The organism is Nonomuraea sp. NPDC005983, assembly GCF_040614375.1.
Classification (GTDB): Bacteria; Actinomycetota; Actinomycetes; order Streptosporangiales; family Streptosporangiaceae; genus Nonomuraea.
Genome location: NZ_JBEXUP010000033.1, coordinates 1 through 57671 on the forward strand (window position 1 = coordinate 1; position 57671 = coordinate 57671).

Genomic DNA, 57671 nt, shown 5'->3' on the forward strand with positions numbered 1-57671 from the left:
CCGCCTGCCAGCCGCTGTCGGCGGGCGACGACCACGACGCGCCCGCGCCCGACTGCCCGGGCCTGCGCTGCGGCAACGCCGGTCGCTGCGCAGGCGCGGCCGACGCCTCCGGCGGCGCGGAAGCCTCGGGCACCGCTTCCGGCTCCGGTTCGGGACGCGGCCTGAGCTCCTCCGGGTCGGGCCGGCGGAACCAGTCGGAGCCGACCGAGGAGAAGATCGGCAGGAACTCGTCGCTCTGGTCCTCCATCGGCGAGCTGCGCACCACGGGGAGCGGGCCGGTCAGGTCCTGCGAGGAGTAGTCGCCGGGACCGAACGGGCTGTACGTGGAGTTCCCGTTCTGCTGCGGCTCCGCCGCGGGCCTGGACAGATCGCCGAACGACGGCCAGCGCGGCTCCTCGCCCGCGAACGGCGACCTGCGAGGCTCCTCACCGAACGCCGGACGCGGCTGGTCCTCGCCGAACACCGGACGGGCCTGGTCCTCGCCGAAGGCGGGACGGGCCTGGTCCTCGCCGAAGGCGGGACGGTGGAGGTCGCCGAAGGACGGCCAGCGCGGCTCCTCCTTCATCGGAGGCGGCTCGGTCGCGAAGGACGGCCAGCGCGGCTCGTCCAGCGGAGGCGGCTGCTCGGCGAACGACGGCCACCTGGGCTCGTCCTGCTGCCTGGGCGGCTCGTCCGCGAACGACGACCAGCTCGGCTCCTCCTGCTGCGCAGGCGAGTCGCCGAACGACCAGCCCGCGGTTCCCGGGGCGGGCAGCGTGCCCGGCCACTGGGTGTCGACGGGCACGTCGTCATGGCTGCGGATGTCCGGCGTGTCGACGGCGGGCGGCGCGGCGAAGACGCCGGAGTTGTTCTGCGCCGGCTGGTCGAACAGGCTGCTCGGGTCGAACGTGGTGAACGCGTCGTACTGGCTGCGCTGCTGCGGCACGTCCGGCTGCGAGCCGGCGATCAGCATGTCGGGCAGCACGACCAGGGCGCTCAGGCCGCCGGTCTCGCGCATCCCGAGCTGCACCCTGACACCGTGGCGCAGCGCCAGACGGCCGACCACGAACAGGCCCATGCGGCGCGAGACGGCCACGTCCACCACGGGCGGGTTCGCCAGCCGCCAGTTGGCCTCGGCGAGTTCCTCCGGGCCCATGCCGATGCCCAGGTCGTTGATCGACACCAGCACCCCGCCCTCGGTGGGCGAGCTGCTGACCTGCACCTTGCTCTCGCGCGGCGAGAAGGAGATGGCGTTCTCGATCAGCTCGGCGAGCAGGTGCACGGCGTCGGTGACGGCGGGGCCGACGATCGAGATGCTCGACGGGATCTGGATCTGGACCCGCTCGTAGTTCTCGACCTCCGACAGCGAGGCGCGGGCGATGTCGACCAGCGGCACCGGCTCGCTCCACTTGCGCGCGGCCTCCTGGCCGGCGAGGACCAGCAGGTTCTCGCTGTTGCGGCGCATGCGGGTGGCCAGGTGGTCGAGGCGGAACAGGTTGGCGAGCCGGTCCTCGTCCTCCTCGCCCTGCTCCAGACCCTCGATCAGCTGCAGCTGCCGTTCGACCAGAGTCTGGCTGCGGCGGGAGAGGTTGACGAACATCGAGTTGACGTTGGTGCGCAGCTTGGCCTCGTCGCCGGCCAGCCTGATCGCCTCGCGGTGGACCTCGTCGAAGGCCCGGGCCACTTCCCCGATCTCGTCGCGGGTGTTGATGCCGATCGAGGGGACGTCCGGCACCTGGGCGCCGTCTCCGGACTCGCGCAGCACACGGACCGTCTCGGGCAGCCGGCTGGTGGCCACCTGGAGCGCCTCGGCCCGCAGCCTGCGCAGCGGGCGGACCAGCGAGCCGGCGACCCGCGTGGTGAACACCAGGACGAGGAGCAGCAGGACCAGGATGGTGGCGCCGGAGATGATGGCGTTGCGCTGCTCGGTGTCGCTCAGCTCACGCGTCGCGGCCACGACGCCGGTGGCCAGGCCGTCCTCGACCTTGCGCATCACGTTGGTGGTCTGCGAGGTGCTGTCGAACCAGACGTTGATGTCGCGGCCCGGCGTGGTGATGTCCAGGTCCCTGATGCGGTGGTACTCACGCTGCTGGGCCAGGGCGCGCTGGCGCATGGCGTCGGCGCGGTCGATCTCCGGGCCCCTGACGGCGTTGCGGTAGGCCTTGAGGTCCGCGGCGGAGGCCTCCTGGATGAAGACGTCCTGCTCGGCCTGCTGCCTGTTCCACGAGCCGAGGAAGTCCGACAGGTCGTCGTAGTCGAGGTCGCGCTCGATCAGGGCGACGATCAGGATGACCTGCTGGCGCGAGACCTCTTCCTTGGCCCGCTGGAGCGCGACGAGTGCGGCCACGTCGCCCTGGAGGCGGTCGTCGCTGACGCCGGCGCCCAGGTCCTTCTGCAGGCCCGCGAGGACCTCGATCATCGTCGAGTAGGTGCGGATGGAGGCTCGGGGCGGCACGCTCGGGCCCGAGGTCGAATCACGCAGGCCGTCGAGGCCGTTCAGCCAGCGCCGCATGTTGTCGACGCTCTCGCGCACTCGGCTGGAGTGGGAGGCGTCAATGAAGGCGGCCGAGTCGAGCACCCGCTTCTTGGCGCTGTTGACGGCCTCGCGCTGGGTGCGGAGCGGGCCCATGCGGGCGCTTCGCCGGTTGTCGGCCAGGAACCACGCGGTGAGCGTGCGCTCCTTGCCGAGCTCGTGTGACAGCGCGCCGACGCGCTGGACCAGTTCGGCCACCTGGGTGAGCCGCCGGTACTCGGCGCTGGTGCCGATCGCGTTGGCCAACTGGACACCGGCGAGCAGCACACCCACGACGGTGGGGATCAGGATCAGCGCCACCAGCCTGGAGCGCACACGCCAGTTGCCCAGCCGGAACAGTCCGCCTGTGTACTCCCCCGACCTGGTATGCCTGGGGTTTTCCGTCCTCACTGAGTCTCGCAACCTCTCGCCGGTACGTGCTCGAAAAAATCTGACACGCTTGGGGCGCATGGGATTCTGTCGGGCTGGGTAATTGGAACACAACCCGTACCAGATCGGCCAACCGGACATACCCCATCAAATGCGACCAATGTGCCATGGTTGCCGCATTTCGCCGCGCGTAATTTCAGGCTGGCCGGAAAGAGTCCCGCTCCGCCGGCGCCGCGTGCTTGACCATCAGATGCCGGGTGACCGAGTACTCCTGCACCGCTTCCTGGCTCATGTCCTTGCCGAACCCGCTGCCCTTGACGCCGCCGTGCGGGGCCTCGCTGGCGATGGGCAGGTGGTCGTTCACCCAGGTCACGCCCACATCCAGGCGGTGTGAGACGCGTATCGCCCTGGCCACGTCACGCGACCAGACCGAGGACGCCAGCCCGTAGCGCGTGTCGTTGGCGAGCCGGACGGCCTCGTCCTCGCCGTCGAACGGCAAGGCCACCAGGACCGGTCCGAAAAGTTCACCTTGGACGATCTCGCTGCCCTGTGCGACATCCGCCACCAGTGTCGGCGGGTAGAAGAAGCCCGGCCCGTCGAGCGGCGCGCCACCGTGCACCACACGCCCGCCCGAGCGGGAGACGAAGCCGTGCACCCGGTCGCGGTGCGCGGCCGAGATCAGCGGGCCGATGTCGGTGGACGGGTCCCACGGGTCGCCGACGGTGATGCCGACGAGCGTCTGCCTGATCGCCTCCACCGCCTCGTCGTACACCTGACGGGCCACGTAGACCCGGGTGGCGGCGGTGCAGTCCTGGCCGGTGTTGTAGGTGGCGCCCATGGCGACGCCGTGGGCCATCTCCGCCAGGTCGGCGTCCTCGAAGACCAGCGCCGGAGCCTTGCCGCCCAGCTCAAGGTGGACGCGCTTGAGCGTCTTGGCCGCGCCCGTCATCACGGCCCTGCCGGTCTCCGTCGAACCCGTGACGCTGACCATGTCCACGCCCGGGTCGGTGACCAGCGCCTCGCCCACCTCGGCGTCGCCCGTGACGGCCTGCACCAGCCCGGCCGGGGCGCCCGCCTTGGCGAACAGCTCCGCCAGCCGGAGCGTGGTGCGCGGCGTCTGCGGCGCCGGCTTGATGACCACCGCGTTGCCCGCGGCCACCGCCGGGCCGACCTTCCAGACGGCCATGACGAACGGGAAGTTCCACGGCGCGATCGACCCCACCACACCGACCGGGCGGCGCAGCATGACCGAGGTGTAGCCACGGCTGAACACCCCGGCTCCCGAGCCCTCCAGCGAGCGCGCGGCACCCGCGAAGAAGCGCAGGTTGTCGACGGCGAAGGGCAGCTCGCCGTCCCTGAAGACGGCGGCGGGCTTGCCCGTCTCCTCGACCTCCAGCCGGGTCAGCTCCTCGGCGTCGGCCTCGACCAGGTCGGCCAGCCGCAGCAGCAGCCGGGCCCGCTCGGCGGGCGTGGTCTCCGACCACTCGGCGAACGCCTCGCGCGCCTTCTGCACGACCGGCTCCACGGCCGCGACCGGGGTGTCGGGGATTTCGGCGCACGGAAGGCCGGTGGCGGGGTTGATCACTACACGCATGGGGTTCTTTCCTAGGGTCGGCCCCGGCTCCTACTGGCCGAGCTGCTCGATCAGGTCGGCGGCCTTGCGCAGGCCGTCGCGGCGGCGGATCTCCTCGCCCGCGGCGGCCAACCGGGAGCGCATCTCGGCGTCGCCGAGCAGGCGGTCAAGCGCCCCCGTCAGCTCCTCGTCCGTGAAGCCGTAGGTCGAGAGTCTGACGCCATAGCCCAGCTCGTCCACCCGCTGGGCGTTGTCGTACTGGTCCCAGAAGAGCGGCAGCAGGATCATCGGCTTGCCGAAGTGCGCCGCCTCCGTGGTGGTGTTGTTGCCTCCGTGCGTGATGACCAGGTCACACATCGGAATGATCTTGGTCTGCGGGAGGAACTCGGCGCCCCACATGTTGTCGGCCAGCTTGATCTCCTCGTGCAGCGGGCCCTTGGAGACGATGTACTGGTGCGGGGTGCCGGCGAGCACGTCGATCACCCGCTGCATCAGCTCCACGTCCGACGAGCCGAGCGAGCCGAGGGAGAAGTAGACCAGCGCGCCCTCGCCGCGGGTGAACGGCAGCTCGAACGGCTCCTCGGTCTCGCGCACCGACGAGTCGAGCCGGTGCCAGCTCTCGCCCAGCGGGCGGGCGTCGGTGTAGTCGAGGATCTCCGGGTACACGTAGAGGTTCAGGTCGCCCTCGTGGATGAAGTCGAGGTCGGGCAGCGGCTCGGCGCCCTGCTCGACGCACCACTCGTTGAAGGCGCTCCACAGCTCGCGGTGGGTGCGCTCGTACTCGGCGCGGAAGTCCGCCCACTCGCCGCGGTGGTCGGCGGGCAGCCCGGAGAAGACCGGCGCGACGTTCTCGCCGCGCACCTCCAGCGGGTTGCAGGAGACGATGCGGACGAACTTCTTGCCCGCCGTGAGCAGCGCCGGGAACGTGATCACGTTGTCCTCGACGATGACGTCGGGCTGGACCCGCTCGATGATCTCCTTGAGCTGCGGCTCGCAGTACTTGACGCCGTCGATCAGCGACTCCCAGATCGGCTTCGTCACGGTCTCCAGCTGCTCGAGCGTGCTCTTGCGGTACTCGGGCGCGGTCTCGCGGATGAAGTCCTTCCAGAACTGGCCGGGGTCCTGCTCCTCGGCGTCCTCGGCCGGAGGGGCGAGGTCGACCAGGTCCTCCTCGAAGCCGAGCGCTTCCAGCTTGCCCTTCCACGACGCCTCCGCCGCGAAGACGACGCGGTGACCCCGGCGGCGCAGGATGTCGCCGATGCCGATGCTGTTGTTCGTCGGTCCGTAGGCGCTTTCAGGCATGAACAGGATGGTGAGAGACATCGAGCAACTCCGGGGGGACGTCAGCTTTGAAGGGGAATTCAAATACTTGTCTAGCGGGAAGGTCAACTTCAAGGCACTATGGTCACGGCTTCCTGAACGACGCACAAACAAGGTGGTGAGCATGGCCCAGCGCAAGAGCCGTACGGACCGGCGCCTCGACCTCATCGAGGCCGCACGCAGGGCCATCATCCGCCACGGCATCGACGGCGTGCAGCTCTCGCACGTGGCCGAGGAGGCCGGGCTGACCTCCGGCGCGGTGCTCTACCACTACCCCGACCTGAGCGAGCTGCTGGTCGAGGCGCAGCACTCCGGGATGGAGCGCTTCTACGAGCAGCGGCTGCGCCAGCTCTCGTCGCTCACCGACCCGGCGGAGAAGCTGGCCAAGACGATCAGGTCGGGGCTGCCGACCGGCCCGCTCGACCCCGACGTGCGGCTGCTCAACGAGCTCGGCGGGGCGGCGGGCCGCAACAGGGTGTACGGCGTGCTGCTCACGTCCCTGTACGACCGCCAGGTGTCGATGTACCAGTCGATCCTCGACACGGGGGCCGCGCTGGGGGTGTTCACGCTGCGCGGCGACTCGCTGACGATCGCGCGCAACCTGGTGGCCCTGGAGGACGCCTACGGCTACCGCATCACCGCCAGGCACCCGGTCATCGGCCCGGAAGAGGCGGCAGTGCTGATCTTCTCCTACGCGCGCACGGCGACGGGCCACGACCTCGATCATTGAGCCACCGGGAGGATGACCGCGTCCCCGGCCTCCCACTGGAGCTTGACCTGGGCCCCCGGCTGCACGGTGCTCGCCCCCTGGACGGCCACCAGCACAGGCTTGACGTGTCCTGGCACGTCGATCGACAGGTGTGAGACGCCGCCGTAGAAGCTCACGTCCAGGACGCTGCCGTCGAGGCCGTCCGAGGCCGCCGTATCGCCCAGCCTGATCTTCTCCGGGCGGACGCCCAGCAGCGCCTTGACGCCGTCCTCCAGACCCTCCAACGGGGTGCCCGGGAGCGAGCCGAAGTCCGGCGTCAGGAGGGCGTCGGCGCCGCCCGCCGTGCCCTCGAAGAGGTTGTTGGCGCCGACGAAGTCGGCCACGAACCGGGTGCGGGGCCGCTCGTACAGGGCGACGGGCTCGTCCACCTGGCGGACCTGGCCGGTGTCGAAGACCGCGATGCGGTCGGCGAGCGACATGGCCTCCTCCTGGTCGTGGGTGACGACCACGAAGGTGATGCCGACCTCGTGCTGCAGCCGCTTGAGCTCCAGCTGCATGTCGGCGCGGACCTTCTTGTCGAGCGCCGACAGCGGCTCGTCCAGCAGGAGCAGCCGGGGGCGCTTGACGATCGAGCGGGCCAGCGCGACCCGCTGTCGCTGGCCGCCGGACAGCTGCGCGGGCTTCCTGTCGCCGAGCGCCGACAGGCCCACGGTCTCCAGCACCTCGCCGACGCGCTGCTTGATCTCCTGGCGTGGCAGCTTCTCCTGCTCCAGGCCGTAGGCGACGTTCCTGGCCACGGTCATGTGCGGGAACAGCGCGTACGACTGGAACATCAGGCTGATCGGCCGCCGGTTCGGCGGGGTGGCGAGCAGGTCGTCGCCGTCGAGCGTCACCGTGCCGCTGTCGGGCGTCTCGAAGCCCGCCAGGATGCGGAGCAGGGTGGTCTTGCCGCAGCCCGAGGGGCCGAGCAGGGCGAAGAACTCGCCCTGCCCGATCTCCAGCGAGACGCCGTCGAGCGCGGTGACGTCGCCGAACCGGCGGGTGATCCCGTCAATCTTGAGCACGTGACTCCCCGATCTTGGTCATCCGCTGCCCGGCGATCACCGCCGTGAAGCTCACCAGGAGCAGGATCGCGGCCAGCGCGTTGATCTTCGGGGTCACCCCGAAACGAATCATTGAGTAGATGACGATCGGCAGCGTCTGTTCGGTGTTGCCGATCGTGAAGAAGGCGATGACGAACTCGTCCAGCGAGAGCGTGAACGCCAGCAGCGCGCCCGCCACGATGCCCGGCACGAGCTGCGGGAGCGTGATCCTCATGAAGGTGGTGACGGGGCCCGCGCCGAGGTCGCGGGAGGCCTCCTCCAGCGAGGTGTCGGCGTTCGTCAGCCTGGTGCGCACCACGGCGGCGACGAACGCCATCGAGAACAGTGCGTGCGACAGGACCACCGAGTAGAGCCCCAGCGTCAGCTTGATCATGCCGTAGAAGATCAGCAGGCCGATCGCGATCACCAGATCGGGCAGCACGGCGGGCATCAACGCGAGCGCGTCGAGCGCGCGCGACCTGGTGTGCCTGGCCAGGCCGACCGCCAGCAGCGTGCCGAGCACGGTCGCGATCACCGTCGAGCCGGCCGCCACGATCAGCGTGTTGACCAGGCCGTCCCAGACGCGCTCGTCCTGGGCCAGTTCGCCGTACCACTTGAGGCTGAACCCCTCGTAGGTGTACGCCGACTTGCCGGAGTTGAACGACATCACGACCAGCACCGCGATCGGCAGGTACAGGAAGACGTACGTCAGCCAGAACGGGATCTGGAGCAGTTTGAACCTACGCACGACGGGCCGCCCATGCCTGCACGACGAGCAGCACGATCAGCACCGCCACGAGCGCCAGCGCCAGCGTGGAGCCGAACGGCCAGTCGCGCGCCTTGAGGAACTCGGTGCGGATCAGGTTGCCCACCATCACCGTCTTGCCTCCGCCGAGCATCTCCGGGATGACGAAGTTGCCGAAGCTGGGCACGAACACGAACAGGCAGCCGGTCAGCACGCCCGGTACGGTCAGCGGCAGCGTCACCTTGCGGAACGTGGTGAACGCCGAGGCGCCCAGGTTCGCGGACGCCTCGCGCAGCTGCGGGTCGAGCTTCTCGATCGTCGCGTACAGCGGCAGCACCATCAGCGGCAGGTAGGAGTAGAGCAGGCCGGTGACGATGGTCCCCTGGTTGTACAGCAGCTCGAACGGGCCCAGGCCCAACGCCTTGAGCCCGGAGTTCACCAGGCCGGGCCCGCTGAGCAGGATGATCCAGGCGTAGACGCGGATGATGAAGTTCGTCCAGAACGGCAGCACGATCGCGATCAGCGCGATCGTCTTCCACTTCTGCGGCAGCTGGGCGATCAGGTAGGCCGTCGGGTAGCCGAGCAGCAGCGCGATCAGCGTGGTGAGACCGGCGATCTTCAGCGAGCTGCCGACGACGTCCAGGTAGAGCGGGTCGAACAGACGGGTGAAGTTCTCGGTGGTGAACTCGTAGACGACGCCACCGAAACGTCCGCGCTGGAAGACCGTGTAGCTGAACACCAGCGCCAGCGGCACCAGCAGCAGCACGATCAGGTATGTCAGGCCGGGCGCCAGGAAGGTGACCGCGGCGAGGGGGCCTCCAGGCCGGCCCGCCTTCCGGCCACGCTTCCCGCGCGCGGGCCGGGCGTCCCCCGAGGGGGACGCCGGCCTGGCCTCGGTTTCTGCCTTCACTGCAATACTTCTACTTCTACTTCTACTTCGCCCCGACCTCGGTCTGGAGGCGGGTGAACTTCGTGGACGCCTGCCCCAGGTCGATGATCGACTCACCGTTGAGCAACTCGGCCGGCTTGATCCCCAGCAGCGAACCCTTGGCGATCTTCACCTGGTCCATGGCCGCCTTGTTCGGGACCTTGTAGTTGATGTTCTCGGCCGCCCAGCTGTGGATCGCGGGGTCGAGGATGTAGTTGATCAGGGCGTGCGCCGCCTCCTTGTTCTTGGAGGACTTCATGATCACCATGGTGTCCACCCAGAGGTCGCTGCCCTCCTTCGGCACCACGAACTTGATGTTCTGCTTCTCGTCGGTGGTGGGGCACCAGCCGTCCCACGCCTCGACCATCATGGCCTCGCCCAACTTCAGCTTGTCGCCGAAGGTGGTGTCGTCGTAGCCGAGCAGGTGCGGCTTGGCGTCCATCAGGAGCTGCTTGGCCTTGGCGATCTCGTCGTCCTTGTCGGTGTTGACCGAGTAGCCGAGCGACTTGAGCGCGGGCAGGGCCAGCCAGCGCTCCGTGGTCATCATCGTGACCTTCTTCTCGGCCCAGGAGGGCGGCTTGAGGATGTCGTTCCAGCTCGTCGGCGGCGACTTCACCAGATCGCTGCGGTAGCAGATGCCGGTCGTACCCCAGGTGTAGGGGACGGAGTACTTGTTGCCCTTGTCGTAGGAGAGCTGGGTGGCCTCGGGGTAGAGATTGGCCAGGTTGGGGATCAGCTCGGGGTGGATCGGCTCCAGCAGGCCCTGCGCGTTCAGCGCCTGCGCGTACTGGCCCGACACGAACGCCACGTCGATGCCGCTGTCGCCGTTGGCGGTCAGCTTGGTCATCGCCTCTTCGTTGGTGCCGTGCAGAGCGATCTTCATGTCGGAGACCTTGAGCTTCTCCTTGACCTTCTCCGGAAGCTCCTTGGGCGTGTACCCATCCCACACCGTGATGCTCAGCGACTGCTTCGACAGGTCGGCGTTCGGGTTGAGCTGGTCAGCCGTCGCCTGGGGCGCGGTCTCCGCGCTGTTCGACGACTCACCGCCGCACGCCGCTGCGGCGAGCGCGAGGCCGGCCACCGCGACGACGGCCGGCAGACGACGGGTGATCCGGGTACGGAACACGTCCGCTACTCCTTCTGAATTGCGATGGACGAGGGGGCGCGATCAACCGTGCACGGCAGACCAGACCAGGAGTGTTGCAGCAGAAATCAACATGGGCAAGACTTTTCCGGACATTGTCACCAGGAAGTTTGATCACAGTGTTGAATCCGGATTCAATATGGACGCGGCTGACCTCTCTCGGTGAGAACCCCCTCACCGCCCGGGATCGCGGGCTCACCACCGCGCTCCTCGCCGGCCTGGCACGTTCCGACACCGAGGTGCCGCCGCCGTTCGCCGTCCACCGGTTCCGTGCCCTGCCAACCTTCTCGTACGAAGGTCGCGAACTCCACACTGGGGCCCCCGATGAACGAGATTTCGGTGAACACGTGGACCAGACGAACTACTCGGTCGTGGTGGGCGAGCAGGTGGTGGTCAAATGGCTCACGCCGCCGGTGGCGATGCCGCATCCGGCCCCGGAAATCCTCGCCCATCTCGTTGAGGTCGGCTTCAACGACACCGCTCCGCCGTACGCCGCCCTCACCTGCGTGGACGGAGATCAGGAGAACCTCCTGGCGCTCGCCACGGGCTACCTCCCCGGCGCCAGGGACGGCTGGGAGTGGTGCGTGGACGAGGCGGAGGCCGCCCGCACCGCCTTCGCCGCCGACCTCGGCCGCCTCGCCGCCGACCTTCACCTCGCCCTGTCCACCCTGCGCCCCTCTACGTGCACAGCGGTGGGCACAGTGGCGGGCACAGAAGAGGGCACAGCGGCGGGCGACGTCGCCGATCGGGCGGCGCGGGCCGTTGACGAGGCGCTGACCCTCACCGACGGCGAGGACGGCCGGTGGCTGGCGGCGAAGGCCGCGGAGCTGAGGCGCGGGCTGGCCCCGCTACGGGACGGCGTCACCACTCCCCTCATCCGCATCCACGGCGACCTGCACGTGGGCCAGATCCTCCAGTGGCGCGACGGCTACGCCGTGATCGACTTCGACGGCAACCCGACCGTCACCGACGCCGAGCCGTACCAGCCGGCCGCCCGGGACGTGGCCCAGCTCACCACGAGCCTGGAGCACGTCGCGCAGGTGGCCGTCAAGCGGCGAGGCGTCCCGGCGGACCGGGCCGCCGCCTGGGCGCGGGAGGCACGCGCGGCGACGCTGGACGCCTACCGGGCACGGCTGGCCGAGCGCGGCAGGCCGGAGTTGCTGGACGAGTCGCTGCTGCGCCCGTTCGAGATCGAGCAGGAGTGCCGCGAGCTGATCTACGCGGCCCGCCACCTGCCCCGCTGGCGTTACGCCCCGATGGGCGTCCTGCGCGCCTGGTACCAGGACGACACCCGATGACCCCCGCCCGCTACCAGGCCGGACATCAAGAGGAGACCCCATGAACCCCGAGCTCTACCTGGCCGATCTGGAGGCCAAGCCCGCCGCCCTGGCCGCACTGGCCGACGCGCTGGACACGGCCGACCCGTTCGACGCGCTCCCGGAGGGCGTCCGCCGGGTGCTCTTCCTCGGCATGGGCAGCTCGCGTTACGCCGCGGGGGTGGCCGCGCTGCGGCTGCGGGCCGCGGGCGTGGACGCGTACGCCGAGTACGCCTCCGCCCCGGCGACCTTCCCGCCGGGGCCGGAGACGCTGGTCGTGCCCATCTCGGCGACCGGCGGCAGCCGGGAGACGCTGGACGCCGTGGCGCGCTACACGGGCCGTGAGTCGTTCGTGGCCGCGCTCACCAACGCCCCCGACTCACCGATCGCGCAGGACGCCGACCTGGTGGTCCCGATGCTCGCGGGCCAGGAACGCGGCGGCGTGGCCTGCCGGACGTTCCAGCACACGCTCGCCCTCCTGCTCGCGCTGGAGTCGCGCCTGACGGGTTCCGGGCGCGACGTGGCCGCCCTGGTGCGGCGCAGCGCCGAGGCCACCGCCGACCTCCTCGACCGCCGGGACGACTGGCTCCCGACGGCCCTGGAACTGCTCGACGGCCCGCACGGCGTCTACGCGATCGCCCCCGCCGAGCGCCTGTCGTCGGCCCAGCAGTCGGCCCTGATGTTCCGCGAGGGCCCGCGCCGCCCGGCCGACGCCTGCGAGGCGGGCGACTGGTCGCACGTGGACGTCTACCTCACCAAGACCCTCGACTACCGGGCCATCCTCTACCCCGGCTCCCGCTACGACGAGCAGGCCATGGACTGGGTCCGTCAGCGCGGCTCGACCGTCCTGACCGTGGGCGCGGACGTCAAGGACGCCGCCGCCGCGGTCCACTACCGGCACGAGGAGGACGCCGACGTGGCCCTGCTGACGGAGACGCTGGTGGCGGAGCTGGTGGCCGCCCACTGGTGGAGCCGGTAACCCTCAGGGGTGTGTCCTGACCATGAGGGCGTGCTCGACCAGCGAGATGAGCGTGCCCTTGACGGCCTCACGGACGCGGGCGTCCGTGCGGACGATCGGGACGTGCGGCGAGAGCGTGAGCGCATCCCGCACGTCGTCCTCGGCGTGCGGGAACTGCCCGTCCCACCCGTTGAGCCCGACGACGAACGGCAGCTTGGCGTTCTCGAAGTAGTCGACGGCGGGGAAGCTGTCGGCCAGCCGCCGCGAGTCGACCAACACGACCGCGCCGACGGCCCCGCGCACCAGGTCGTCCCACATGAACCAGAACCGGTGCTGGCCGGGGGTGCCGAACAGGTACAGGATCAGGTCGTGGTCGAGGGAGAGGCGGCCGAAGTCCATGGCCACGGTGGTGGTGGTCTTGCCCGGCGTGCGTGCCAGGTCGTCGATGCCGGCCGAGGCGTCCGTCATCAGCGCCTCGGTGGTCAGCGGCATGATCTCCGACACCGAGCCGACGAAGGTGGTCTTGCCGACGCCGAACCCGCCCGCGACAACGATCTTCGTCGAGGCGAGCCCACTAGAGCCTGCGAAGTCCACTGAGCACCCTTTCGAGCAGGCTCCTGTCGGGCAGGCCCGCTTCCAGCTGCGGCTGGTAGATCCGTACCAGCCCGTCCGCCTCCATGTCCGCCACCAGCACCCGGGCCACGCCGAGCGGGATCGCGAGCAACGCGGAGATCTCCGCCACCGACCGTACCTGACGGCACAGTTCGCTTATCGCACGGTACTCCCTCGTGAACGCCGTACCCAGCTGTGCGGAGGTCGCCGAGGACACCAGCGCCTCCATGGCCAGTTCGCTCCGCGGGGCCGTGCGGCCGCCGGTGACCGCGTACATCCGGACCAGTGAGCTGCGCTCCGGCTCCGACCCGCCGTCATGCCACGATGCCAAGATCCACTCCGATCACCAGGGGCGTGCGGCCGACAGCTCCGCGCGGACGGCAGGTGTGAGCACCTGCCCCGCGCGTTCGACCAGGATCGTCATCTGATACGCCACCAAGCCCATGTCGCAGTCGGGTGCGGCCAGCACGGCGAGCGACGAACCATCACTGATGGACATCACCAGCAGCAGCCCGAGATCCATCTCGATCAGGGTCTGGGTGACTCCTCCACCCTCGAACACGCGCGCCGCGCCCTCGGTGAGGCTGACCAGCCCGGCCGCGATGGCCGCCAACTGGTCGGCGCGGTCTCGGGGAAAGCCGCGGGAGAAGGCCATCGGCAGGCCGTCCGCGGAGACGACCACCGCGTGGGCGACTCCGGGCACCTGCTCGACGAAGCCGGTGACCAGCCAGTTCACGTCCCTGGCCTCCGGGCTCAGATCCTTCACTCATCCTCCTCTAGCTCGGCGCGGCCTTTCCGCACACCCTGCTGGTAGCTGGCGAGCCTGTTACGCAGCCGGTCGGGCGAGACCGGCAGTGCCGGCGGCGGGCTCTGCTGCGGGGCGGGCGACGCGGAGCCGGGCACCAGGTTCGCCCTCGGCGTCCGCCTGGGCAGCCCGGAGGCCGTCGTCCCGCTGTCGGCGGGCTCGCTGACCGCCCCCGCGGCCTGCCACCCGTCGTCGGCGGGCGAGTCCCAGGAGGGCTCGCGCCGGTCCGGTGTCGGCGCGGCCTTGGTGAACCAGCTGCTCGACTCGACGGCCGAGTAGATGGGCAGGAACTCCTCGCCCGATGGCGAGGGCTGCGGCGGTTCGGGTGCGGGCGGCGGCGTCTCCACCGAGTGGGTGCGCTGGGAGACGAACCAGGACGACGGCTCGGGCGGCGGCGCCGTGTCGTAGGCCGAGCCGTTGGCCGACTCGTAAGCCGACTCGTGGGCCGGCTCTGTGGACGGGAAGACGGGCCTGTCGAAGGACGGCTCGGGCGCGCGGGCGCCCCTGTCGAACGGCGACTCGGCCAGAGAGTCGAACGGGCTGCCGAAGGAGTTGTCGAACGAGGGGTGACCGTACCCGGGCATGGACGGTGTGGCCTGCATCGGCACCGAGGGGAACGGCGCCGGGTCCGGCAGCGCGCCGGGCACCGGCGTCAGCAGCGTCTCCGGCACCAGCACCATGGCGGCCAGCCCGCCGACGTCCTGCCGGCGCAGCTGCACCCTGATGTTGTGCCGCAGCGCGAGGCGGCCGACCACGAACAGGCCCATGCGGCGGGAGACCGACACGTCCACGACGGGCGGGTTGGCCAGCCGCCAGTTGGCCTGGGTCAGCTCCTCCGGGCCCATCCCGATGCCGTTGTCGGTGACCGACACCATCACCCCGCCGCCGTCGATGCGGCTGCTGGAGATGACGACCTTGGTGTCGCCCGAGGAGAACGAGACGGCGTTCTCGACCAGCTCGGCGAGCAGGTGGACGACGTCGCTGACGGCCTGCCCGGCGACCGCGACCTCCGACTGCACCTGGATGCTGACCCGGTCGTAGCTCTCCACCTCGCCGAGCGCGGCGCGCACGATGTCCATCAGCTCGACCGGCTCGCTCCACTTGCGTGCCGCCTCCTGGCCGGCCAGGACCAGCAGGTTCTCGCTGTTGCGGCGCATGCGGGTGGCCAGGTGGTCGAGTCTGAACAGGTCGCCCAGCCTGGTGTCGTCGCGCTCGCCGCGCTCCAGCCGCTCGATCAGGGTGAGCTGCCTTTCGACCAGCGTCTGGCTGCGTCGCGAGAGGTTGACGAACATCGCGTTGACGTTGGAGCGCAGCCGCGCCTCGTCGCCCGCCAGCCGGACCGCTTCCCGGTGCACCTCGTCGAAGGCGCGGGCGACCTCGCCGACCTCGTCCCTGGAGAAGATGCCGATGGGCGGCACCTGCGCGTTGGCGGCGCCGTCACGTGTCTCGCGCAGGTGCTGGACGAAGTCGGGCAGCCGCTTGCCCGCGATCTCCAGCGCCTCGGTGCGCAGCTTGCGCAGCGGGCGGACCAGCGACCTGGCCACCCCGGTGGTGATCAGCAGGACGGCCACCAGCAGCGCCAGCACGGCGCCCGCGACGATGTAGGCGCGCTGCTGCTCGGCCGAGCTGAGCTCCTGGCTGCGGGTGACGATCCCGGCGGCCTGGCGCCGCTCGACCTCGCGCATCGACCCGGCGACGACGTCGCTCGCCTCGAACCACTCCTTGGCGTCGTCACGCCTGCCCTTGCCCAGGTCCAGGCCGCGCAGCGGGAGCCCGGCGGTGGCCCTGATCAGCACCAGCTCGCGCAGGAACAGCATGCGGTCGGAGGACCTGCCGTTGACGGTCTCGTCGAAGAAGCGCCGCTCGCTGGAGGTGGCCTCCGCGGCGAAGCTCCTGCGCTCGTTGGTCTCCCGGGACAGCTCGCCGAGGAAGCGCTTGAGTTGTTCCTGGTCGAACCTGCCCTCGACCAGGACCGTGGTGACCAGCGCCTGCTGGAGGGAGATGCTCTCCTTGGCGTGGGCGAGCGCGTCGAGCATGCGCGACTGGCGGAACAGTTCGTCGTCCTGGCTGCCCTTGATCAGCTCGTTGTGCACGGAGAGCAGGTCGTTGATGACGGTGGTGTAGAGGTCGACGGCGGCCGAGGGCAGCAGGGCCGCGTCGAGTGCCTGCTGGCGCAGCCCGGAGAGGTCGTCGAGGCGGCTCAGCATGGTCTCGATCTGGTCGGCGGTGCGGCCCGTCACCTCGCCCAGGAGCTGCTGGGCGTTCGCGCGTACCTGCTTGACGCCCTCGTTCACCTGGTCCATCTGGCTGCGCACGCTCGACAGCATGCTGGTGGGCCGCCTCTTGGCGATGTACCAGGACGTCCTGGCGCGCTCGCCGGAGATCAGGTGGGTGAGCGCGCCGACCTGTTCGGAGAGATGGGCGAGCTTGTTGGTGCGGGCGTAGTCGGCGGCGGCGCCCGTCGAGGTGATCACCTGCACGCCGCCGAGCAGGACGGCGGCGGCGGTAGGGATCAGGATGAGGGCCACCAGCCGTGCCCGGACGCGCCAATTGCGCAGGCGCCAGTTTCCCTCGTCTGGCTGCCTCTCGCCCAACTCAGTGCTCACCGAACGCAACCTCTCGCCCGAATCGGCGTATTTGGAGGGACCTGTGGGATCCCTGAGAAATCCAGCAAGTCCGGGTAATTGGAACACATCCCAACTGAGACGGCCAATCGAACATACCGCGACAAAAGTCAAGCTATGTGACAGGAGTGAAGAGAAGCTGGCGCTCCTAACGTGGAGCCATGGGGCGAAAAATAATCCTATGACTTGATAGGTGTCCACTTATGGGCGATTGTCGCGTTCCAATGAGGTAACGCCGGAGAGGCACCCCGGTCTCTTCAAGGTCACGCCGTTGAGATTTCCGTTTACGAAGCCATATGTTGAGCCCCGCGATAGCCAAGGAGGCGAGTGTGGGGGCTTCTCCCGACAGTGCGGCCATTGACGTCGAAGGGCTGTGGAAGATCTTCGGTGCGACGGCGGAAAGGGTGCTGGGCAGCGAGGACAGGGATCTCGAACCGGCGGCGCTGAGGGAGAAGACCGGCTGCACCGCGGCCGTCAGGGACGTCAGTTTCGCCGTGCGCCCCGGCGAGGTCTTCGTGGTCATGGGGCTGTCGGGAAGCGGAAAGTCGACCCTTGTCCGCTGCCTGACCCGGCTCGTCGAACCGAGCGCGGGCGAGATCAGGATCGGCGGCGAGGACGTCGGCCGCGCCTCCCCCGCCCGCTTACGCGAGCTGCGCCGCCATCAGGTCAGCATGGTCTTCCAGCACTTCGGCCTGCTCCCGCACCGGCGGGTGATCGACAACGTCGCCTACGGGCTGGAGGTCCAGGGACTGGCCAAGGCCGCCAGGCGTGCTCGCGCCGGTGAGATCCTCTCCCTCGTCGGCCTCGACGGCCACGCCGACGCCTACCCCGACCAGCTCTCCGGCGGCATGCAGCAGCGGGTCGGCCTGGCCCGCGCGCTGGCGGTCGACCCCCAGGTGATGCTGTTCGACGAGCCGTTCAGCGCGCTCGACCCGCTGATCCGCCGCGACATGCAGGCCGAGGTGATCCGCCTGCACAGGGAAGTCGGCAAGACCATGGTGTTCATCACGCACGACCTGTCGGAGGCGCTCAAGCTGGGCGAGCGCATCGCGATCATGCGGGCGGGCTCGATCGTGCAGCTCGGCACCCCGGAGGAGCTGGTGGGCGCCCCCGCCGACGACTACGTGGCCGACTTCGTCCGCGACGTGCCGAGAAGCCACGTCCTCACGCTGCGCTGGATGTGCCGCCCGCCCGAGCCGGGCGAGTCGCTCGACGGCCCGGCACTGCCCGCGGGCACGATCATCAAGGACGCCATCGCCGTCGCGTCCGGCTCGGCCCGGCCGATCAGGGTGGTCGACGGCGACGAGCTGGTCGGTGTCGTGGACCGGGTCGACCTGCTCACCTTCCTGTCCGGGCAGGACCAGCCGGCCCACGACGTGCCCGCCGCGCGGGCCGGCGCATGAGCACCACGGCCGTCTCGACCCCGTCCAGGCTGAGGCTGCCGCGGTGGGCGGCCCCGGTGGGGGTGGCGGTCCTGCTCGCGCTGGCGTACCTGGTCTTCCGCGGGACGGGCACCCTCCCCCACGACAAGGACGCCCCGCAGTTCACCGCCATCACCGACCTGCGCGAGTGGATCGACGAGAACAGGAACTCCAGCCCGCTGTTCCTGTACTTCCTCAACTACATCAGGCTGTTCGTCGGCGGCGTCTACTCGCTCTTCCAGAGCGTCCTGTACGCGCTGGGGTGGCCGGGGCTGATCGGCGTGCTCGGCGCGCTGGCCTGGCTGGCGGGCGGCTGGCGGATCGCGCTGCTGGCCGTGGCCGGGACCGGCTCGTTCGGCGTGCTGGGGCTGTGGGAGTCGAGCGTCGACACGCTGGCGCTGGCCGCCGCGTCGGTGCTGCTGTCGCTGGCCGTCGGGATCCCGCTCGGGGTGTGGGCGGGGCTCTCGCGCCGGGCGCGCGGGGTGCTCACGCCGGTGCTCGACATCCTGCAGATCATGCCGACGTTCGCCTACCTGGCGCCGCTCGTGCTCTTCTTCCACATCGGCCCGGCCGCGGGGGCCATCGCGACGATGATCTACTCGATCCCGCCCGCGATCCGCATCACCGCGCTGGCCGTCCAGCAGGTCTCCCCTACCGCGGTCGAGGCGTCCGCGTCGCTCGGCGCCACCCGCGCGCAGACGCTGTTCAAGGTCTACCTGCCGCTCGCCAGGTCCACGATGGCGCTGGCGGTCAACCAGACGATCATGATGGCGCTGTCGATGGTGGTCATCGCCAACCTGATCTCCGCGCCGGGGCTGGGCAGCGACATCATCCGCGGGCTGTCGCGGGCGCAGGTCGGCATCATGCTGCCCGCGGGCATCGCGATCGTGGTCATGGCCGTCGTCCTCGACCGGACCATGACGGCCCTCGCCAGGCGCGACCCGCACAGCAAGCTCGGCAAGGGCCGGTTGGTAGGGGCCGCCGCGCTGGCCGTGGCCGGGCTCGCGCTGACCCCGCTGCTGCCCGCCGAGTGGCCGCAGGACTGGTCGGTCAACTTCGTGGCCGAGGTCAACGACGCCGTCCACTGGGCCGAGAGCAACTGGTACGCCGTCACCACCTTCGTCAAGGACGCCACCTCCACGGGCCTGCTCAACCCGCTGGAGGAGGTGCTCACCTCGGCCCCGTGGTGGCTGGTCGCCACCGCCATGCTGCTGCTGGCCTGGTGGGTGAGCGGCGTGCGGGCCGCACTGACGGCGCTCGGCTGCCTGCTGGCGATCGCGCTGCTCGGCACCTGGGACCACGCCATGCGGACGCTCACCACGGTGACGGTCGCGGTGCTCGTGACCCTGCTCATCGGCCTGCTGCTCGGCGTGGCGGGGGCCCGCTCGCCGAGGTACTCGGCCGTGCAGCGTCCGATACTCGACGCCGCGCAGACCATGCCGGCCTTCGTCTACCTGCTCCCCGCGCTCGCGCTGTTCGAGACCACCAGGTTCACCGCGATCTTCGCCTCGGTCATCTACGCGGTCCCGCCGGTCGTCCGCCTGGTCGAGGACGGCATCAGGGCGGTCCCCGCCACCGTGGTGGAGGCCGCCGTCTCCGCCGGGTCCACCCCGGGACAACTGCTGTGGAAGGTACAGCTCCCGATGGCGCGCCGGGCCATCCTGCTGGCCGCCAACCAGGGCATCGTGCTGACCCTGGCCATGGTGGTCGTCGGCGGGCTGGTGGGGGCGGGGGCGCTCGGCTACGACGTGGTCACCGGCTTCTCCCAGCGCACGGACTTCGGCATGGGCTTCGCCGCGGGCATCGCGACGGTCCTGCTCGGCATCATGCTCGACCGCATCACGCAGGGCGCCGACAGGCGCCCGTCCCCCCAACAAAGGAAGAACGCATGAAGATCCGCCTGCTCGCAGGCCTGCTCACGCTCGGACTCGCCGCCGCGGGGTGCGGTGGCGCCAAGATCGAAGAGTCCCCCAGCGCCGCCGCACCGCAGCAGGGCAGCGCCAGCGCCGCGAGCGCCGGCACCGTGAAGATCGCGATCAACCCGTGGGTGGGCTACGAGGCCAGCGCCAACGTCGTCGCGTACCTGTTGAAGAACGAGCTGCACTACAACGTGGAACTGCCCGAGATCAAGGAGCAGCTCTCCTGGGAGGGCTTCGAGACCGGCGACGTGGACGTCATCATCGAGAACTGGGGCCACCCGGATCTGAAGAAGACGTTCATCGACGAGAAGAAGGTCGCGCTGTCGGCCGGGTCGACGGGCAACAAGGGCATCATCGGCTGGTACGTCCCCAAGTGGATGGCCGACAAGTACCCGGACATCACCGACTACAAGAACCTGAACAAGTACGCCTCCCTGTTCAAGACCTCCGAGTCCGGCGACAAGGGCCAGATCCTCGACGGCGACCCGAGCTACGTCACCAACGACGAGGCCCTGGTCAAGAACCTCAAGCTCGACTACAAGGTGGTGACGGGCGGCAGCGAGGCGGCCCTGCTCAAGTCCGCCACGCAGGCGCAGGAGCAGAAGAAGCCACTGCTGTTCTACTTCTGGACGCCGCACTGGCTGTTCGACAAGGTCGAGCTGACCCGGGTGAACCTGCCCGCCTACACCGACGGGTGCGACGCCGACGCCAAGAAGGTCGCCTGCGACTACGCCGAGCTGGACCTGGACAAGATCGTCAGCAAGAAGTTCGCCGACACCGGCGGCAAGGCGTACGAGCTGGTCAAGAACTTCAGCTGGACCAACGAGGACCAGAACGCCGTCGCCAACGACATGACCAACAACGGGCTGACCGGCGAGCAGGCCGCCAAGAAGTGGATCGAGGCCAACACCGCCAAGTGGCAGGCGTGGATCCCCAAGTGACCCCCTGCGACCTCTCGTGACCCCTCGTGACCCCTCGTGACGGTGGCCCGGACACCCGTGGCCACCGTCGTGGAGAACTCTGATGCGAACCAAGACGCTCGCGGGGCCGCTGGTCGCGGCCCTGCTCCTGACCGCCTGCTCCAGCGAGGAGCCCACGCCTGCCGCCGGGGCGAAGGGGACGGTCAACATCGACATCCACGGCTGGCTCGGGTACGAGGCTCAGGCGGCCGTCCTGAGCTATCTGCTCGAGCACGAACTGGGGTACAAGGTCCGGACCAGGAAGATGAGGGAGGTGGATTCCTGGAAGGACTTCCAGAGCGGCAAAGTCGACGTGATCGTTGAGAACTGGGGCCACAACGATCTCAAGAAGGAGTACATCGAGGACAGGAAGGTCGCGTTGTCGGCCGGTCTCACCGGGAACAAAGGCGTGATCGGGTGGTATGTCCCTGAGTGGATGGTCCGGAAATATCCGGATATCACCGACTGGCGACGTCTGAACAAGTATGCAAGTCTCTTCCGTACCGTTAAATCGGGAAATGCCGGTCAAGTGCTCGACGGGGACCCGTCCTTCGTGACCAACGACGAGGCGCTCATCCGCAACCTCAACCTCGATTACAAGGTCGTCTACTCCGGCAGCGAGGATGCCCTCATCAAGGCGGCGGAGTCGGCGACCAAGAACCAGACGCCGCTGCTCATGTATTTCTACGAGCCGCAATGGCTGTTCACCAAGCTCAAACTCGTCAAGATCAACCTCCCGCCGTTCGCCATCGGCTGCGACGACGCCGCCGCCGAGATCGCCTGCGACTACCCGCCGTACCTGCTCGACAAGATCGTGAGCAGGTCGTTCTCGCAGAACGGCGGCAAGGCCTACGAGCTGGTACGCAACTTCACCTGGACCAACGACAACCAGAACGCGGTCGCCAGCGACATGGTCAACAAGAGGATGACCGCCGAGCAGGCCGCCAAGCGGTGGGTGGACGAGAACAAGATCGTGTGGAAGGACTGGATTCCGCGTTGAGCTTCGACTACGTCATCGTGGGCGGCGGATCGGCCGGATGCGCCCTGGCCAACCGACTGAGCGCCGACCCGTCTGTGTCGGTGCTGCTGCTGGAGGCAGGCAGGCCCGACTACCTCTGGGACGTGTTCATCCACATGCCGGCCGCGCTGATGTTCCCCATCGGCAGCCGCTTCTACGACTGGAAGTACGAGTCAGAGCCCGAGCCGCACATGGGCGGGCGGCGCATCTATCACGCCCGCGGCAAGGTCCTCGGCGGTTCGAGCAGCATCAACGGCATGATCTTCCAGCGCGGTAACCCCCTCGACTACGAGCGCTGGGCCGCGGACCCGGGCATGGAGCACTGGGACTACGCGCACTGCCTGCCGTACTTCAAGCGGATGGAGAACTGCCTGGCGGACCCGGGCTCGGCTCTCCGCGGCGACGGCGGCCCGCTCAAGCTGGAGCGCGGCCCGGCCCGCGGCCCGCTGTTCGAGGCGTTCTTCGAGGCCGTCCAGCAGGCGGGCCACCCGCTCACGGACGACGTGAACGGCCTGCGCCAGGAGGGCTTCGCCGCCTTCGACCGCAACATCCACCGCGGCAGACGGCTGAGCGCCGCGCGCGCCTACCTGCATCCGGTGCGAAACCGCCGCAACCTCACGATCAGGACGCGCGCCCTCGTGGAGAAGGTCGTCTTCGAGGGGACGCGGGCGGTCGGCGTGGTCTGCGGCGGCGAGCGGATCACGGCCGGCGAGGTGATCCTGTGCGGCGGAGCGATCAACTCGCCGCAGCTTCTGCAACTGTCGGGCGTCGGGCCCGCGCGGGTGCTCGAACCGGTCGGCGTGCCGGTGGTGCACGACCTGCCGGGCGTCGGGGAGAACCTGCAGGACCATCTGGAGGTCTACGTCCAGCACGCCTGCACCCGCCCGGTGTCGCAGCAGCCGTCGCTGGCCATGTGGCGCAGGCCGTTCATCGGCGCGCAGTGGCTGTTCCTGCGTGGCGGGCCCGGGGCGACGAACCACTTCGAGGCGGGCGGGTTCATCCGCTCGAACGACGACGTGGCCTACCCGAACCTGATGTTCCACTTCCTGCCCATCGCGGTCCGCTACGACGGCTCCGCCCCGGCGGGCGGGCACGGCTACCAGGTGCACGTCGGGCCGATGTACTCCGACGCCCGCGGCCACGTCCGGATCACCTCGGCGGACCCCAGGAAGAAGCCCGCGCTGCAGTTCAACTACCTGTCCACCGAGCAGGACCGCCGCGAGTGGGTGGAGGCGATCAGGTACGCCAGGGACATCCTGTCGCAGCCCGCGTGGGCGGACCTGGACGGCGGCGAACTCTCGCCCGGCCCTGAGGTCCGGACCGACGAGGAGATCCTGGCCTGGGTCGCGCGTGACGGGGAGACCGCGCTGCACCCGTCCTGCACCTGCAGGATGGGTGTGGACGAGATGTCGGTGGTGGACCCCGCGACCATGCGGGTGCACGGCCTGGACGGGCTGCGCGTCGTGGACGCGTCCGCCATGCCGTACGTGACGAACGGCAACATCTACGCGCCCGTGATGATGCTGGCCGAGAAGGCGGCCGACCTCATCCTCGGCAACACTCCCCTGGCTCCGGAGCCCGTCGAGTTCTACCGCCACACGCCCTGACCGGCGGTGATGATTCGCCTAGTCTAGGAGTTTCAGCCTATGCTGAAATAGCATCAGACGACGAAAGGCTGTGGCCGACATGGCACCATCGGGTGACGCCGATCGCGAGCAGTTGCTCGAATGGGTCGAGCGCGTGGCGACGTTCTGCAACGAGGCGTGGGGGCTCGCCCCGATCACCGGCCGCATCCTCGGCTGGCTGCTGATCTGCACCCCGTCCGAGCAGTCGGCGGGCGACATCGCCGACGCGATCGGGGCCAGCAGGGCGTCGCTGACGTCCAACATGCGGCTGCTGACCTCCATCGGCCTGGTCAGGCGGCACACCCGGGCCGGCGAGCGCACCGCGTACTACCGGATCGAGGACGACGCGTTCGAGAAGGTGGTGCGCCGGCGCCTGGCGGCGTTCGCCGCGTTCGGCGCCATCGCCGAGGAGGGCCTCAAGCTCGGCGTCGCCGACGAGGCCCGCACCCGGCGCATCCGCTCCGCCCAGCAGTCGATCGCCCTGCTCACGGAGCCAGGCCGAGCACACTGAGCCGCAGCACCACGCTCCCACCCGGAGCGTCACCGATCCCATAGCGCGCTGATCGGCAGCGCGGTCAGCCGATCACCGAAGGCCAGCGATCGTGCTCCGGTGTAGAGGACGAAACCATGGACGAACTGGTCGCCGAGAGAGTCCCTGAGCGTAGCCAGTCCCTTGAAGTCCTGGAGGTCGACGGCGTCCGTCGCCTTGGCCTCGACTCCGACCACCCGCCCGTTGGTCCGCTCAACAACGAGGTCGACCTCCGGCCCCTGGCTGACGCGCCAGTGACAGAGGTTCAGCCGGAACGGCGACCACGTCGCCTGCTTGGCCAACTCGTTGACGATGAACGTCTCAACGAGCGCACCGCGCGCGGGTGCCACACGGGCGGCCAGCCCTTCGGCGTCGACCGACAGCAGATGGGCTGCGAGTCCGGTGTCCGTGACGTGCAACTTAGGACGTCGTACGGCGCGGGCGTTCAGGTTGCGTGACCAGGCAGGCAGCAACCTCACCAGGAAGACTGTCTCCAGCAACCCCAAATAGCGATTGACCGTGGTGCGGTGAAGGCCGAGGTCGCTCGCGGTCTTGACGACGTTCATCTCCTGCCCGGTAGAGGCGGCGGCGAGCCTCAACAGCGATCGCAGGCTGCTGGGCTCGTCGATCTTCGCCATCTCGCGGATGTCAGTGTCGATGACCGATTGCACGTACGCGCTGTGCCACTCGGCGCGGGCCAGTTCGGAACGCATCGTCATGGTCTCGGGATAGAAACCCCTGACAATGACGTCGAAATAGTCGGCCCGACCGTAGCCACTCCGGCTGACCGTCCTGAAGGACTCGGGGTCCTCGAACGCTCTGGTCAGGAAGGAGGTGCTCCCCCCGGCAAGCTCCTGCTGGGCGAACGGCCAGACTTCCAGCACGCCCGCCCTTCCCGCCAGCGACTCGCTGAGCGACGGGGTCGTCAGGAACCTGGTCGAACCAGCGAGAATGAACTGCCCACGCCCAGACGAACGATCAACTGTTGACTTGATCGCCAGTACCAGGTCGTCGCCGCCCCGCTGTATCTCGTCGATCATCAAGGGCTTCGCGCCGTCAGCGACGAAGCTCTCCGGGTCAGCCTGGGCGGCCGCTCGCAGCGCGCCATCGTCCAAGGTCAGGTACGTGCCGCCCCGACACGCGTTCAGTTGCTGGAGCAAGGTGGTCTTGCCCGACTGACGCGGACCGTTGACGATCACAACCCTGAAAGCGTCCAGGAACTCCACGGCATGTCCAGCGATACGTCGCGGAACCAGGTCAGCCATTGCGCCTCCTACCTGCGGAATCGACATTCTACAGGCAGCTGAACCGACATTTCGCGGGCTTTAGAACCGACATTTCACGGCTGATTGCACCGACATTGTGCGACCACAGCACCGACATTTCACGACCTGGGTCGGTGGATTTCAGCGGTCGAGGCGCTGGTAGAGGCGGACGGAGAGGGTGAAGAAGACGGCCGTGATCAGCAGTGGCCAGACGACGGCCATCTGCACGGGATGCTGGGACACCCAGGAGTCGCCGCCCCAGCCGGGGTTGCCGAACAGCTGCCTGGCAGCGGCCACCGTCGAGGAGAGCGGGTTCCACTCGGCGATGGCGCCGAGCCAGCCCGGCATGGTGCTGGGGGCGACGAAGGCGTTGGAGAGGAAACCGATCGGGAACTCCAGGGTCTGGATGGCGGTGACCGCACCCGGTTCCTTGGTCAGCAGCCCGAGGTAGATTCCCGCCCAGAGCAGGGCGAAGCGCAGCAGGAGCAGGAGAGCGACCGCGCCCAGGGCGCCCAACGGGTCGTCAGGACGCCAGCCGACCGCCAGCCCGCAGGCGAGCATGCCCGCCAGCATCAGGACCGAGGTCAGCAGGTCGGCGACCGCCCGGCCGAGGAGGACGGCCGAGGGGGCCATCGGCATCGAGCGGAACCTGTCGGTCACGCCGCGGGACAGGTCCGTGGTGACCGCGACCATGGTGGCGCCGAGGCCGAAAAGCATCGTCATGCCGTACATGCCGGGCATGAGGAAGGCGAAGTAGTCGGCGCCGTCGGGCACGTCCACCGCGCCGCCGAACAGGTAGCCGAACGCCAGGGTGATTATGACGGGGAAGACGACCCCGAACACGATCGTCATGGGCTGAGCGGTCCAGTGGATCAGGTCCCGCCTGGCGACGGTCCAGCCGTCGGCCAGGGCCCAGCGCAGCCGGGCGAGCGGCCCGTCCTCGACGGCGGACCTCTGGTTCGCGAGCGCCTGACTCACCACCACCGTCGAGCGAGCGGACGTCGGGTTCACAGACCGCGGGTTCGTGGGTGTCGGGTTCGTGGTCATCGAGGCAGCTCCTCGTTCTCCGTGAGGTTCAGGAAGACCTCGTCCAGCGTCGGGCGGCGCAGGCCGACGTCCTCCACGTCGACGCCCGCCGCCGCGAGCGCGCCCAGCACCTCCGTCAGCGCCTGGACCCGCTCCGTCACGGGAGCGCTGACGTGCCGGGTGTCCTCGTCGCACTCCGCCGGCGCGGACGCCACCCGCCCGACGATCTCCACGGCCTCGGCGAGCCGGTCCGCGTGCCTGACGACCACGTCCACGCGGTCGCCGCCCAGCCTGGACTTCAGCTCGTCAGGGGTGCCCTCGGCGATCACCCTGCCGCTGGCGATCACCGAGACGCGGTCGGCGAGCTGGTCGGCCTCTTCCAGGTACTGGGTCGTGAGCAGGACCGTGGTGCCGCCCGCGACCAGCCCGCGCACCGCCCGCCACACCTCGGCGCGGCTGCGCGGGTCGAGGCCGGTCGTGGGCTCGTCCAGGAAGAGCACCGGCGGCGAGAGGATCATGCCGGCCGCCAGGTCGAGGCGGCGGCGCATGCCGCCCGAGTACTCCTTGACCGGGCCTGGATGCTCCAGGCCGAACGCGTCGAGCAGCTCGGCGGCCCTGGTGCGGGCCGTGCGGGAGTCGAGGTGGTAGAGGCGTCCGAACAACTCCAGGTTCTGCCGCCCGGTCAGCACCTCGTCCACGGCCGCGTGCTGGCCGACCAGGCCGATGCTGCGCCGCACCTGGTGGGGCCGCGTGGCCACGTCGTAGCCCGCCACCGACGCGTGGCCGCCGTCGGGACGCAGCAACGTGGTGAGGATGCGGACAGCCGTGGTCTTGCCCGCGCCGTTGGGGCCGAGCAGCCCGCAGACGGTGCCCTCCCTCACCTCCAGGTCGAACCCGTCCAGCGCGGTCTTCTTGCCGTAGGTCTTGCGCAGGCCCTGCGCCAGTACCGCTGACATGGCACCTCCATTTCCGTACGCCGTACCGTACAGCATACGATTGAGGGCGTGCAACCGTACGGTGTACCGTACGGATGTGACGATCGAGTACTCCGGCAAGGGCGACCCGGCGCGCAGCCTCGCGCTGCTCTGGCGCACGAGCGAACGCACCAGCCGCAAGGGCAAGCCCGATTTGAGCGTCGACAAGATCGTGCGCGCCGCCATCGAGGTGGCCGACGCCGAGGGGCTGCAGGCCCTGTCCATGCGCCGGGTCGCCGAGAAGCTGGGCGTAGGGACGATGTCGCTCTACACGTACGTGCCGGGCAAACCCGAACTGTTCGACGTCATGCTCGACACCGTGTACGGCGAGACGGCCAGGCCGGAGGACGTTCCCGGCGGCTGGCGCGGACGTCTGGCGCTGATCGCCAGGGAGAACTGGGCGCTCTACGTGCGTCACCCCTGGCTGCTCCAGGTGGCGACGAGCCGCCCGGTGCTCGGGCCGAACGTCGTCGCCAAGTACGACTACGAGCTCCGCGCCGTCTCCGGCATCGGGCTGACGGACGTGGAGATGGACTCCGTGATCACGTTGATCACCGGGTTCGTGCACGGCACGGCCAGGGGCGCGGTCGAGGCCGCGCAGGCGGAGAGCGCGACGGGGATGTCCGACGACCAGTGGTGGGCCGCGCACGCGCCCTTCCTCAGCCGGATCGCCGACGCCAGCCGCTACCCGACGGCCGCGCGGGTCGGCGAGGCCGCCGCCGAGGCCCTGGGCGGGGCCTACAGCGCGGAGCACGCCTTCAAGTTCGGCCTGGAACGCGTCCTCGACGGCATCGAGGCCCTGATCGCCGGCCGCGCGAGCTGAATGCAGGGCGCGCCGCACGACCCACATCCGCCGACGTCACGCCCCGGAGCTCGGCCTGACAGCGAGGTGCGGCCTGCCGTCAGGCCAAGGCGCTCAGCCCGACTCAGCCCGGCTCAGCCCGGCTCAGCCCGACAGTGCCTGCTCGTAGGCGAGCAGCGTGCGCACGAACAGCCGCCGCTCGGCGGGCGTGAGCGGCTCCAGAGCCGTGCGCCAGGCGGCGGCCCCGTGGCCGAGCCACTCCGAGATGGCGTCGCGGCGCGCCTCGGCGATGCTGACGATCGTCCGCCGCCGGTCGGCGTCGTCCTCGCGCCTGTCGAGGACGCCCTTGCGGCTCAGTTCGCCGACCATCAGGCTGACCGTCGCCGGTGCCACCTCCAGCCGTGACGCCAGCTCGTTGACCGTCATCGCCCCGTCGAACAGCAGGTAGGCCAGCAGCGACAGGTGCCGGGGCGCGAGTGAGAGCGACCGCAGCTCTTCGGGCACGCCCAGCCGCTTGGCCCTGCCCACCATGCGCGGCATCAGCAGCAGCAGCGTGCGGATGCTCTCGTCCACGCTCAGGCCGTCCGTTGACATCCGCCAAGCACCCCAATACCTTGAATGAGCAATTAGCTATGCATACAAAGCTAATTTGCTCGACTAACCGAAGGATAGTGAACATGACGCAAGCCCAGCAGGACAGTACCGGCGACGCGGAACGGGTCCGGGCCTTCGGGGACGAGCTGGTGGCCGTGCACGACTGGTTCCGCGCCGAGCTCGCCGGGCTCCGCACCGGGGAGCCGCTCAGCGGCGAGCTGCGCGCCCACTGCGTGACGTTCTGCGAGCGGCTGAGCTTCCACCACTCGGGCGAGGACCGCGCGGTCTTCCCCCACCTGGAGGAGCGCCTCCCCGAGCTGAAGGAGGCCCTCGACCGGCTGCGCGCCGAGCACGTGGTGGTCGCCGGGCTGGTCGAGCGGCTGGCCGCCGCCGGCACCCGGGACGAGCTGGACCGCCTCTCCGCCGAACTGGAAGCCCACTTCGACTACGAGGAGAAGCAACTCGTCCCGGTGCTCAACTCGCTGGACGCAGTCCCCTGGGAGGTCCGCCGCTAGAAGACGGACCCTAGGAGACGACTAGGAGACGGGTCCTAGGAGACGGGAGCCGACCGCAGCCGCACCACGTGCTCCACCAGCGAGATCAACGTCGCCTTGACCGAATCGCGGTTGCGCGCGTCCGTGCGCACGATCGGGACGTGCGCCCCCAGCGCCAGCGCCTCCCGCACCTCGTTGTCCGAGTGCGGGAACTGCCCCTCCCAGCCGTTGACGCCGATCACGAAGGGCAGCTTCGCCTCCTCGAAGTAGTCGATGGCCGGGAAGCTGTCGGCCAGCCGCCGGGTGTCGAGCAGCACCACGGCCCCGATGGCGCCACGCACCAGGTCGTCCCACATGAACCAGAACCGGTGCTGTCCGGGCGTGCCGAACAGGTACAGGATCAGGTCGCGGTCGAGGGAGAGACGGCCGAAGTCCATCGCCACCGTCGTCGTCTGCTTGTTCGGGGTCAGACCGAGGTCGTCGATGCCCGCGGACGCGTCCGTCATCACCGCTTCCGTGGTGAGCGGCAGGATCTCGGACACCGCCCCCACGAACGTCGTCTTGCCGACGCCGAACCCGCCCGCGACGACGATCTTCGTCGACGTTAGGCCGGGGCTAGAGCCTGCGAAGTCCACTGAGCACCCTTTCAAGCATGTTGAGGTCTGGCTGTCCCTGGCTGAGGTGCGGCTGGTGCAGGCGGACGAGCCCTTCGTCGGACATGTCCGCCACAAGCACCCTGGCCACACCCAGCGGGACCCGGAGCAGGGCCGATATCTCGGCGACCGACCGGAAGGTCCGGCAGAGCTGCATGATGGCCTCCTGCTCGGGTGTGAGCATGGCCATCTCGTCGTCCGGTATGGACATGGACGAGATCAGCGTCTCCATCGCCAGGTGGTAACGCGGCTCCGAACGGCCGCCGGTCACCGCGTACGGGCGGAACAGGGGCTCGTCGTCCCCGGTTCCGCTACTGCCGTACACGGCCCTCCTCCATCAGTTCCACCATTGCATCACCGCGTCCTGGCGGCCTGGAGCTCGGCGCGCAGAGCCGGCGTGAGGGCCTGCCCGGCCCTGTCGACCAGCAGCGTCATCTGGTACGCAACCAGCCCCATGTCGCAGTCGGGCCCCGCCAGCACGGTGAGCACCGAACCGTCGCTGATCGCCATCACGATGAGCAGGCCACGCTGCATCTCGACCACGGTCTGTGACACCGAGCCGCCTTCGAACACGCGGGACGCGCCCACGGTCAGGCTCAGCAGCCCGGCGGAGACCGCGGCGAGCTGGTCGGCCCGGTCCGGCGGGAACCCCTCGGAAGCGGCCAGGCAGAGGCCGTCGGCCGAGACGACGACGGCATGCGCCACGCCGGGGGTGTTCCGCACGAAGTCGGTGATCAACCAGTCAAACCGGTGCGCTTCGTGGCTAAGGGTCGTCACGCGTCCTCCTTGATGGGACACGCAGGCCGCTCGCTCACTGTTGTTCCTCCTGTTCACGTACCTCCGCGCGACCCCGCCGCACGCCTTGCTGGTAACTGGCCATCCGGCGGCGCATCCGATCGGGGGAGACCGGCGGCGTCGGGTCCTGCCGTTGCTGCTGCTGCAGCGCGGGCTGGCTGGCCGTTCCTGGTACCAGGTTCGCCTTGGGCGTGCGTTTGGGGAGCCCGGCGGCGGTGGTGCCGCCGAGGCTCGGGTCGCTCGCGGCGGCCGCCGCCTGCCAACCGGCGTCAGCGGCGGTTCGCCACGCTTCCTCCCCAGAGCGTACGGCTTGCGCGGAGTCTTGCTCATCTCGATGGGACGAATCCGACCCCTGCTCGCCTTGCGGCCTGCGGAACCACGCCGACTCGACCGAGGCGAAGATCGGCAGGAACTCCTCGTGCTCCGCGTCCATCGGCGAGACCTCCACCGACGGGTGCGGCTCGGGCCTGCGCACCTCGCTCGTGTTGTACGGCGAGGACGCGGGCGCGGGCGGCGGCGCCTGGAACGGGCCCCGCGAGAAGTCGTTACTCGGGAAGGACGGGAAGGAGCCGGTGCGCTCCGTGCTCGGGTACGAGGCGCCTGGGGGGCTCGGCGGGCTCTGGGAAGCGGGCTGGCTCGGGAACGAAGCGCTCGGCGGGCTCGGGTAGGACGGCGGACTCGGGTAGGACGGGGAGCTCGGGTACGACGGGAAGACGCCGGGGTCGAACGGCGGCTGCCTGATGCTGCCGCCGTCCGTGTTGGCGGTGAACGGGCTCCTGGGTGCCGAGCCCGCGCTGTCGAAGGAGTCGAAGCTGCCGAAGGAGTGGAACGAGCCGTTGCCGTTGCCGTTCTGTCCGGCGGGGACCATGCCGCCACCCATGCCGGCGCCGTACGCCGGGCGCGGCTGCAGGGGTTGCTGGGCGGCCTGGGGGAGCAGCGACGGCGGCAGCAGCACCATCGCGATCAGGCCGGAGCCGTCGCCCTTGCGGAGCTGGACCCGGATGCCGTGGCGCAGCGCCAGCCGGCCGACCACGAACAGGCCCATGCGGCGCGAGACCGACACGTCCACGACCGGCGGCTCGGCCAGGCGGCGGTTGGCCTCGGCCAACTCGTCCTCGGTCATGCTGATGCCGGAGTCGGCCACCGACAGCAGCGCGCCGCCGCCCTCGACGAGGCTGCTGGAGACGACGACCTGGGAGCTGTTCGGCGAGAACTGGATGGCGTTCTCGACCAGCTCGGCCACCAGGTGGACGAGGTCGTTGGCGGCGCTGCCGAGTACCGAGGTGGAACGGTGCACCTTGACCTGGACCCGCTCGTAGCCCTCGACCTCCGACAGCGCGGCCCGTACCACGTCGACCAGCTTGGCCGGCTGGCTGCGCCTGCGGGTGGCCTCGTGGCCGGCCAGGACCAGGAGGTTCTCGGAGTTGCGGCGCATGCGGGTGGCCAGGTGGTCGAGCTTGAACAGGTCCGACAGCCGGCCGCCGTCCTGCTCGCCCTTCTCCAGGCCGTCGATCAGCGAGATCTGCCGCTCCACCAGCGTCTGCGTGCGGCGGGAGAGGTTGACGAACATCGCGCTGATGTTGCTGCGCAGCTCGGCCTCCTCGCCCGCGAGCCGCACGGCCTGGCGGTGGACCTGGTCGAACGCCTTGGCGACCTCGCCGATCTCGTCGTCGCCCTCGATCGCGATCGGGTGCACGTCGGTCGAGACGTCCCCGGTCACGCGCAGCTTGCGGACCACGTCCGGCAGCCGGAAACCGGCGATCTCCAGGGCCTCCGTGCGCAGGCGGCGCAGCGGCGTGACCATCGAGCGGGCGATGGCCACGGTGAGGAGCAGGACGAGCAGCAGCAGCACCAGGATCAGCACGCCCGCGATGACCGCGTTGCGCACCTCGGCGTCACGCAGTTCCTGGCTGCGCAGGTCCACCTTGTCCTTGAGCGTGGTCTCGACCGAGCGCAGCGCCTCGATGGTGGCGGTGTTGTCGTCGAACCACTCCTGGGGGCGGGGGATCAGGTCCGCCCTGAGCCTGGCGCCCGGGGCCCTGCCGCTGGCCAGCGTGACGGCACGGGACTTCATCAGCTCGGTCCGGTAGTACTTGTCCAGGGTCAGCGCCTTGGACAGCTCCATGCCGACCTGCGCGCCGGCCTCCTGACCGACTGAGGCGATCTCGGAGTGCTGCTCGGCGCTGGAGGCGATGAACCGCTCGACCTCCTTGGCGTCCACGCCGGACGCGTTGTAGGCGTTCCTGAGCAGCTGGATGCGCTGGCGGGAGACCTGCTCCTTGGCCCGCGCCAGCGCGCCCATCGCGCGGAACTGGCCGATGATCTGCGGGTCGTCGCTGAGCAGGCTCAGCTCGTCGTGGACGCGCAGGAGGCTGTCGACCGGGGAGTCGTAACGCGAAGGGTCCTTCTGCCCCTCCTTGCGGACCCTGGGCAGCACCACGGTGAGGTCGGAGCGGGCGCGCTTGACGGCCTCCAGGACGCGCTCGCCGTACGACTCGTCCATCGCCGCCATGTCGTCCAGGACGGTCTTGACCAGCCGGTCGACGGCGGCCTTGCGCTCGTTGTACACCGTGCCGAGCTTCTTGCGCATCGCGGAGCTGGCGCCCATCCAGCCGCCAGTGTCACGCTCCAGCCCGATCGCCTGGACCAGGTCGCGGATCCGGCCTGCCTCGGCGGCGGCGGCGGAGGTGCGGTCGTAGGCGCCGATGCTCTGGACCGAGGCCACCACGCGCGCTCCCCCGAGCGCGACGCCGACGACGGTGGGAACCAGGATGAGCGCGGTGAGGCGCCACCGGACGCGCCAGTTGCGCAGGTTGTACCGCGACAGCGGCCGCGCTGGGCGGTCCCGCCTTGCGGCGTGGCCGCTGTCGGAATTCCCCGTTGTCACTGCTCCCGCTACCCCTCAATCCACTGTCAAGCCGTCACACAAGGTATCCGCAGCATCCGACGTATCAGGTCAAATCGGACACAATTGTTACAAATGTGACCGCTGGTCGTGTGCCGTTGGTTACCGCAGTGCAGCAAGCACCACGTCGCGGACCTGTCTCCGCTGAGCGTCGTCGCTGAGGGGGCGTCCGACGCGGTCAACCACATAGAAGACGTCCACCGCCTCCGCGCCGAGAGTCTCTACGCGGGCGGCTCGTACGTCAAGACCACACTCACCGAAAGCACGTCCAATGCGCCACAGGAGTCCCGGCCTGTCATGGGCCCTGACTTCGACCACCGTGGCCGTCTCGGAGGCGTCGTCGACCAAGCTCACACGCGGTGGGGCGACGGGCACCCGAGGAGGTCTCATCGACCTGGTACGGCGGGCCAGCCGCTGCTCGATGTCAAGGCGTCCAGCAAGGACGAGCCGGAGGTCCGCTTCCAGGGTCGCGGGGTCGGGCGGCGACCCGTACTCCGGGATCACCGAGAACTCGATCACGGCCGTGGACCCGGCCGAGGCGGCCGAGGCGGAGCGGACCACGAGCCGGTGCGCCGCCAGCACGCCCGCCGCGCTCCACAGCAGCCCCGCCCGGTCGGGCGCGACGACCGTGACCGCTCCCCCGTTCACCCGGATCGCGCCCCCGCCGTGCCTGGCCAGCGCGGCCTGCTCGGCCGACAGGTGGGGCGCGCTGGGCGGCGGTGAGCCCGCCAGCACCGAGCGCACCCGCCGCACCAGGTCGGCGACCAGCCCGGCCTTCCAGGCGTTCCAGGCTGCGGGCCCGGTGGCGATCCCGTCGGCGACGGCCAGCGCGGCGAGCAGATCGAGCACCTCGCGGGAGCCGACCGTGCCCGCGACCTTCTCGATGGTGACCGGGTCGTCGAGGTCGCGACGGGTGGCGGTCTCGGGCAGCAGCAGGTGGTGGCGGACGACGGTGGCGAGCGTGTCGACGTCCTGCGGGGGCAGGCCGATGCGGGCCGCGATGTCGCGGACCACGACCTCGCCCGTCGCCGAGTGGTCGCCTGGCCAGCCTTTGCCGACGTCGTGCAGCAGCGCCGCGATCAACAGCAGGTCCGGGCGGGACACCTCGCGGGTGTGGCTCGCGGCGTTGGCCGCCGCCTCGATCAGGTGCCTGTCGACGGTGAAGCGGTGGATCGGGTTGCGCTGCGGACGGTGCCGCACCCGCTCCCAGTCAGGAAGCAGCTTGACAAGGATGCCCGCCTGGTCGAGCTCCTCCCACACCGGGACGGCGGCCCGCCCCGCGCCCAGGATGGAGACCAGCGCGTCGCGCGCCTCCTCCGGCCACGGCACCGGCATCGGAGGCGACTGAGCAGCCAGGACGGACACCGTGGCGGGCGCGAGCGGCAGCCCGGAGTCGGCGGCGGCTGCCGCTGCCCGCAGCACAAGCACCGGGTCCTTGCGCGGGTCCGCGCCCCTGGCGAGCACCACCTCGCCGCCGTGCTCGACCACCCCGTCGGCCAGCGGACGGCGGCCCCGGGGAGCCGGGCCTGACACCAGCCTGTCAACCGTGCGCCAGGTCGCGTCGAAGGCGTGCGAGATCGTCCGGCCCGCCTCGGCCAGCCTGCGCATCAGCGCCTCGGCGTCGAGCAGGCCGAGCAGCCCGGCGACGGCGTCCTGCTCCTGCAGCACCAGCCTGTCGCTGCCGCGCGCCGTGACGACGTGCAGGGCGTGCCGCACGTCCAGGATGAACTCGTGGGCCTCGCGGGCGCGCGGGCCCGGCGCGGACGCCACCCACGCCGCCGCGACCGCCTGCATGGCCTGGACGTCACGCAGCCCGCCCCTGCCGTCCTTGAGGTCGGGTTCCAGGAGGAAGGCCAGCTCGCCGCTGACCTGGGCACGCTGGTCGGCCGCCTCGCGCAGCTCACCCAGCCTGCGCCGGGAGTCGGCCCGCCACTCGGCGAGCACCGCCTCCCTGGCCTTCCTGGTCAGGTCGGGATCACCGGCGATGTGCCTGGCCTGGATGAGGCCGAGCACCGCCTTGAGGTCGTCGCGGGCCACCGCCACGGCCTCTTCCACGGTCCGCACCGAGTGGTCGAGGCCGACGGCGGAGTCCCAGATCGGGTACCAGATGCGGTCGGCGACCCTGGCCACGTCGCGGCGGCCGTTGTGCAGCAGGACCAGGTCGAGGTCGCTGCCCGGAGCGAGTTCGCCCCGGCCGAGGCTGCCGACGGCGACCAGCGAGACCCGGTCGCCGTCGCTCGCCGTCCGGAAGAGATCCTTGAGCCAGCGGTCGGTGTCCGCGGCCCGCTCCTTGCGGGCCGCGGCGAAGGAGCGCGCCTCTCCCCTCACAGGGCCTCAGGACCGCGCTCTCCCGTACGGACCCGGATCACCGTGTCGACGGGGACGGACCAGACCTTGCCATCACCGATCTTCCCGGTCTGGGCGGCCTTAACGATGACGTCGATCACGTCCTCGGCGTCGTCCTCCTCGGCCAGGACCTCCAGCCGGACCTTGGGCACCAGGTCCACCTGGTACTCCGCGCCGCGGTACACCTCGGTGTGACCGCGCTGGCGGCCGTAGCCGCTCGCCTCGCTGACCGTCATGCCCTTGACGCCGAACTGCTCCAGGGCCGCCTTGACGTCATCGAGCTTGAAGGGCTTGATGACGGCCGTGATCAGCCTCATGCTTCCACCTTCTTCTGGGCCGGAGTGAGGGGACCGTTAGGGGAGGTCACGCCGGAAGCGTAGACCGTGCCGAGGTCGTAGCCGGTCTCGGCGTGCGCGGTGACGTCGATGCCGGTGACCTCTTCCTCGACCGGGATGCGGAAGCCCATCGTCTTGTCGATGACCTTGCCGATCACCCAGGTCACGATGAACGAGTAGCCGCCGACCGCGATCGGGCCGAGCACCTGCAGGCCGAGCTGGGTGAGGCCCTCGCCGTAGAGCAGGCCCTTGTTCTGCTGCGGCAGGAAGGGGTAGGCGGCCAGGAAGCCGAGCGAGACCGCGCCGATGACGCCGCCGACCAGGTGGACGCCGACCACGTCGAGCGAGTCGTCGAAGCCCAGCTTGTACTTCAGGCCCACCGCGTAGGCGCAGACCGCGCCCGCGATCAGGCCGATCAGCATCGCGGCCCACGGGTCGACGAAGCCGCAGGCGGGGGTGATGGCGACCAGGCCGGCGACGGCGCCGGAGGCGACGCCGAGGCTGGTGGCGTGCCCGTCGCGCAGCTTCTCCACCACGAGCCAGGCGCCCGCGGCCACCGCGGTGGCGATCTGGGTGTTCATGAACGCCAGGGCCGCCGTGCCGTCGACCGCCAGCTCGGAGCCCGCGTTGAAGCCGAACCAGCCGAACCACAGCAGGCCCGCGCCGAGCAGGACCAGCGTCAGGTTGTGCGGACGCATCGGCTCCTTGCGCCAGCCGTGCCGCTTACCGATCACCAGCGCCAGGGCCAGCGCGGCGGCGCCCGCGTTGATGTGGACCACCGTGCCTCCGGCGAAGTCCTCGATGCCGAGGGCGTTCAGCCAGCCGGTGCCCCACACCCAGTGCGCGACGGGGAAGTAGACGATCGTCGCCCAGACGAAGGTGAACAGCACCCAGGCGCCGAACTTCGCCCGGTCGGCGATCGCGCCGCTGATCAGGGCCACGGTGATGATGGCGAACGTCAGCTGGAAGGCCGAGAAGACCAGGCTGGGCATGCCGGTGCCGTCGTCCTTGGTGGCGGTGTCCACCAGGCTCTGCAGGCCGATGTGGTCGAGCCCGCCCACGAAGTTGTTCAGCCACGACATGCCGTTGTCACTGAAGGCCAGCGAGTGCCCGAAGAGCACCCAGGCGATGGTGACCGTGATGATGGCGACGAACGACATCATCATCATGTTCAGGACACTCTTGGCCCTGGTCATGCCCCCGTAGAAGAACGCGAGTCCCGGTGTCATCAGCAGCACCAACGCGGTTGCCGCGAGCATCCAGGCTGTCGTGCCGCTATCGATCTTCACGACGCGACCCTCCTTACATGTGACGTGTGGCCACAGCGTGTTCGCCCGCGGTTTCGTGGCTCGACCGGGTGTGTTTCACATTCGTGAATCTCGCCACAGTGGTGTTTCGCCGGTGTTTCGGACCACTCACACCCCGCATTGCGGGCATGAGCGGCGCTAGGCTTAGGGTTGCCTAACCTAATAGATCAAGGAATTTTCATGCGCCTGCGCCTGGCCGCCGCCGTCGTGCTGCCCCTCCTCACCCTCGCCGCATGCGGCACCTCCACCTCCTCCCAGGAGACCGGCCCCACCCGGACCGTCAAGCACGCCATGGGCGAGACGAAGGTGCCGGAGTCCCCCAAGAGGGTCGTGGTGCTCGACACCGACAAGCTCGACACGATGGTCTCCCTCGGCCTCGCCCCCGTCGGCGCGGCGCAGGCGACGGAGAGCCAGGCGTGGCCCACGTACCTGGGCTCCGCGCTGTCAGCGACGAAGGCGGTGGGAACCCTCCAGCAGCCCAACCTCGAAGCGATCATGGCGCTGAAGCCGGACCTGATCCTCGGCACCAAGTTCCGCCAGGCCGCCTTCTACGACAAGCTCAGCAAGATCGCGCCGACGGTGTTCACGGAGAAGGTCGGCGTCACCTGGAAGGAGAACTTCCTCCTGGACGCGACGGCGCTGGGCAAGAAGGACCAGGCCACGCAGCTCCTGTCGGCCTACGAGAAGCGGGCCAAAGAGGTCGGGGCCAGGTTCTCCACGCTGAAGGTGAGCATCGTGCGGTTCATGCCGACCGAGATCCGGATGTACGGGCCCGAGTCCTTCAGCGGCATCGTGGTGGGCGACGCGGGGATCCCCCGGCCCGAGGCACAGCAGCTCGCCGCGCAGCAGGACAAGCGTTTCGGCAAGCTGAGCCAGGAGAACATCGCGCAGGCCGACGGCGACGCGATCTTCTACACCGCGTACGGGGAGGCCGCGGCCAAGAGCCAGGCGGCGGTGACCGGCGGGCCGCTGTGGAAGAACCTCGCCGCGGTCAAGGCGGGCCACGTCCACAACGTCGACGACGAGGTCTGGATGCTGGGCATCGGGGTCACCGCGGCGGGCAAGATCCTCGACGACCTGGACAAGTACCTCACCCCGCTCGTCTGACCGCTCGGGTCAGCCCCAGAAGCGGCGTAGGTGCGGCACCAGCTCGCCCGCGCGCTCGTCGGGGAAGAAGAGCCTGCCCCCCTCGATCTCCACCACGTCCTTGACGCCGGGGATCGTGTCGCGCAGCCAGTACGCCCAGCTGACGTCGAAGAAGACGTCGCCCGTCCCCCACACGACCAGGGTCGGCACGGTCAGCTCGGCGAGCCGCGGCTCGATGGCGACCATGTCCTCGGCGTCGATGGAGGTCAGCAGGCGCTCGAACGCCTGCCCGCCGCCGGGCTTGTCCAGGATCGGCCGCAGGTAGTGGTCCACCAGGTACGCCGGGTCCTCGATGCGCTCGTAGCCGTCGCCGAACGCGGTGTGGACCAGCAGCTCCGGCTGCTCGAGCGCGACGGCCGTCAGCGCGGCCAGCTCCCCGCGGGCCGCCAGCTCGACCGTGGGCTTGAACGCGTCGGGCGGGGTGTTGGTGTGCACGTCGCAGTTGGTGAGCGTGAGCGAGCGCAGCCGTTCCGGGTGCCGCACCGCGAAGACCTGCGCGGCCGCGCCGCCCGTGTCGTTGGCGACGAGGTCCACCTGGTCCAGGCCGAGCCCTGCGCAGAGCTCCTCGACCGCCTCGGCGAGCGCGGGGATGGACAGGTCGTCGCGCGACGCGCTGCCGCCGTGCAGGGGCAGGTCGATGGCGAGGCACCGGCGCTCGTCCCGGAACTCGGCGATGACGTTGCGCCACAGGTACGAGCTGGTGCCGACGCCGTGCACGAACAGGCTGACGGGCCCGTCGCCGACGTCCACGTAGGAGATGCCGTCCATGGTTGCTCGCCTCCAGGATTACAAACCGACTGTCGGTCTACGAAATTACCGACTGACTGTCGGTTTGTCTACAGTGGAGGCATGAACCTCAAGGCGGAACGCGGCGCGGCCACCCGCGACCAGCTCCTCGCGATCGCCACGCGACTGTTCGCCGAGCACGGCTACGAGGGCACCTCGATCGAGGCGGTCCTGCAGGAGTCGGGGCTCAGCCGAGGGGCCCTCTACCACCACTACGCGGGCAAGGACGCCCTGTTCGAGGCGGTGCTGGAGGCCACGGAGGCGGCGATCCTCGCCCGGATCGTGCAGGCGGTCGAGGGCATCGCCGACCCGGCGGAGATGTTGAAGGCGGGCACGCTGGCCTGGGTGCGGCTGGCCGGAGACCCGGTGATCCAGCGCATCGTGCTGATCGACGCCCCCTCGGTGATCGGCTGGGAGCGCTGGCGGGCCTTGGAGGAGCGCTACTCCTTCGGCATGATCAAGGGAGCCCTGGGAGCGACGGGCGCGATCCCCGCCGCCTACCTGGACCTCCACGCGCACATGCTGCTCGCCGCGATCAACGAGAGCGCCCTGCTGGTAGCCAGGGGCCGCGACCAGGCCACGGCGGAGGCGGCCATGGAGGAGTTCCTGCGACGCCTGCTCAGCCACGGCTGACGCGACGGCCCCGACCGGCTCGCGCGAACCGTGGGGGGCATCGACGGGGTCGTCGATGCTTCGTCTATGAGATGTCTACCGGCCCCCATCACCATGGCCTCCGTTCAGATCGGAACCGTTGGGGGGTCAACGATGAGGCCGATGCATTTCGGCGTGTTAGGAACTGTTGAGGTATGGCGGGGGGATGATCGCCTGGACGTGGGCACGCCGCGCAACAGGGAGGTTCTCGCACGGCTGCTGCTGTCGCCGGGAAGGGTCCTTCCCATCGCCCGGCTGATCGACGATCTCTGGGAGGGGTGCCCGCCGCCGCAGGCGCTGTCGTCGCTACGTACGTTCATCTGCCGGCTGCGCCGCGTGGTCGAGCCGCCCGCCCAGGAGGCAGGCCGGCCGTCCGTGCTGATCACCGAGCCGCTCGGGTACGTCCTGCGCGTGGACGAGGCGGCCCTCGACTCGGCCAGGTTCGAGCAGCTGCTGCAGCAGGCGAGGGGAGCCGCTGATCCGAGCACCGTCCTCGGCCTGGTCGACGAGGCCCTCGGCCTGTGGCGCGGTCCTGCCTACGCCGAGTTCACGCACGCCCTGTGGGCCAAGGGGGAGGTGGCCAGACTGCAGGAACTGCAGCTCGGCGCGGTGGAACGCAGGCTCGACACCCTGCTGACGCTGGGGCGGCACGGCGAGGCCGTACCCGAGCTGGAAGCGCACACGCGCGCCCATCCCCTCCGTGAGGAGGGCTGGCGGCTGCTCGCTCTGGGCCTGTATCGCTCGTCCAGGCAGGGCGACGCCCTTGCCGCGCTGCGCGACGCCCGCGGCTACCTTGCCGAGGAGCTGGGCGTCGACCCCGGGCCTGAGCTGCGCAAACTGGAGGCGGGCATCCTCTCGCAGACCGCCGATCTCGATCTGCCGCCGGCGCCGGCGCCGGTGGCGATCAGGAGGCCGGTCGCGCGCCTGCGCTGCCTCGGCCGGGACGATCTGCTCGCGACCGCCGGAGCGGCGATGGCCGACGCGGAGTCCGGCAGCGGCAGCAGCATGGTCTTCGACGGCGAGCCCGGTGTCGGCAGGACCCAGCTGCTGAGGGGCGTGGAGGCTCTGGCCGACATGCGCGGTTTCCAGGTGGCCTGGGCGCAGGCGCACCCGCTTGAGCGCGAGTACGACTACGGCGTGGCCCGGCAGGTCTTCGAACCGATCCTGTACTCCATGCCGGAGAGTGAGCGGCATGAACTGCTCCGCGGGACGGTGCAGCCCGCGGCCGACATCGTCTGGCACAACCGGCCGTCGTCGGGTGGTCCCGACGGGCTGCACGCGCTCTACCGGCTCGCCGTGCGACTCGCGGAGCGCGCACCCCTGCTGATCGCCATCGACGATCTGCAGTGGTGCGACCCCGGCTCGTTGCGCTGGCTGGCCTACCTGGCCAGGCGCATCGAGGGGGTCCCCCTCGTGGTCGCCGCGACCAGGGCGACCGGTGTCCCGGCCGGCGACGATCAGTTGCTTGAGTCACTCTGCTCACTCTTCGCTCCGGTGTGTCTGGGAGGTCTGCCCGCCGAGGCGGCGGCGGCCCTCGCCGCCGAACTGTTCGGCGCGGAACCGGAGCCCGCGTTCCTCGCCTCCTGCCTGCACGAAACGGGCGGCAACACGTTTCTGCTGGCCGAGCACCTGAAGGCGCAGGCCACGGGCAAGCGGTCCACATCCATCGCGCGGTGGGCGGCCGGCCAACTGCGCCACGCGGGCCCCGGGGCCGCCACGCTGGCCAGAGCGGTCGCGACGCTCGACCATGCGGCCGACTTCCATACCGTGGCCGACCTGGCCGGTCTGGCGGACAGCCAGGCGGCCTCCGCTCTGTCGGCACTGGTCGGCATGGGGATCCTGCGTGACGGGTCGCCGCTGCGGTTCACCCAGCCCGTCGTACGGCAGGCCGTACTCGATGGTGTGCCGGCCAGCGTCCCGCGGTTCGCCCTGACCTCGATCGTCACCCCGGAACCTCCCGGCTCTCCGGTGCGCTCGGGCGTGCCGGGGCCGGTCGGCGGCTGACGCGACGAAGATCGGTAGGGCCGGCAGGACGGTGTCACTGACAGCTCAGTCCTTGAAGTGCGGTTCCAACAGCTTCGACCAGGCGTTGGAGAGCTTCTCGTACTCGCCGGGGCACCTGTCGGCCCGGTTCTCCGGCAACCCGTCCGGTCCGACCCAGTCGGCATAGGCCTTGGGATCGGAGCCGTAGATCCAGCACATGTAGTTGAACGCCCGCTGCTCGTCCATCGAGTGCTCGTCATAGAAGGGGAGCTCGGCCCGGTCCTGGTCGTTGGCCGAATCGAAGTAGTAGTTGATCGTCTGGACGCTGGAGGAGTCGTCCTCGCCCTGGGCCATGAGGAAGGCCGACAGCTGGTCGGCCGCGTCGTCCTCCTTGCCCAGGGCGGGGAGGTCGTAGATGTCGATCACGGCGTGGCCGAGCTCGTGGAACAGCGTGTCGACGAGGTTGGCCTGGCCGTGCTCGTTGTTCTCCTCCTCGGTCTCGGCCTTGTCCTCGTAGCGGGTGAAGCCGTCGACCACGAGCTCGTAGCACATGGTGATCTTCTTCTCGTCCGGGCTGTAGTAGGCGTTCACCTCATCGCACTGCGCACCGGCCAGCGTGACGTCGTGCGGCAGGGTGAGCGTCTCGTTGAGGGTGCTGGCGAAGCCTTCGAGGGTCTTGCCCGACCGCAGCAGCTCCAGCCCCTCGGTGGCGACGTCGGTCGTCGCCTTCCCGTACTCGGCGACGAACTTACCTCCGGCCTTGGGGGCGTCCGACGCGGCCGCAGCCGGCTTCTGTGCCGGCGTTTCCGCGCTTCCGCAGGCGGACAGCAGGGTGGCGAGGAGCAGCGCGCCTGCGCTCGTCGTGAGCCCATTCCACTTCATCAGAGGTCTCCAGGTCGAACATCGTTGACTCCTGGATCCTGACGGCACGATCTTGATGATCGATGGACGGACGGTCTCCGAGGTCCTCCAGACGGAGATCGACGACCGGCACATCCAGCGGATCGTCGAACACGAGCGAGCGCGGGCAGATATATCCGTCAATGTCCCGTCAATCAGGTGTCCACGACGATGATCCAGGCTCTCCGGTCATGACCAATCAGCCCTATCCACAGCAGCGGTCCCATGCTCGTCCGGCGCACGAGCAACCCGTCATGACCGAGCACATCGCTCCTCCTCCCAGCGCGGAGCCCACAGAGGCGAAGGCGGACCGCGGCAGCGTCCTGGAGCTCTTCGAGAAGATCGGCTCGGTCGCCCTTCCGCTGGCCGTCGCTCTCTACGCGGTCCTCTACATCGGTCTGCAGAACGTCTACTACGTCTTCGGCATCACGCCCGAGCAGGCGGGCCTCGACCAGGCGACGATCTTCGCCCGGCTCATCAGCACGCTGGTGACGGTCCTGCTCGGGCTGATCCCGGTCGTGGGAGCGATCGTGGGCCTTGGCTGGCTCGTCAACCTCGTGCTGGGGGGCAGAGCCGCCCGCGCGGTCGACAGGCTCAGGGAGAAGCCCTGGCTGGCGGCCGTGATCGGCGTTCTGGCCTCCAGCCTGGCCTACTGGGGGTATCTCAAGGTCGTCCAGGGCGTCTCGGCCGGGGCCGCGGTCTTCACGGCTCTGGGCATCGCCGTCTTCGGCCTGCTGGTGCCCTACCGGCTGCTGCGGCGGCGTCCCTCCGGCAGAGCGGGGATGAAGGTGCTCACCGGCGCGCTCGTCGGCCTGGGCCTCGGCTTCCTGCTGGCCGGTCAGATGGTCCAGGGCGCGCTGGACATCTACGAGAACGGCAACGGCAACTACGTGCTCGATCTCGTCGGAGTGAAGAACCAGTGGGCCACCGTGCAGGACGGCGACGGCAAGCCGCTCGACAAGGAGCGTGAAGGGGACCGGATGATGCTGCTCGGCGAGGAGGAGGGAACCTACGTCTTCTACGACTGCGGCATGGCGGAGACGATCCGCCGTCCCGTCGAGGCCACCACGCTCAACGCCATCGAGCTCGACCCCGACTTCACCGAAGGCGGCACGCAGAAGCCCGTCAAATGCGGCTACGCGCTGCCCGAGGCCGACCAGCCCCACGAGGACGAGGCTGAGCAACCATGACCAGAGAGCGCCTGCGCTATTGGTTCGACAACACCATGTCCAAGGGCACCCCTGCCCTCATCGGCTGGCTCGCGGTCGTCTCGCTGATCCTGATCCTCGTGGTGACCACCATGGCGTGGCCGTTCGCCGAGTCGGGCGCCGACGGGCACTCCTGGTGGGGGGTCGCCTGGATGAGCCTGCTGCGCACCCTGGACCCGGGCACGATGGGGGGCGACGACGGCAATCCGGTCTTCGTCCTCATGATGCTCGTCGTGACGATCGGCGGCCTGTTCGTCGTGAGCGCCCTGGTCGGCGTCCTCAGCGCCGGCCTGGACAGCAAGCTCGAAGACCTGCGCAAGGGCCGCTCCCGGGTGGTCGAGCAGGGCCACACGATCATCCTCGGCTGGTCCGAGGAGATCTTCGCCATCGTCACGGAGCTGATCAAGGCGAAGGAGAGCGAGCGGCGCTCTGTCGTGGCCGTGCTGGCCGACATGGACAAGGTCGAGATGGAGGAGCAACTGCGCGCCAGACTGGGTGACACCGGCCGGGCTCGCGTCGTCTGCCGCTCCGGCGACCCCGCGGAACATTCCGCGCTGCGCCTGGTCAGCCCGGACGCCGCCGCCTCCATCCTGGTGTTGCCCACCGATGACGCCGAGCTCATCAGGATCATGCTGGCGCTCAGCAGCAGGACATGGAGCGGCGTGCAGCCTCCCGTCGTGGCCGCCGTCTCCGACAGCGACAACCTGGCAGCCGCCCGCCTCGCGGGCGGCCCGCACGCCGAGGTGATCGACTCTCAGGACATCGCGGCACGGCTCGTCGTGCAGTCGTGCCGCCAGTCAGGGCTGTCGGCGGTCTACAGCGACCTGCTCGACTTCGACGGTGACGAGATCTACATGCGCGCCGAGCCCGTGCTCGTCGGCAGAATGTACGGCGAAGCGCTGTTCGCCTACGAGAGCGCCACGCTGATCGGGCTGCGAACGAACGACGGCCAGGTGGTCGTCAACCCGCCGAGTGACACGGTGATCCGGCAGGGCGATCTGTTGATCCTCATCGCGCCGGACGACTCGATGATCAGGCTGGCCGGCGCCGCTCCCGTGGTCGTGCCGGAAGCGATCCGCGGCCCGCGGACCGCGCGGAGGCAGGCGTCCAGGACGTTGATCCTCGGCACCAACAGCCGCAGGCACCGCATCCTGCGCGAGCTCGCCCCCTACCTGCCGCCGGGCTCCGAGATCCATCTCGCGGGCGCGCCCGCCGACGCGGTCTCCCTTCCGGCCGGTGTGCTCGTCAGCGCCGAGGAGTGCGACACCACCAGTGGCTCCGTCCTCAAGGCCTTGGACGTGCCCAGTTACGACCACACGATCGTCCTGTCCGACGAGGCGTACGACGCGCGGAAAGCCGACGCGCGCACGCTCATGACGCTGCTGCATCTGCGCGACATGCGCACAGGGGGCACGATCGTCAGCGAGATGAACGACGAGCGGAACCGCCACCTCGCCGAGGTGGCCAGGGCCGACGATTTCGTGGTCGGCGGCAAGCTGGTCAGCCTGCTGCTCACCCAGCTGGCCGAGAACAGGCACCTCGCGCAGGTCTTCGACCAGCTGTTCTCCCACCAGGGTTCGGAGATCTACCTCAAGCCCGCCGAGGACTACATCCAGGTCGGCGTTCCCGCGACGTTCGCGACCGTGTTGGAGGCGGCCAGGCGACGCGGCGAGACGGCCATCGGCTACCGGCGGGCGGCCGACTCTGGTCAGGCGCCCGGCTACGGCGTCGCGCTCAACCCGGACAAGTCCCTGTCGCTGCGGTTCGAGCCGGGCGATCGAGTGATCGTGCTCTCGGAGGACTAGCGGCCGGACTGGTGCTGCTCGGGCAGGCGGCTCCGCGGATGCACCCACAACAGGATGTTGTCCGGCCGTGCGGGCTCGAGCCGCCGGAAGAACTCGAGGATCTCCCGATCCGAGTGACGCAGGCTGAAGTGGGTCAGGACGAAGAGAGTCTCCGGGTGCGCCTCGACCACGGGCCTGAGCCTGCTCCAGACCGTGTGCCCGACCCGGTCCGCGCGGTCCAGCTCTGCGTCGTCGAGAAAGGTGCACTCGGTGATGACGACCGGATACTCGAAGAGCCACGGGTTCCGCTCGAACACGTTGACGTGTGTGTCGCCGAGGAAAGCGAACAGCGGCCGCCGGACCGCGTCGTCGACCTCGGCCCCCTCCTTGCGCTTGCGCGCCATGATCCGGCCGAACTCCGCGCCCCGGCCCTCCCGCTCCAGGGACCGCCGGAGCTCCTCGAACTCCGGCCGCAGGACCTTGCGCCGCTCCGAGTAGGCGTACCCCACGCAGGGCACTTTGTGCTCGCACTCCACCACGCGCACGTGGTGTCCGCGACGTCCGAAGACGAACTCGTCGTCCTGGCGCACGCCGTGCAGGCGGTAGCCGCCCGCGAGGGCGGGGTCGAACCCCGGCCCGTGGTTCAGTTCGGCGGACGCGCGCAGGTAGGACTCCACGTACGGCACCGCTGCGGCGGGCAGGTAGATGTCCGCGCCCTGGGCAGCCAGGAAGTCGAGGTCCTTGGAGTGGTCGTGGTGGGTGTGGGTCAGGAAGACCGTGTCCACCTGCCGTCCTTCGCACAACCCCGCGTCGAGGCTGCAACGCAGCTCGGGGAGGTGGAAGAAGGTCTTGTCGTTGGCACGGGAGTAGCCGGTGAGGGTCAGCTCGGTGCCGGGTATCCGCCACGTCTTCCACTGCCGGAACGGATGCCCGCGCTCCAGCGGCTCGGGATGTTCGGCCTGTCGCTCCGACGCCTGCGCCATCGGGTGCGCCCCCTCGAAGAGCCCTCGTGTTCCTGGTGCCATGATCACGCGTCCGCCGATCGTAGCGGCCCGCGTCCTGCGCACACGACGAGTTTTCCGCCGGGGAGTCTCCCGCCGGGGCCCCGGCCCTACCCGCCGGCGGGTACGGCCGGGGCCGAGCCGCTACCGGTTGAGCGGATCCAGCTTGAGGTCGCCCTTCCACCGGGGGTTCGGCTTGCTGTAATCGGTGAAGCGGTAGGTGTGGTGGCCGCCCCATGTGCCCTCGCTGAGACGCCAGTCGCCGTCCGTCCTGATGCCGAGTTCGTGGCGCATCGGCGGCTTCGGCGGGGTGGCGTTGGGGTTGTAGTTCTCCCGGATCGGGACCTTGAGCTCGCCCCGCTCGGCGATCAGGAGGCGGTAGACGAACTTGTCACCCGAGCTGGTGGTGAACACCAGGGTGCCGTCCTCGTTGAAGACCGCACCGTCACGGTCGGCCACCTCGCTCTCGGGGATGTCCACGTACGGACCGTTGACCCCGTCGTCGTCGGCCGCATCGGCGTCGCCGTCGCCGTCGAGGTCGCAGTCATCGCATTCGAGACCGTCGGCGTTGTAGTTGAGTTTCTCCTGAATAAGGATGGCGTGGTACTTGATGAGGCGCATGTCCTCATTGGTCAACTGCGCCCACTCGCTGGCGAGGGCGTCGTTGACGAAGGCGGTGAGCTCCTGCTGGTTCTTGATGTCCCGCTTGAACTTGTCGATGATCGCCTTGATCACCTCCTTCAGCACCCGCTTCGCGAGGACGGGCACGATCATCCGCTGCTGGGCGGAGACGGACTGGGTCGCAACGGTGGCCGCCTGCGCGGGCGGCGCGACGAGAACGAGGCTCGATACGGTGGCAAGGCCGGCGACGGCGCCGGCGAGTCGTGTCTTCATGGACGCCGATCCTGTGCCACCGGGATAGACAGCTGATGTCTGAACGGCCGACGTCCCGTTTATCCGCTGGACGCCGATGGGGCGCAGGCGCCGGCTCAGCCCTCGCGAGCCTGCGACTCGCCCAGCAGCCCGAGCGCCTCTGCCAGCACGACGCGGTCGTCCTCGTTCCGGCAGAGCGCGGCCGCCCGCTCGATGTGCTGCCGGGCTTGCTCTTCGCGGGCGGTGGCGGCGAGGATCCAGCCGAGGGTGTAAGCGGCCCTGGCCTCGCCGCGGGGGTGACCCCGCCGCACCGACTCGTCGAGGACGGCCACCGCCGCGCCCTCCAGTTCGGCCCAGTGGCGGCCGTGCTCGCGCAGGACGCCGAGGGAGAAGAGCAGGTCGGCGGCCGGAGACAGCGGGCTGTGGGGAGCCCTGGCCAGCTGCGTGACCAGGCCGATCATCGTCAGGGCCTCGGTGTCGATCCACTCGCGAGCCTCCTCTGCCGACGCGAAGGACGCGCCGGCGGCCGGAGCGGGGACGAGCGCGCGGGCGTGGAGCAGCCGCAGGGCGTTGACCTGCGTGGCAAGCAGGTGGTCCAGCAGCCTGACGAGCGCGGCGCAGCGCTCGTGCGGCTGCTCCGACCGCTCGGCGAGGTTTCGCCCGTAGAGCCACAGCAGCTCGTGGAAGCGATAGCGGCCCGGGGTGGGCGAGTCAAGCATGCCCAGGTCGACGAGGCTCTCCACGATCTCCTCCGCGTCGAGCAGCTCAAGGCCGAGGATGGCCGCCGCGGCGGACAGCGAGAACGAGGTGGTCTCGGGGATCGTGAGCAGCCTGAAGGCCCGCGCCTGATCCGCGCCGAGCCGCTCGTAGCCGAGCTGGAAGGTGACCTCGACGGTCATGGTGCCGAGCCGCAGCTCGGACAGCCGTCGTCGCTCGTCGGCCAGCCTCCCGACCAGGGAGGAGATCGTCCACAGCGGCCTGGAGACCAGCCGGGACGCCGCGATGCGCACCGCGAGCGGCAGGAACCCGCACAGGACGACCGCGTCCTCCGCCGCCTCCGGCTCGGTGACGACCCGCTCCTCCCCCACGATCCTGGTGAACAGCTGCACGGCGTCGCGGGGCGTGAGCACGTCGAGGTCGACTCTGCGGGTCGTCGGCAGCCCCGCGGGCTTGGCTCTGCTCGTCACCAGTACGGCGCAGCCTCCCGTGCCGGGAAGGAGCGACCTGACCTGCGTGTCGTCCACGGCGTTGTCCAGGATGACCAGCATCCTGCGGTTGACCATGAGGCTGCGGAAGAGGGCCGCCCGCTGTGTCAGGTCGTCCGGGATGTCCGCGTCCGAACGGCCGAGCGCGTACAGGAACTCGCGCAGCGCCGCAGTGGGCTCGACGGGCAGGCCTCCGGCTCCGCACAGGTCGATGTAGAGCTGACCGTCCGGGAACGCATCGCTGAGCAGGTGAGCGACGTGGATCGCCAGAGCGGTCTTGCCCACTCCGCCCTTGCCGGACAGGCTCACCACGGTGGTCGCCTGCCCGGAGCCGGACTTCAGCACCTCGGTGAGGAGGGCGACCTCCTCCTGCCTGCCGGTGAAGTCGGACAGGTCGGCGGGTAGCTGGGCCACCGGCGGGAGTCCGGCGGGTGGAGCCTCGTGGGGGGCGGGCGACGGCCCGGGGTCGGGTCTGGGGTCGAGCCGGGCGGGCGACAGGTCGGGGTCCGAGGTGAGGATGCGGTGATGCAGCGCCCTGAGCTCGCCTCCCGGGTCGATGCCCAGGTCCTCGGCGAGCAACCGCCTGGTCCGGTCGAAGACCTCCAGCGCCTCGGCCTGCCGTCCGCACCGGTACAGAGCCAGCATCAGCAGACCGCTCAGCGATTCCCGCAGGGGATGCGCGGCGCTCAGCATGGTCAGGTCCGCCACGGCCTCGATGGCCCGTCCGAGCTCGATGTCGAGTTCGAGCTTGGCCTGCAGGGCGCTCAGCCGACGGTCGCCGAGCCGGTCGCGCTGAGCCTCGACGTACGGCCCGGCCGTGCCGTCCATGGCGTCGCCCTGCCACAGGCCGAGGGCCTGTGTCAGCAGCGTGCGGGCGCGAGCGAGGTCGCCTGCTGTCCGGGCCTTCTCGGCCTCGGCGTACCCCTCCTCGAACACCAGTGCGTCCAGCGAGCCCCTGGGGAAGGACATGGCGTAGCCGGTGCCCACGGAGACGACCAGGCCGGGCCTCGACCGGTCGGCTTCCAGCACCTTCCGCAGCCGGTAGGCGTAGGTCCGCAGGGTGCTGAGGGCGCGCGAGGGCGGGCCCTGTCCCCAGATCGCAGCGATGAGCGCGTCGCTGGTGATCGCCCGGCCCTCATGGAGAAGGAGGGCGCAGAGCAGGGCGCGCTGCTGTGGCGAGCCGAGGTTGAGCTCCTCATCGCCTTGCCACGCCCGCACTGGGCCTAGTACCGAGAAGCGCAAGCCATCAGATCGATCCATACCCCGCCTTTGAAATATTCGTACGAATGATAGCCATTTGATCTGTTCGGCGGGCTCACCCGTAGATCAGGCGGCGGCAGAGTTGGATAACGTAGGCGCGATTGGCGGGGGAATTTCCGGCATTTCTAGTTGATTTTTGTGGCAACGGGGGGTTAAGGGTGAGTCACAGTACGTTGCCGCCTGCGCAGTTACCGGCTGACATCCCTGACTTCACTGGCAGAGAGCATGTGATCGCCGACCTGGCCGAGCGGCTCACCACCACTACAGGCAACGCGCTGACCGTGGTGGCCGTCTCGGGGGCGGGCGGGATCGGCAAGACCACCCTTGCGCTGCACGTGGCGCACGCCGTACGAGGCGCGTTCGCCGACGGGCAGCTCTACGCGAGCCTGCGCGGAGCGGGAGCCGCGCCCCTGCGGCCCGAAGACGTGCTCGCCGACTTCCTGCGGGCGCTCGGCCTCAGCGACAGGGAGATCCCCTCGGGGATCCCCGCGCGCACCGCGCGGCTGCGGTCGGCGCTGTCGGGACGGCGGGTGCTGATCGTCCTCGACGACGCCATGGACACGAGCCAGGTCGCGCCCCTGATACCCGGGGCTGCCACCTGCGCGGTGCTGGTGACCAGCAGATCATGGCTGGGTGACCTGCCCGGCGCCCACCAGGAGCGGCTCGACCTGTTCCGCCGGGAAGAGGCGCTGGAGCTGCTGGCCCGTGTGGCGGGGGCGGAGCGTGTCGCAGTCCAGCCCGCGGAAGCGGTCAAGCTGGTCGAGTCCTGCGGCCTGCTGCCGCTGGCCGTGCGGATCGTGGCGGCACGGCTGGCCGCGCGGCCGGGTATGAGCGTGGAGGTGCTGGCGAGCCGGCTCATCGACGAGCGGCGCAGGCTCGCGGAACTCAAGATCGGCCGCGACGCGGTGGAGTCGTCCTTCGCGCTCGGTTATGAGCCACTCGGCGCCGATCACGCCAGGGCCTTCAGGCTGCTGGCGCTGATGGACGGGCCCGACCTGTCGGTCGCCGCCGCGGCGGCCGTCCTGGATGTGAGCCAGGCCGAAGCCGAGGACCTCTGCGAGTCGCTCGTCGACCTGAGCCTGCTGCAGTCGCGGGGGCCCGGCCGCTACCGTTACCACGATCTGGTGCGCCTGTACGCCAGAGGGCTGGCCGAGCGGGTGGACTCGGCGAAGGAACGGACGGCCGCGTCCGACAGGCTGCTCGACCACTACCTCGAGGGGATCAGAGGGGTCTGCAGGGTCTCGCTGCCCGGGTTCGTCCATCAGGCCGGGCACCAGGCTCCCGAGCTGACCTTCGCCGACGGGCCCGCCGCCCGCGCCTGGATGCGCGCGGAGCAGGCCAACGTCAGCGCGGCGCTCGAGCAGGCGGGACGTTCCGGAACCCGCGCCCTCGCGGAGGAGGTGCCGCTGCTGACAGAGGTGACGGGCCTCTCCGACCTCGACGACCGGATCATCCTCGGCGCCGTCCTGATGGCGCTGGGGCTGGGCGCGCTCAGGGTGCGCGGCCGCGACGAGGCGATCAGCTCGCTGTCAGCGGCGCTGACCATCGCCGAGGTGCAGCAGAGCCCTCGGCTGGCGGCCACTACCCACGGCCTCCTGGCCATGACGCTGGGCGACGCCGGCTTCGTCGACGAAGCCAGGGCGCACGTGACGCAGGGGCTCCGGCTGGCGTACGAGATCAACGACCCCCAAGGGATCGGGGTCAACTTCCTGGGCGCGGCGGCGGCGGCGTTCCGCTCCGGCGACATGGAGGAGACCATCGACTGCCTGCTCAGGAGTGCTCAGGCCTACCGCGAGGGCGGGCTGCCGCTCAGGGCGGCGTGGGCGGCGCACCGCCTGATGGACGCCTACCGCGCCCTGGGGCGCCACGAGGAGGCGGTGAAGGTCGGCGAGGAGGCGCTGCCGCTCTATCAGGTGATGAACGACCCCCTGCTGGCCGGTTGCATCCTGAGCCGCCTCGGGCAGGCGTGGAGCGACCTCGGGGACCCTGAGCGCGCCCTGCGCTACTGGAAGGAGGCCGACGTGATCCTCGGCCCCTACGACGTGCCCGAGGGGCGCGCCGTTCGCCGTCGTCTCAGCGGCAGCTGAGGAGAAAGCGCGGTGAATTCCCCCTGCGCTGCTCGACAGGGCCCGAAAACCCCTTGGTGATCGGACGTTAATCGCCCTCCGGCAGGCTCAACCCGGTTTCACGAAAGGAAAACGACGTTGAGCGGACGATCCACCATCAAGGCCGCGGGAGCCGCGACCGAGGGGGGCGCGTCAGCGGCCCAGGCCGCCGACGATCCCGGCGACCACTTCGCGACGAGACTCAGGTCCGCGGTGAAGGGCGCCGTCCTGTTCCCTCGCGACCCCGGCTTCACAGCGGAGCACGCCGGCTTCAACCCCGTCGTCCGGCACACGCCCGAGGCGGTCGTGGTGCCCGACGACGCCGACGACATCCGCGCCGCCGTCCGGTTGGCGAGCCTGCTCGGGCTTCCCGTCGCTGTGCAGGCCACCGGCCATGGCATCAGCGCCGCCGCCGACGGCGGGATGCTGATCAACACCCGGCGGCTGGGCTCAGTGACGATCGACCCGGTCAAGCGCGTCGCCAGGGTCGCGGCAGGAGCGAGGATGCGGGAGGTGGTCGAGGCCGCCGCGGCGCACGGCCTGGCGACGGTCAACGGCTCCTCGCTCGACGTGGGCGCGGTGGGCTACACGCTGGGCGGAGGTCTCGGCCCGCTGGGCCGTAAGCACGGCTACGCCGCCGACCAGGTACGGTCCATCGACCTGGTCACGCCGGACGGCCGGCTGCTTCGCCTGTCGCCGGACCAGCACGAGGACCTGTTCTGGGCGGTTCGCGGCGGCAAGAGCAACTTCGGGGTGGTCACCAGCATGGAGATCGGCCTGGTCACGCTGGCGACCCTGTACGGCGGGGCGCTCTTCTTCCTCGGAGAGGCGGCCGACCGGGTGGTGCGCGCCTACCCCGCCTGGGCGGCCGAGCTACCCGAGGAGATGACGACGACACTGGCGTTCATGCGCCTGCCCGAGGCGCCCACTGTGCCTCCTCCCCTTCAGGGGCGGGTGGCGGTGCGCCTGACCGCCGCGTACCTCGGCGGCGAAGAGGAGGGCGAGCGGCTGCTCGCGCCGATGCTGGCCGCCGAGCCGACGCTCGGCTCCATGGGCGCGCTGCCGTACGAGAAGATCGGTACCATCGCCAACGACCCGCCCGTCGCGCCCCTTCCCGTCTTCGAGCGCACCGGGCTGCTCCGCGCTCTGGACGACGCCGCCGTCGAGCGGCTGCTCGCCCTGGCGGGCCCGGACGCCGAGCTGCCCTTCGGCGTGATCGAGCTCCGGCAGTTGGGCGGCGCCCTCGCCCGCCCGGCCGCGGTGCCCAACGCCATCGGCCACAGAGACGCCGGGTTCCTACTCTTCATGGCGAACCCGGCACCCGCCGATCAGGCCGGAGTGGTGAAGGGGCTGCAACAGAACCTGATGGACGCCCTCGAACCGCACCTCACGGGCGGCATGCTGCCCAACTTCATGAGCAGCTCCGACCTCGCCCCCGAGCAGGTCCGCGCGGCGTACACGCCGGCCGACCACCAGCGGCTGACGCGGCTGAAGCAGCTGCACGATCCGGGCAACCTGTTCCGGGTCAACCACAACATCAGGCCCGATGATGTGTGACTCGGCCGGCCGCCACGCCGTGATCCCGGCCGATGCCGGGTACGGCGTGGCAGCCGGCCCTTGCGCGCGGGGCGGCTACGCGGCCGCGCTGGCCATCTTGCGGAGGCGGGCCAGGGCGTCACGCTCGATCCGGCGGGCGCGGTCGCGGCCGATGCCGTAGCGCTCGCCCACCTCCGTCAGCGTGTGCTCGCGACCGTCGACCAGCCCATAGCGCCAGCGCAGCATCTCGCTGGTGTCGCCTTCGAGGCCCGTCAGCCACTGATCGAGGCGCTCCCGCTCCAGGATGTCGATCGCCTGCTGCTCCGGGTCGGCCCACGTCTCGTCGGCGATCATGTCGCCCAGCTCGGTCTCGTCCTCGTCGCCCACGCCGAGCTGCAACGACACCGGGTCGGACGCCCAGCGGCGCAGCTCGCGCACCCGCTCGATCGGCAGCTCGAGGAGCTCGGCGAGGTCGTCGTCGGTCGGCTCGACGTCGAACTCCGCGAGCATGTCGCGGCGCACCCGCATCAGCCGGGTCATCTGCTCCCCGGCGTGCGTCGGCAGCCGCACCGGGCGGGCCTGCTCATGGATGGCGCGCCCCACCGACTGCCTGATCCACCACGTGGCGTAGGTCGAGAACTTGTACCCGCGCTTGTAGTCGAACTTCTCCACCGCCCTGACCAGCCCCAGGTTCCCCTCCTGGACCAGGTCGATCAGCGGCATCCCCCGCCCTGAGTACTTCCGGGCCACCGCCACCACCAGGCGCAGGTTGGCCTGGATGAACTCGTCCTTCGCCCGCTGGCCGGAGACCGCCAGGCGTTCCAGCTCCTCGTCGGCCGCGTCGCTGACGCGCGGCTCCGAACCGCCGCTGTCGAGCAGCTGCTCGGCGAAGAGCCCCGCCTCGATCCGCTTGGCGAGCTCCACCTCTTCCTCCGCCGTAAGCAGCGGGACCCTGCCGATCTCCGCCAGGTACGTCCCCAGCAGATCGCGCTCGGCGACGTGCTGCTCCTGCGTGCGACTCCCCGTAGGCCTTGCCATCCCCAGGCACCTCGTTCCGCAGCTGCGTTCTATACCGTGGCAACGTCCGGCCAGATGCAAAGATTCCCTAAAGCGCTACGACCAGGGGACGGTTCTGGATGTCCTCCTAAAGGAGGAGACCGTCATGAAACACCTGGTGAACGAGGGGAACACCGGGTCGGTAAGCGAGGTGCACGTAGGAAGGGGCGTCGAGGACGACGAGGTCCGCGCGGGCCCCCGGGCGCAGCCAGCCTACGTCCGTGCGGCGCAGCGCGCGCGCCCCTCCGTACGTCGCGGCCCTGACCGCCTCCAGCGGCGTCATCCGCATCTCCCGGACGGCGAGCGCCACACAGAACGGCATGGACGAGGTGAACGACGAGCCCGGGTTGCAGTCGGTCGCGATCGCCACGGTCGCACCCGCGTCGAGCAGCCGCCTGGCGTCGGGGTACGGCGACCGGGTGGAGAACTCGGCCCCCGGCAGCAGCGTCGCCACCGTCGCCGACGAGGCCAGCGCCTGGACGTCGGCGTCGGACAGGTGCGTGCAGTGGTCGGCCGAGGCCGCGCCGAGCTCGCACGCGATCCGCACGCCGGGGCCCTCGCCGAGCTGGTTGGCGTGCACCCTGGCCAGCAACCCCGCCTTGATCCCCGCGGTGAGGATCTCCCTGGTCTGGTCGCCGTCGAACGCGCCGCGCTCGCAGAAGACGTCCACCCACTTCGCGTACGGCGCGCAGGCTTCGAGCATCTCCCCCGTGACCAGCCCGACGTAGTCGTCGGCATCGATCCCGGCGGGCACCACGTGCGCGCCCAGGTAGGTGGTCTCGTCGGTGAAACCGCCGGCGATCTCCAGTGAACGGCGCTCGTCCTCGACCGTGAGTCCGTAGCCGCTCTTGATCTCGACCGTGGTCGTGCCCTGCGCGAGCATCTCGTCCACCAGGGCGGCGGCGCGGGTGGCGAGGGCGGCGTCGCTGGCCTGCCTGGTGGCCTCGACCGTGGTGCGGATGCCGCCCGCGGTGTAGCTCTGGCCGGACATGCGGGCGGCGAACTCGGCGGTCCTGTCGCCGGCGAAGATCAGGTGGGCGTGGCTGTCGACGAAGCCGGGGAGCACGCACCTGCCGCCCGCGTCGAAGCGCACGTCGGCGTCGGGAGCCTGGCCGGCCTCGCCGACCCAGGCGATCCGGTCGTCCTCGATCACCACCGCCGCGTCGCCGATCTCCTCCCGTTCCGGGTCGCCGGTGTAGAGCAGCCCGATGCCGCAGATCACTATGGATGTCATCGCAGTCGTCCAATCGCCTCGGTGAGCATGGTCCCGACGTCGCCCAGCACGTGCCTGCCGTCCCTGACCACCCGGCGGCCTCCGGAGACCACCGAGTGGACGTCCGCCGCCGTGGCCGCGAACACCACGGCCTCCAGCCCGGACGTGCCCGCCGTGCGGACCGTGTCGGTGCGCACCGAGACCAGATCGGCCCAGGCGCCCGCCACCAGCAGTCCGGCGTCGGGGAAGCCGAGCGAGGTGTGGCCGACGGCGGTGGCGGCGCCGAGCAGCTCTGCCGCCCGCCAGTTGCCGCGGTGCTCGCACGACAGGCGCTCGTCCAGCTCGACCGCGCGGGCCTCCTCGAACAGGTCGATCACGGCCTGGCTGTCGGAGCCGAGCGTGATCGCCGCGCCCCGGTCGAACAGGGTGCGGGCGGGGCCGATGCCGTCGGCCAGGTCGCGCTCCGTGGTGGGGCACATGCAGATGTAGGTGCTCGACTGGGCGAGCAGCTCGATGTCCACGTCGGCCAGGTGGGTGGCGTGGACGGCGGTCGAGCGCGGCCCGAGCGCGCCGGCCTCGTGCAGCACCCGCACGGGGGTGGCGGCGTACATCTCGACGCAGGCGGCGTTCTCGGCGCGCTGCTCCGACACGTGCGCGTGCAGCGGCGCGGCGTGCCGGTGGGAGAACTCGGCGACCGTCGGCATCTGCTCGGGCGGGACCGCGCGGACCGAGTGGATGGCGGCGCCGATCTCCACGTCGGGCTGCCCCTCGTAGGCGGCGGCCAGTTCCTGTGCCCGGACCGCCCACAGGTCCGCGTCGCCGTCGCCGAACCGCTCCTGCGCGCCCGACAGGCCCGTGCCGAACCCGCCCGTCAGGTAGCAGGCGTCGAGCAGCGAGATGCGCAGCCCGGCGTCGCGCGCGGCCTGGATGAGGGCGTGCCCCATCGTGTTCGGGTCGTCGTACGGCCTGCCGCCGGGGCCGTGGTGCAGGTAGTGGAACTCGCCCACGCAGGTGACGCCGGCCAGCGCCATCTCCGCGTAGGTGGCCCTGGCCAGCGCGAGGTAGCTGTCGGGGTCGAGCCTGCCCGCCACCTCGTACATCACCTCGCGCCACGTCCAGAAGTCACCCTTGGCCTCCTGGGTGGCGCCGCGCAGCGCCCGGTGGAAGGCGTGCGAGTGCGCGTTGGCCAGGCCGGGGATGGTCAGGCCCGCCAGCCGTTCCGCACCGCCCGGCTCGCCCTGCTCCACGCTGGCGATGCGGTCGCCGTCGAGCTCGACGAGCACGCTGTCGGCGACCCCGT

48 protein-coding genes (1 of these 48 running past the window's edge) are annotated in these 57671 nt (G+C 70.0%); 18 read left to right on the forward strand and 30 right to left on the reverse strand.

The genetic code is table 11. The annotated features are described in order from the left end of the window. The 3 genes from ABZ297_RS17150 to ABZ297_RS17160 form a co-directional block, all read right to left on the reverse strand. A partial coding sequence (locus tag ABZ297_RS17150) for a nitrate- and nitrite sensing domain-containing protein (protein ID WP_355346327.1) occupies positions 1–2902 on the reverse strand: 2902 nt, incomplete at its 3' end. A gap of 175 nt (positions 2903–3077) precedes the next feature. Next, positions 3078–4475, reverse strand: a complete 1398-nt coding sequence (locus tag ABZ297_RS17155; protein ID WP_355346330.1) for an aminobutyraldehyde dehydrogenase — start codon at positions 4473–4475, stop codon at positions 3078–3080. Between the two features lie 30 nt (positions 4476–4505). Continuing rightward, positions 4506–5756, reverse strand: coding sequence for a nucleotide disphospho-sugar-binding domain-containing protein (locus ABZ297_RS17160; protein WP_355346333.1), 1251 nt, complete (start codon positions 5754–5756; stop codon positions 4506–4508). 142 nt (positions 5757–5898) lie between these two features. Between ABZ297_RS17160 and ABZ297_RS17165 the strand changes: the two genes are divergently transcribed. Beyond that, positions 5899–6504, forward strand: a complete 606-nt coding sequence (locus tag ABZ297_RS17165; RefSeq protein WP_355346336.1) for a TetR family transcriptional regulator — start codon at positions 5899–5901, stop codon at positions 6502–6504. Here the strand turns inward: ABZ297_RS17165 and ABZ297_RS17170 are convergent. Genes ABZ297_RS17170 through ABZ297_RS17185 form a run of 4 tightly spaced genes read right to left on the reverse strand, consistent with a single transcriptional unit; the run spans position 6498 to position 10364 of the window. Then, entirely contained in the window at positions 6498–7547 is a 1050-nt protein-coding gene (locus tag ABZ297_RS17170) for an ABC transporter ATP-binding protein (RefSeq protein ID WP_355346339.1), read from the reverse strand. The genes ABZ297_RS17165 and ABZ297_RS17170 overlap by 7 nt on opposite strands. After that, complete coding sequence (locus ABZ297_RS17175) at positions 7534–8313, reverse strand: ABC transporter permease (protein WP_355346342.1); 780 nt, start codon at positions 8311–8313, stop codon at positions 7534–7536. Before ABZ297_RS17175 ends, ABZ297_RS17170 begins: the two co-directional genes overlap by 14 nt. Then, a complete protein-coding gene (locus ABZ297_RS17180) occupies positions 8306–9220 on the reverse strand; it encodes an ABC transporter permease (protein ID WP_355346345.1) in 915 nt (304 codons plus the stop codon). Before ABZ297_RS17180 ends, ABZ297_RS17175 begins: the two co-directional genes overlap by 8 nt. Positions 9221–9242: 22 nt before the next feature. After that, a complete protein-coding gene (locus ABZ297_RS17185) occupies positions 9243–10364 on the reverse strand; it encodes a spermidine/putrescine ABC transporter substrate-binding protein (protein ID WP_355346348.1) in 1122 nt (373 codons plus the stop codon). Positions 10365–10729: 365 nt separating this feature from the next. On the opposite strand from ABZ297_RS17185, the gene ABZ297_RS17190 reads away from it, so the two are divergent. Both ABZ297_RS17190 and ABZ297_RS17195 read left to right on the forward strand, forming a co-directional pair. After that, entirely contained in the window at positions 10730–11680 is a 951-nt protein-coding gene (locus tag ABZ297_RS17190) for a hypothetical protein (RefSeq protein ID WP_355346351.1), read from the forward strand. Positions 11681–11720: 40 nt separating this feature from the next. After that, positions 11721–12677 (forward strand): SIS domain-containing protein, encoded by a 957-nt coding sequence (locus ABZ297_RS17195; protein WP_355346354.1) that lies wholly within the window; start codon positions 11721–11723, stop codon positions 12675–12677. Between the two features lie 3 nt (positions 12678–12680). Here the strand turns inward: ABZ297_RS17195 and ABZ297_RS17200 are convergent, their stop codons facing one another. From ABZ297_RS17200 to ABZ297_RS17215, 4 genes are all read right to left on the reverse strand, one after another. Continuing rightward, the gene (locus ABZ297_RS17200) at positions 12681–13250 is read right to left on the reverse strand and encodes an ATP/GTP-binding protein (RefSeq protein WP_355346357.1); all 570 of its coding nucleotides are present in this window, start codon (positions 13248–13250) and stop codon (positions 12681–12683) included. After that, complete coding sequence (locus ABZ297_RS17205) at positions 13231–13545, reverse strand: DUF742 domain-containing protein (protein WP_355346484.1); 315 nt, start codon at positions 13543–13545, stop codon at positions 13231–13233. Before ABZ297_RS17205 ends, ABZ297_RS17200 begins: the two co-directional genes overlap by 20 nt. Positions 13546–13611: 66 nt before the next feature. After that, positions 13612–14034 (reverse strand): roadblock/LC7 domain-containing protein, encoded by a 423-nt coding sequence (locus tag ABZ297_RS17210; RefSeq protein WP_350802645.1) that lies wholly within the window; start codon positions 14032–14034, stop codon positions 13612–13614. Then, entirely contained in the window at positions 14031–16679 is a 2649-nt protein-coding gene (locus ABZ297_RS17215; protein WP_355346360.1) for a nitrate- and nitrite sensing domain-containing protein, read from the reverse strand. Before ABZ297_RS17215 ends, ABZ297_RS17210 begins: the two co-directional genes overlap by 4 nt. Positions 16680–17026: 347 nt before the next feature. Here ABZ297_RS17215 and ABZ297_RS17220 point away from each other — a divergent pair, with 347 nt between their 5' ends. The 6 genes from ABZ297_RS17220 to ABZ297_RS17245 all read left to right on the forward strand — a co-directional run bounded on the left by ABZ297_RS17220 (position 17027) and on the right by ABZ297_RS17245 (position 24150). Continuing rightward, a complete protein-coding gene (locus ABZ297_RS17220; protein ID WP_355346363.1) occupies positions 17027–18100 on the forward strand; it encodes a betaine/proline/choline family ABC transporter ATP-binding protein in 1074 nt (357 codons plus the stop codon). After that, positions 18097–20010, forward strand: coding sequence for an ABC transporter permease subunit (locus ABZ297_RS17225; protein ID WP_355346366.1), 1914 nt, complete (start codon positions 18097–18099; stop codon positions 20008–20010). Before ABZ297_RS17220 ends, ABZ297_RS17225 begins: the two co-directional genes overlap by 4 nt. Beyond that, the gene (locus ABZ297_RS17230; RefSeq protein ID WP_355346369.1) at positions 20007–20978 is read left to right on the forward strand and encodes an ABC transporter substrate-binding protein; all 972 of its coding nucleotides are present in this window, start codon (positions 20007–20009) and stop codon (positions 20976–20978) included. The genes ABZ297_RS17225 and ABZ297_RS17230 overlap by 4 nt, the downstream gene beginning before the upstream one ends. Positions 20979–21060: 82 nt before the next feature. Next, positions 21061–21996 carry an ABC transporter substrate-binding protein gene (locus ABZ297_RS17235; RefSeq protein ID WP_355346372.1) on the forward strand — a complete coding sequence of 312 codons (936 nt, stop codon included), beginning with the start codon at positions 21061–21063 and terminating at the stop codon, positions 21994–21996. Beyond that, positions 21972–23621 (forward strand): choline dehydrogenase, encoded by a 1650-nt coding sequence (gene betA / locus ABZ297_RS17240; protein ID WP_355346375.1) that lies wholly within the window; start codon positions 21972–21974, stop codon positions 23619–23621. The genes ABZ297_RS17235 and betA overlap by 25 nt, the downstream gene beginning before the upstream one ends. 79 nt (positions 23622–23700) lie before the next feature. Further along, on the forward strand, positions 23701–24150 hold the full coding sequence (locus ABZ297_RS17245) for a transcriptional regulator (protein ID WP_355346378.1): 450 nt from the start codon (positions 23701–23703) through the stop codon (positions 24148–24150). Between the two features lie 29 nt (positions 24151–24179). Here ABZ297_RS17245 and ABZ297_RS17250 read toward each other — a convergent pair whose 3' ends face one another. The 3 genes from ABZ297_RS17250 to ABZ297_RS17260 all read right to left on the reverse strand — a co-directional run bounded on the left by ABZ297_RS17250 (position 24180) and on the right by ABZ297_RS17260 (position 27415). After that, a complete protein-coding gene (locus ABZ297_RS17250) occupies positions 24180–25433 on the reverse strand; it encodes an ATP-binding protein (RefSeq protein ID WP_355346381.1) in 1254 nt (417 codons plus the stop codon). Positions 25434–25574: 141 nt separating this feature from the next. Continuing rightward, a complete protein-coding gene (locus tag ABZ297_RS17255; RefSeq protein ID WP_355346384.1) occupies positions 25575–26480 on the reverse strand; it encodes an ABC transporter permease in 906 nt (301 codons plus the stop codon). Next, the gene (locus ABZ297_RS17260) at positions 26477–27415 is read right to left on the reverse strand and encodes an ATP-binding cassette domain-containing protein (RefSeq protein ID WP_355346387.1); all 939 of its coding nucleotides are present in this window, start codon (positions 27413–27415) and stop codon (positions 26477–26479) included. The genes ABZ297_RS17255 and ABZ297_RS17260 overlap by 4 nt, the downstream gene beginning before the upstream one ends. 76 nt (positions 27416–27491) lie before the next feature. Between ABZ297_RS17260 and ABZ297_RS17265 the strand changes: the two genes are divergently transcribed. Then, complete coding sequence (locus ABZ297_RS17265; RefSeq protein WP_355346390.1) at positions 27492–28256, forward strand: TetR/AcrR family transcriptional regulator; 765 nt, start codon at positions 27492–27494, stop codon at positions 28254–28256. Positions 28257–28379: 123 nt separating this feature from the next. Here ABZ297_RS17265 and ABZ297_RS17270 read toward each other — a convergent pair whose 3' ends face one another. Beyond that, the gene (locus tag ABZ297_RS17270; protein ID WP_355346393.1) at positions 28380–28829 is read right to left on the reverse strand and encodes a MarR family winged helix-turn-helix transcriptional regulator; all 450 of its coding nucleotides are present in this window, start codon (positions 28827–28829) and stop codon (positions 28380–28382) included. A gap of 83 nt (positions 28830–28912) precedes the next feature. Here ABZ297_RS17270 and ABZ297_RS17275 point away from each other — a divergent pair, with 83 nt between their 5' ends. Then, positions 28913–29344, forward strand: a complete 432-nt coding sequence (locus ABZ297_RS17275) for a hemerythrin domain-containing protein (protein WP_355346396.1) — start codon at positions 28913–28915, stop codon at positions 29342–29344. A gap of 35 nt (positions 29345–29379) precedes the next feature. Here the strand turns inward: ABZ297_RS17275 and ABZ297_RS17280 are convergent, their stop codons facing one another. The 7 genes from ABZ297_RS17280 to ABZ297_RS17310 form a co-directional block, all read right to left on the reverse strand. Further along, positions 29380–29958: an ATP/GTP-binding protein gene (locus ABZ297_RS17280; RefSeq protein ID WP_350802663.1), complete on the reverse strand. Its 579-nt coding sequence runs from the start codon at positions 29956–29958 to the stop codon at positions 29380–29382. Further along, complete coding sequence (locus ABZ297_RS17285) at positions 29939–30301, reverse strand: DUF742 domain-containing protein (protein ID WP_355346399.1); 363 nt, start codon at positions 30299–30301, stop codon at positions 29939–29941. The genes ABZ297_RS17280 and ABZ297_RS17285 overlap by 20 nt, the downstream gene beginning before the upstream one ends. Before the next feature lie 29 nt (positions 30302–30330). Further along, positions 30331–30753, reverse strand: a complete 423-nt coding sequence (locus ABZ297_RS17290) for a roadblock/LC7 domain-containing protein (RefSeq protein ID WP_049575902.1) — start codon at positions 30751–30753, stop codon at positions 30331–30333. A 34-nt stretch (positions 30754–30787) separates the two neighbouring features. Beyond that, positions 30788–33658 carry a nitrate- and nitrite sensing domain-containing protein gene (locus ABZ297_RS17295; protein ID WP_355346403.1) on the reverse strand — a complete coding sequence of 957 codons (2871 nt, stop codon included), beginning with the start codon at positions 33656–33658 and terminating at the stop codon, positions 30788–30790. A gap of 120 nt (positions 33659–33778) precedes the next feature. Beyond that, the gene (locus ABZ297_RS17300) at positions 33779–36004 is read right to left on the reverse strand and encodes a [protein-PII] uridylyltransferase (protein ID WP_355346406.1); all 2226 of its coding nucleotides are present in this window, start codon (positions 36002–36004) and stop codon (positions 33779–33781) included. Continuing rightward, complete coding sequence (locus ABZ297_RS17305; protein WP_184945529.1) at positions 36001–36339, reverse strand: P-II family nitrogen regulator; 339 nt, start codon at positions 36337–36339, stop codon at positions 36001–36003. The genes ABZ297_RS17300 and ABZ297_RS17305 overlap by 4 nt, the downstream gene beginning before the upstream one ends. Beyond that, positions 36336–37646 carry an ammonium transporter gene (locus tag ABZ297_RS17310; protein ID WP_355346409.1) on the reverse strand — a complete coding sequence of 437 codons (1311 nt, stop codon included), beginning with the start codon at positions 37644–37646 and terminating at the stop codon, positions 36336–36338. The genes ABZ297_RS17305 and ABZ297_RS17310 overlap by 4 nt, the downstream gene beginning before the upstream one ends. 198 nt (positions 37647–37844) lie before the next feature. Between ABZ297_RS17310 and ABZ297_RS17315 the strand changes: the two genes are divergently transcribed. Next, entirely contained in the window at positions 37845–38771 is a 927-nt protein-coding gene (locus ABZ297_RS17315; RefSeq protein WP_355346412.1) for an iron-siderophore ABC transporter substrate-binding protein, read from the forward strand. Between the two features lie 9 nt (positions 38772–38780). Here the strand turns inward: ABZ297_RS17315 and ABZ297_RS17320 are convergent, their stop codons facing one another. Continuing rightward, positions 38781–39578 carry an alpha/beta hydrolase gene (locus tag ABZ297_RS17320; RefSeq protein WP_355346415.1) on the reverse strand — a complete coding sequence of 266 codons (798 nt, stop codon included), beginning with the start codon at positions 39576–39578 and terminating at the stop codon, positions 38781–38783. A gap of 81 nt (positions 39579–39659) precedes the next feature. Here ABZ297_RS17320 and ABZ297_RS17325 point away from each other — a divergent pair, with 81 nt between their 5' ends. Both ABZ297_RS17325 and ABZ297_RS17330 read left to right on the forward strand, forming a co-directional pair. After that, positions 39660–40229 (forward strand): helix-turn-helix domain-containing protein, encoded by a 570-nt coding sequence (locus ABZ297_RS17325; RefSeq protein WP_355346418.1) that lies wholly within the window; start codon positions 39660–39662, stop codon positions 40227–40229. A 153-nt stretch (positions 40230–40382) separates the two neighbouring features. Then, positions 40383–42251, forward strand: coding sequence for a BTAD domain-containing putative transcriptional regulator (locus ABZ297_RS17330; protein ID WP_355346421.1), 1869 nt, complete (start codon positions 40383–40385; stop codon positions 42249–42251). 45 nt (positions 42252–42296) lie between these two features. Here the strand turns inward: ABZ297_RS17330 and ABZ297_RS17335 are convergent, their stop codons facing one another. Further along, the gene (locus ABZ297_RS17335) at positions 42297–43112 is read right to left on the reverse strand and encodes a DUF4344 domain-containing metallopeptidase (protein WP_355346424.1); all 816 of its coding nucleotides are present in this window, start codon (positions 43110–43112) and stop codon (positions 42297–42299) included. A 272-nt stretch (positions 43113–43384) separates the two neighbouring features. On the opposite strand from ABZ297_RS17335, the gene ABZ297_RS17340 reads away from it, so the two are divergent. Both ABZ297_RS17340 and ABZ297_RS17345 read left to right on the forward strand, forming a co-directional pair. Further along, positions 43385–44320 carry a hypothetical protein gene (locus ABZ297_RS17340; protein ID WP_355346427.1) on the forward strand — a complete coding sequence of 312 codons (936 nt, stop codon included), beginning with the start codon at positions 43385–43387 and terminating at the stop codon, positions 44318–44320. Then, positions 44317–46143: a potassium transporter TrkA gene (locus ABZ297_RS17345; RefSeq protein WP_355346430.1), complete on the forward strand. Its 1827-nt coding sequence runs from the start codon at positions 44317–44319 to the stop codon at positions 46141–46143. Before ABZ297_RS17340 ends, ABZ297_RS17345 begins: the two co-directional genes overlap by 4 nt. Here the strand turns inward: ABZ297_RS17345 and ABZ297_RS17350 are convergent. The 3 genes from ABZ297_RS17350 to ABZ297_RS17360 all read right to left on the reverse strand — a co-directional run bounded on the left by ABZ297_RS17350 (position 46140) and on the right by ABZ297_RS17360 (position 50419). After that, a complete protein-coding gene (locus tag ABZ297_RS17350) occupies positions 46140–47147 on the reverse strand; it encodes an MBL fold metallo-hydrolase (RefSeq protein WP_355346487.1) in 1008 nt (335 codons plus the stop codon). The genes ABZ297_RS17345 and ABZ297_RS17350 overlap by 4 nt on opposite strands. A 120-nt stretch (positions 47148–47267) precedes the next feature. Beyond that, positions 47268–48017 carry a hypothetical protein gene (locus tag ABZ297_RS17355; protein ID WP_355346433.1) on the reverse strand — a complete coding sequence of 250 codons (750 nt, stop codon included), beginning with the start codon at positions 48015–48017 and terminating at the stop codon, positions 47268–47270. A 95-nt stretch (positions 48018–48112) separates the two neighbouring features. Beyond that, entirely contained in the window at positions 48113–50419 is a 2307-nt protein-coding gene (locus tag ABZ297_RS17360) for a BTAD domain-containing putative transcriptional regulator (protein WP_355346436.1), read from the reverse strand. Positions 50420–50688: 269 nt separating this feature from the next. On the opposite strand from ABZ297_RS17360, the gene ABZ297_RS17365 reads away from it, so the two are divergent. Both ABZ297_RS17365 and ABZ297_RS17370 read left to right on the forward strand, forming a co-directional pair. Beyond that, positions 50689–52548: an NB-ARC domain-containing protein gene (locus tag ABZ297_RS17365; RefSeq protein WP_355346439.1), complete on the forward strand. Its 1860-nt coding sequence runs from the start codon at positions 50689–50691 to the stop codon at positions 52546–52548. A gap of 117 nt (positions 52549–52665) precedes the next feature. After that, positions 52666–54123 (forward strand): FAD-binding oxidoreductase, encoded by a 1458-nt coding sequence (locus ABZ297_RS17370; RefSeq protein WP_355346442.1) that lies wholly within the window; start codon positions 52666–52668, stop codon positions 54121–54123. 75 nt (positions 54124–54198) lie between these two features. On the opposite strand, the gene ABZ297_RS17375 is transcribed toward ABZ297_RS17370, so the two are convergent. From ABZ297_RS17375 to ABZ297_RS17385, 3 genes are all read right to left on the reverse strand, one after another. Continuing rightward, a complete protein-coding gene (locus tag ABZ297_RS17375; protein WP_355346445.1) occupies positions 54199–55140 on the reverse strand; it encodes a sigma-70 family RNA polymerase sigma factor in 942 nt (313 codons plus the stop codon). Positions 55141–55246: 106 nt separating this feature from the next. After that, the gene (gene hutI, locus ABZ297_RS17380; RefSeq protein WP_355346448.1) at positions 55247–56392 is read right to left on the reverse strand and encodes an imidazolonepropionase; all 1146 of its coding nucleotides are present in this window, start codon (positions 56390–56392) and stop codon (positions 55247–55249) included. Further along, a protein-coding gene (locus tag ABZ297_RS17385) for a formimidoylglutamate deiminase (protein WP_355346451.1) crosses the window boundary here: on the reverse strand, positions 56389–57671 show its 3' portion. The gene runs 40 nt beyond the window's last position; only the last 1283 of its 1323 coding nucleotides appear in the window; its start codon lies off the right edge, out of view — the gene reads right to left on this strand; the stop codon is at positions 56389–56391. Before ABZ297_RS17385 ends, hutI begins: the two co-directional genes overlap by 4 nt.

Excerpts from the sequence above, each read along its gene's own strand:
- ABZ297_RS17155 (WP_355346330.1), bottom strand. The coding sequence starts at position 4,475 with ATGCGTGTAGTGATCAACCCCGCCACCGGCCTTCCGTGCGCCGAAATC.
- ABZ297_RS17160 (WP_355346333.1), bottom strand. The coding sequence starts at position 5,756 with ATGCCTGAAAGCGCCTACGGACCGACGAACAACAGCATCGGCATCGGC.
- ABZ297_RS17165 (WP_355346336.1), top strand. The coding sequence starts at position 5,899 with ATGGCCCAGCGCAAGAGCCGTACGGACCGGCGCCTCGACCTCATCGAG.
- ABZ297_RS17195 (WP_355346354.1), top strand. The coding sequence starts at position 11,721 with ATGAACCCCGAGCTCTACCTGGCCGATCTGGAGGCCAAGCCCGCCGCC.
- ABZ297_RS17205 (WP_355346484.1), bottom strand. The coding sequence starts at position 13,545 with ATGTACGCGGTCACCGGCGGCCGCACGGCCCCGCGGAGCGAACTGGCC.
- ABZ297_RS17225 (WP_355346366.1), top strand. The coding sequence starts at position 18,097 with ATGAGCACCACGGCCGTCTCGACCCCGTCCAGGCTGAGGCTGCCGCGG.
- ABZ297_RS17230 (WP_355346369.1), top strand. The coding sequence starts at position 20,007 with ATGAAGATCCGCCTGCTCGCAGGCCTGCTCACGCTCGGACTCGCCGCC.
- ABZ297_RS17235 (WP_355346372.1), top strand. The coding sequence starts at position 21,061 with ATGCGAACCAAGACGCTCGCGGGGCCGCTGGTCGCGGCCCTGCTCCTG.
- ABZ297_RS17245 (WP_355346378.1), top strand. The coding sequence starts at position 23,701 with ATGGCACCATCGGGTGACGCCGATCGCGAGCAGTTGCTCGAATGGGTC.
- ABZ297_RS17250 (WP_355346381.1), bottom strand. The coding sequence starts at position 25,433 with ATGGCTGACCTGGTTCCGCGACGTATCGCTGGACATGCCGTGGAGTTC.
- ABZ297_RS17255 (WP_355346384.1), bottom strand. The coding sequence starts at position 26,480 with ATGACCACGAACCCGACACCCACGAACCCGCGGTCTGTGAACCCGACG.
- ABZ297_RS17260 (WP_355346387.1), bottom strand. The coding sequence starts at position 27,415 with ATGTCAGCGGTACTGGCGCAGGGCCTGCGCAAGACCTACGGCAAGAAG.
- ABZ297_RS17270 (WP_355346393.1), bottom strand. The coding sequence starts at position 28,829 with ATGTCAACGGACGGCCTGAGCGTGGACGAGAGCATCCGCACGCTGCTG.
- ABZ297_RS17275 (WP_355346396.1), top strand. The coding sequence starts at position 28,913 with ATGACGCAAGCCCAGCAGGACAGTACCGGCGACGCGGAACGGGTCCGG.
- ABZ297_RS17305 (WP_184945529.1), bottom strand. The coding sequence starts at position 36,339 with ATGAGGCTGATCACGGCCGTCATCAAGCCCTTCAAGCTCGATGACGTC.
- ABZ297_RS17315 (WP_355346412.1), top strand. The coding sequence starts at position 37,845 with ATGCGCCTGCGCCTGGCCGCCGCCGTCGTGCTGCCCCTCCTCACCCTC.
- ABZ297_RS17320 (WP_355346415.1), bottom strand. The coding sequence starts at position 39,578 with ATGGACGGCATCTCCTACGTGGACGTCGGCGACGGGCCCGTCAGCCTG.
- ABZ297_RS17325 (WP_355346418.1), top strand. The coding sequence starts at position 39,660 with ATGAACCTCAAGGCGGAACGCGGCGCGGCCACCCGCGACCAGCTCCTC.
- ABZ297_RS17335 (WP_355346424.1), bottom strand. The coding sequence starts at position 43,112 with ATGAAGTGGAATGGGCTCACGACGAGCGCAGGCGCGCTGCTCCTCGCC.
- ABZ297_RS17340 (WP_355346427.1), top strand. The coding sequence starts at position 43,385 with ATGACCGAGCACATCGCTCCTCCTCCCAGCGCGGAGCCCACAGAGGCG.
- ABZ297_RS17345 (WP_355346430.1), top strand. The coding sequence starts at position 44,317 with ATGACCAGAGAGCGCCTGCGCTATTGGTTCGACAACACCATGTCCAAG.
- ABZ297_RS17350 (WP_355346487.1), bottom strand. The coding sequence starts at position 47,147 with ATGGCACCAGGAACACGAGGGCTCTTCGAGGGGGCGCACCCGATGGCG.
- ABZ297_RS17355 (WP_355346433.1), bottom strand. The coding sequence starts at position 48,017 with ATGAAGACACGACTCGCCGGCGCCGTCGCCGGCCTTGCCACCGTATCG.
- ABZ297_RS17375 (WP_355346445.1), bottom strand. The coding sequence starts at position 55,140 with ATGGCAAGGCCTACGGGGAGTCGCACGCAGGAGCAGCACGTCGCCGAG.
- hutI (WP_355346448.1), bottom strand. The coding sequence starts at position 56,392 with ATGACATCCATAGTGATCTGCGGCATCGGGCTGCTCTACACCGGCGAC.